The organism is Rufibacter ruber (genome assembly GCF_001647275.1).
Lineage (GTDB): Bacteria > Bacteroidota > Bacteroidia > Cytophagales > Hymenobacteraceae > Nibribacter > Nibribacter ruber_C.
The window spans coordinates 1-57671 of sequence record NZ_LRMM01000021.1; the positions used below are offsets into that span (position 1 = coordinate 1).

General features: G+C 48.4%; 44 protein-coding genes and 2 pseudogenes (1 of these 46 running past the window's edge). 35 read left to right on the forward strand and 11 right to left on the reverse strand.

The features are described 5' to 3' along the window. Positions 1-1383, reverse strand: a 1383-nt coding sequence (locus A8O25_RS10000) for a hypothetical protein (protein WP_206598673.1), incomplete at its 3' end; no start/stop codon positions are given. 1214 nt (positions 1384-2597) lie between these two features. On the opposite strand from A8O25_RS10000, the gene A8O25_RS10005 reads away from it, so the two are divergent. Further along, the gene (locus A8O25_RS10005; RefSeq protein WP_082893560.1) at positions 2598-6155 is read left to right on the forward strand and encodes a BamA/TamA family outer membrane protein; all 3558 of its coding nucleotides are present in this window, start codon (positions 2598-2600) and stop codon (positions 6153-6155) included. A gap of 335 nt (positions 6156-6490) precedes the next feature. Here A8O25_RS10005 and A8O25_RS10010 read toward each other — a convergent pair whose 3' ends face one another. Next, positions 6491-6751, reverse strand: a complete 261-nt coding sequence (locus A8O25_RS10010; RefSeq protein WP_066834293.1) for a hypothetical protein — start codon at positions 6749-6751, stop codon at positions 6491-6493. 263 nt (positions 6752-7014) lie between these two features. On the opposite strand from A8O25_RS10010, the gene A8O25_RS10015 reads away from it, so the two are divergent. Together A8O25_RS10015 and A8O25_RS10020 are read left to right on the forward strand one after the other, a co-directional pair. Next, positions 7015-7275: a hypothetical protein gene (locus A8O25_RS10015; RefSeq protein WP_153042692.1), complete on the forward strand. Its 261-nt coding sequence runs from the start codon at positions 7015-7017 to the stop codon at positions 7273-7275. 65 nt (positions 7276-7340) lie between these two features. Continuing rightward, positions 7341-8384: an MBL fold metallo-hydrolase gene (locus tag A8O25_RS10020; protein ID WP_241498988.1), complete on the forward strand. Its 1044-nt coding sequence runs from the start codon at positions 7341-7343 to the stop codon at positions 8382-8384. Between the two features lie 109 nt (positions 8385-8493). On the opposite strand, the gene A8O25_RS10025 is transcribed toward A8O25_RS10020, so the two are convergent. From A8O25_RS10025 to A8O25_RS10035, 3 genes are all read right to left on the reverse strand, one after another. Next, positions 8494-9117, reverse strand: coding sequence for a PRC-barrel domain-containing protein (locus tag A8O25_RS10025; protein WP_082893561.1), 624 nt, complete (start codon positions 9115-9117; stop codon positions 8494-8496). Between the two features lie 27 nt (positions 9118-9144). After that, a complete protein-coding gene (locus A8O25_RS10030; RefSeq protein WP_066834299.1) occupies positions 9145-9339 on the reverse strand; it encodes a hypothetical protein in 195 nt (64 codons plus the stop codon). 1544 nt (positions 9340-10883) lie between these two features. After that, positions 10884-11906, reverse strand: a complete 1023-nt coding sequence (locus A8O25_RS10035) for a hypothetical protein (protein ID WP_241498989.1) — start codon at positions 11904-11906, stop codon at positions 10884-10886. Between the two features lie 127 nt (positions 11907-12033). Here A8O25_RS10035 and A8O25_RS10040 point away from each other — a divergent pair, with 127 nt between their 5' ends. The 4 genes from A8O25_RS10040 to A8O25_RS10055 all read left to right on the forward strand — a co-directional run bounded on the left by A8O25_RS10040 (position 12034) and on the right by A8O25_RS10055 (position 15252). Further along, positions 12034-12741 (forward strand): SIMPL domain-containing protein, encoded by a 708-nt coding sequence (locus A8O25_RS10040; RefSeq protein WP_066834301.1) that lies wholly within the window; start codon positions 12034-12036, stop codon positions 12739-12741. 129 nt (positions 12742-12870) lie between these two features. After that, on the forward strand, positions 12871-13362 hold the full coding sequence (locus A8O25_RS10045; RefSeq protein WP_066834454.1) for a GNAT family N-acetyltransferase: 492 nt from the start codon (positions 12871-12873) through the stop codon (positions 13360-13362). Between the two features lie 67 nt (positions 13363-13429). Beyond that, the gene (locus A8O25_RS10050) at positions 13430-14578 is read left to right on the forward strand and encodes a ribonuclease D (RefSeq protein WP_066834303.1); all 1149 of its coding nucleotides are present in this window, start codon (positions 13430-13432) and stop codon (positions 14576-14578) included. A gap of 287 nt (positions 14579-14865) precedes the next feature. Next, positions 14866-15252, forward strand: a complete 387-nt coding sequence (locus tag A8O25_RS10055; RefSeq protein WP_066834305.1) for a DUF6960 family protein — start codon at positions 14866-14868, stop codon at positions 15250-15252. A gap of 672 nt (positions 15253-15924) precedes the next feature. Here the strand turns inward: A8O25_RS10055 and A8O25_RS10060 are convergent. Then, entirely contained in the window at positions 15925-16797 is an 873-nt protein-coding gene (locus tag A8O25_RS10060; protein WP_066834307.1) for a manganese catalase family protein, read from the reverse strand. A 437-nt stretch (positions 16798-17234) separates the two neighbouring features. Here A8O25_RS10060 and A8O25_RS10065 point away from each other — a divergent pair, with 437 nt between their 5' ends. Then, positions 17235-17471 (forward strand): hypothetical protein, encoded by a 237-nt coding sequence (locus A8O25_RS10065; protein WP_066834309.1) that lies wholly within the window; start codon positions 17235-17237, stop codon positions 17469-17471. Positions 17472-17669: 198 nt separating this feature from the next. Next, positions 17670-18125 (forward strand): hypothetical protein, encoded by a 456-nt coding sequence (locus tag A8O25_RS10070; protein ID WP_066834312.1) that lies wholly within the window; start codon positions 17670-17672, stop codon positions 18123-18125. A gap of 334 nt (positions 18126-18459) precedes the next feature. Here A8O25_RS10070 and A8O25_RS10075 read toward each other — a convergent pair whose 3' ends face one another. Further along, positions 18460-19695: an NAD(P)-dependent oxidoreductase gene (locus A8O25_RS10075; RefSeq protein ID WP_066834314.1), complete on the reverse strand. Its 1236-nt coding sequence runs from the start codon at positions 19693-19695 to the stop codon at positions 18460-18462. Between the two features lie 210 nt (positions 19696-19905). Here A8O25_RS10075 and gcvP point away from each other — a divergent pair, with 210 nt between their 5' ends. Then, positions 19906-22821 (forward strand): aminomethyl-transferring glycine dehydrogenase, encoded by a 2916-nt coding sequence (gene gcvP, locus A8O25_RS10080; RefSeq protein WP_066834318.1) that lies wholly within the window; start codon positions 19906-19908, stop codon positions 22819-22821. Positions 22822-22979: 158 nt separating this feature from the next. Here the strand turns inward: gcvP and A8O25_RS10085 are convergent, their stop codons facing one another. Continuing rightward, complete coding sequence (locus A8O25_RS10085) at positions 22980-23168, reverse strand: hypothetical protein (protein ID WP_066834320.1); 189 nt, start codon at positions 23166-23168, stop codon at positions 22980-22982. Positions 23169-23286: 118 nt separating this feature from the next. On the opposite strand from A8O25_RS10085, the gene A8O25_RS10090 reads away from it, so the two are divergent. Genes A8O25_RS10090 through A8O25_RS22660 form a run of 3 tightly spaced genes read left to right on the forward strand, consistent with a single transcriptional unit; the run spans position 23287 to position 26194 of the window. After that, entirely contained in the window at positions 23287-24117 is an 831-nt protein-coding gene (locus tag A8O25_RS10090; RefSeq protein ID WP_153042694.1) for a hypothetical protein, read from the forward strand. Continuing rightward, positions 24114-25175 (forward strand): ComEA family DNA-binding protein, encoded by a 1062-nt coding sequence (locus A8O25_RS22655; RefSeq protein ID WP_082893562.1) that lies wholly within the window; start codon positions 24114-24116, stop codon positions 25173-25175. Before A8O25_RS10090 ends, A8O25_RS22655 begins: the two co-directional genes overlap by 4 nt. Beyond that, positions 25172-26194: a hypothetical protein gene (locus tag A8O25_RS22660; protein WP_082893563.1), complete on the forward strand. Its 1023-nt coding sequence runs from the start codon at positions 25172-25174 to the stop codon at positions 26192-26194. The genes A8O25_RS22655 and A8O25_RS22660 overlap by 4 nt, the downstream gene beginning before the upstream one ends. 184 nt (positions 26195-26378) lie before the next feature. On the opposite strand, the gene A8O25_RS10100 is transcribed toward A8O25_RS22660, so the two are convergent. Then, positions 26379-27029, reverse strand: a complete 651-nt coding sequence (locus tag A8O25_RS10100; RefSeq protein ID WP_066834326.1) for a flavin reductase family protein — start codon at positions 27027-27029, stop codon at positions 26379-26381. A 364-nt stretch (positions 27030-27393) separates the two neighbouring features. Between A8O25_RS10100 and A8O25_RS10105 the strand changes: the two genes are divergently transcribed. The 16 genes from A8O25_RS10105 (at position 27394) to A8O25_RS10180 (ending at position 47063) form a co-directional block, all read left to right on the forward strand. Continuing rightward, complete coding sequence (locus A8O25_RS10105) at positions 27394-27891, forward strand: LexA family protein (RefSeq protein WP_066834328.1); 498 nt, start codon at positions 27394-27396, stop codon at positions 27889-27891. 80 nt (positions 27892-27971) lie between these two features. Beyond that, positions 27972-29240, forward strand: coding sequence for a Y-family DNA polymerase (locus tag A8O25_RS10110; RefSeq protein WP_066834329.1), 1269 nt, complete (start codon positions 27972-27974; stop codon positions 29238-29240). 223 nt (positions 29241-29463) lie between these two features. After that, positions 29464-31371: an asparagine synthase (glutamine-hydrolyzing) gene (asnB, locus tag A8O25_RS10115; RefSeq protein ID WP_066834331.1), complete on the forward strand. Its 1908-nt coding sequence runs from the start codon at positions 29464-29466 to the stop codon at positions 31369-31371. 59 nt (positions 31372-31430) lie between these two features. Further along, on the forward strand, positions 31431-32783 hold the full coding sequence (locus A8O25_RS10120) for a UDP-glucose dehydrogenase family protein (protein ID WP_066834333.1): 1353 nt from the start codon (positions 31431-31433) through the stop codon (positions 32781-32783). Positions 32784-32786: 3 nt separating this feature from the next. Further along, on the forward strand, positions 32787-33761 hold the full coding sequence (locus tag A8O25_RS10125) for a UDP-glucuronic acid decarboxylase family protein (RefSeq protein WP_066834335.1): 975 nt from the start codon (positions 32787-32789) through the stop codon (positions 33759-33761). A 98-nt stretch (positions 33762-33859) separates the two neighbouring features. Next, positions 33860-34807 (forward strand): glycosyltransferase family 2 protein, encoded by a 948-nt coding sequence (locus A8O25_RS10130; RefSeq protein WP_066834337.1) that lies wholly within the window; start codon positions 33860-33862, stop codon positions 34805-34807. A 36-nt stretch (positions 34808-34843) separates the two neighbouring features. Continuing rightward, complete coding sequence (locus A8O25_RS10135) at positions 34844-36619, forward strand: ABC transporter ATP-binding protein (RefSeq protein ID WP_066834339.1); 1776 nt, start codon at positions 34844-34846, stop codon at positions 36617-36619. Between the two features lie 31 nt (positions 36620-36650). Continuing rightward, positions 36651-37889 carry a glycosyltransferase gene (locus tag A8O25_RS10140; protein WP_066834341.1) on the forward strand — a complete coding sequence of 413 codons (1239 nt, stop codon included), beginning with the start codon at positions 36651-36653 and terminating at the stop codon, positions 37887-37889. A 55-nt stretch (positions 37890-37944) separates the two neighbouring features. Further along, on the forward strand, positions 37945-38814 hold the full coding sequence (locus tag A8O25_RS10145) for a beta-1,6-N-acetylglucosaminyltransferase (protein ID WP_066834343.1): 870 nt from the start codon (positions 37945-37947) through the stop codon (positions 38812-38814). Between the two features lie 127 nt (positions 38815-38941). After that, positions 38942-40237, forward strand: a complete 1296-nt coding sequence (locus tag A8O25_RS10150; RefSeq protein ID WP_082893564.1) for an acyltransferase family protein — start codon at positions 38942-38944, stop codon at positions 40235-40237. A 313-nt stretch (positions 40238-40550) separates the two neighbouring features. Continuing rightward, positions 40551-41594, forward strand: coding sequence for a glycosyltransferase family 2 protein (locus A8O25_RS10155; RefSeq protein ID WP_074987967.1), 1044 nt, complete (start codon positions 40551-40553; stop codon positions 41592-41594). Next, on the forward strand, positions 41594-42628 hold the full coding sequence (locus tag A8O25_RS10160; RefSeq protein ID WP_066834351.1) for a glycosyltransferase family 2 protein: 1035 nt from the start codon (positions 41594-41596) through the stop codon (positions 42626-42628). The genes A8O25_RS10155 and A8O25_RS10160 overlap by 1 nt, the downstream gene beginning before the upstream one ends. Positions 42629-42727: 99 nt before the next feature. Further along, positions 42728-43555: a glycosyltransferase family A protein gene (locus A8O25_RS10165; RefSeq protein ID WP_066834353.1), complete on the forward strand. Its 828-nt coding sequence runs from the start codon at positions 42728-42730 to the stop codon at positions 43553-43555. A gap of 46 nt (positions 43556-43601) precedes the next feature. Continuing rightward, a complete protein-coding gene (locus A8O25_RS10170; RefSeq protein WP_066834355.1) occupies positions 43602-44561 on the forward strand; it encodes an NAD-dependent epimerase/dehydratase family protein in 960 nt (319 codons plus the stop codon). A 3-nt stretch (positions 44562-44564) separates the two neighbouring features. After that, positions 44565-45803: a glycosyltransferase gene (locus A8O25_RS10175; RefSeq protein ID WP_066834357.1), complete on the forward strand. Its 1239-nt coding sequence runs from the start codon at positions 44565-44567 to the stop codon at positions 45801-45803. A 192-nt stretch (positions 45804-45995) separates the two neighbouring features. After that, positions 45996-47063, forward strand: a complete 1068-nt coding sequence (locus A8O25_RS10180; RefSeq protein WP_066834359.1) for a glycosyltransferase — start codon at positions 45996-45998, stop codon at positions 47061-47063. On the opposite strand, the gene A8O25_RS10185 is transcribed toward A8O25_RS10180, so the two are convergent. Then, complete coding sequence (locus A8O25_RS10185) at positions 47015-48292, reverse strand: hypothetical protein (RefSeq protein WP_161947734.1); 1278 nt, start codon at positions 48290-48292, stop codon at positions 47015-47017. The genes A8O25_RS10180 and A8O25_RS10185 overlap by 49 nt on opposite strands. Positions 48293-48404: 112 nt before the next feature. After that, positions 48405-49688 carry a tetratricopeptide repeat protein gene (locus A8O25_RS10190; protein ID WP_066834368.1) on the reverse strand — a complete coding sequence of 428 codons (1284 nt, stop codon included), beginning with the start codon at positions 49686-49688 and terminating at the stop codon, positions 48405-48407. 212 nt (positions 49689-49900) lie between these two features. On the opposite strand from A8O25_RS10190, the gene A8O25_RS10195 reads away from it, so the two are divergent. From A8O25_RS10195 to A8O25_RS10225, 6 genes and pseudogenes are all read left to right on the forward strand, one after another. Further along, a complete protein-coding gene (locus A8O25_RS10195; protein WP_066834372.1) occupies positions 49901-50815 on the forward strand; it encodes a M20/M25/M40 family metallo-hydrolase in 915 nt (304 codons plus the stop codon). 321 nt (positions 50816-51136) lie between these two features. After that, positions 51137-53378: pseudogene (locus A8O25_RS10200) on the forward strand (sodium-translocating pyrophosphatase). A 457-nt stretch (positions 53379-53835) separates the two neighbouring features. Next, complete coding sequence (gene hpt, locus A8O25_RS10205; protein WP_066834374.1) at positions 53836-54375, forward strand: hypoxanthine phosphoribosyltransferase; 540 nt, start codon at positions 53836-53838, stop codon at positions 54373-54375. A gap of 129 nt (positions 54376-54504) precedes the next feature. Then, a complete protein-coding gene (locus tag A8O25_RS10210; RefSeq protein ID WP_066834376.1) occupies positions 54505-55086 on the forward strand; it encodes an adenylate kinase in 582 nt (193 codons plus the stop codon). 599 nt (positions 55087-55685) lie between these two features. After that, positions 55686-56680, forward strand: a pseudogene (gene obgE / locus A8O25_RS10215) (GTPase ObgE). A gap of 811 nt (positions 56681-57491) precedes the next feature. Continuing rightward, positions 57492-57671 carry the 5' end (the start) of a nucleotide exchange factor GrpE gene (locus tag A8O25_RS10225; protein WP_066834380.1) on the forward strand. Its footprint extends 411 nt past the window's final position, so the window shows 180 of its 591 coding nt (coding positions 1-180); it begins with the start codon at positions 57492-57494; its stop codon lies beyond the right edge, outside the window.

Consider the following 57671-nt stretch of genomic DNA (forward strand, 5'->3'; position numbering starts at 1 on the left):
CCAGCTGGCCCAGAAGTCCACGTACAGCACCTTGCCCCGCTTCTTGGCCATCAGCTCCTCCAGGGGGAGCGTGGCGTCCTTCTGCCCCAGCAGCTGGTTACCCTCAAAGTTCTTGTTGATGGACTCCCGGTAGGCCAGCTCCTCCTTTAGGTGACTTGTGAAATCGGTATCTGGGTAGCGGGCGGCGTAGCCTAAAAGCTGCTCTTTGTGGTTGTTAAGCTTCTGGTTGAGGGAATTATTCAAGAGTAAGTACTGCACCGGCTCCACCAATGAGCTGTCGAAGAAGGTTTTCACCAATGCTAAGTTCTGATTGAGATTTTTCTCTTTAGAGGCGTTCTCGTTCTCCCGCTTTATTGCCGCGGCAGCAACATACCCTAAATTCACCGCCGAGGAGGCTATAATTCTAAAATCCGGAAAGTAGTAGGAAAAGCGTTTTTGGCTCTGCAGGTATTTGGAAAGGTGAGCGTAATATTCTTTCAATTCTTCTTCTGTCCCTCCTCGGTTTATTATAGCAAAATACTTCTCAAAGTTTCCTTTATGGGAAAGGAACTGCTTAGACAGCTGAACTATTTCTGGCCTTAGCAAAGGATTTGAAGAATATTGCTCCAGTAAAGCCACTTGCTTGTCTCGTCTTTCAGTTAAAACCGAATCTGATCTGGCGAAACTTGCTTCTTTAAAATCTTTCAACGTTAAGCCTAGTGATGTAAGGCTGAAATCTATGCCATCAGAAAGAACCATTTTGTTGAAGAGGTTCAGTTCAGCATTCCGGACGGGATCATTCGTTTCCATCACTAATCTCTTAGCACTGTCTAATTTTACTTCTATCCTGTCATTGGGGAGTATGATAAACGGAGCACCCCCTTTGTAAGAATTATAAACTATTAAAAAATTCCTGAACAAAACTGTAATGCTGTCATGTCCCTTTGAAGGTATTACATCTATGAAGGTATTCAGGTAGTCCTGGTATGCGAGTCTAATGTCACTATCCTTGCCTTCCTTGAATATAAGAGTAGCAGAAGAATTAGGGGCATAACCGCTGGTTGTATCAAGCACTACAGGCAACGGGGATTGGCTTGCTTTAATCTGCCCCTGCGCATTACCGCAGCAGAAAAGACTCCAAAGAAACAGAAGCAGCGAAAGGGAAACTGAGGCAGTTTTCATCAGGTTGCTCCTATATGGGTAAAAGCACCTTCTGTTTCTGGAGTTAAAGGCTACAGTTGTAATATCTAAACCCAGCAGCTTATTCTCGGTTACCCTATTCATTCCAGAATTACCAACAGCCATAACGTCAGGAGAGAGTTTATTGTATTTGAGCAAGTAAACAATAGGCGGGAGCGCATGCAGCGGGCTAAAGTTGAAGAAAAGGAGCAGCAGATTTTTCATAAAATTCTCTATAAATTCCCTTACTATTTGTTGCCCCCGCAGATTGTGATCTCCACTGACTTAAGAAGTGGTTCATCTAATTCTTGGCACAGGCTTTACACAGAAGCCTGGAGGGGTATTATATATAATCTTGGGGTAGGCAGTGGCCTAAATAATGTATTTACTATAGGTAATGAGAGCAGAGACAACTGTTTTATTTAATTTTCACCATTGCGGCAATACCTGATAATGTAGGTCAGATGCTTTTTAGATTCGTTAAGTATCCTCTAGATATTTATAGAACAACAAGAACAGCTGAGCTTTTTAAGCCTTTTTGCGCCATAGCACATCTATTCTTACTCTGGTAATCTGAATTTAAATTTTTTATAGATATTCTCTTGGTTCTTTGGCCAAGCTATTACTTCCCTAAGATATTGACTTTATTAACTTATTGAAAGAAAATAATCTTATTTCTAACTTATACTGGAATAATCTTCGCAAATGTAACTGTAGATAAAAGACACTACTACTCTCCTCTCTTCAAGTCTATTACCATTAACAAACTATTACCTTAATAAAAGCTGTTTAAAGTTTTTATTAAGAGCTTGTTTACATTTTGATTTAGCAAGTGAATACGGGGAGCGAAAGGTTCTGGCGAAGCGTTTTTTGAGCAGCATACGCCCCGCTATGGTGCGGAAAAAAAGCAAAGCCAGGTTCTTTTGATACCCGTTTGCAGCACAAAAGACAAATTTAAACATGCTCTAAGACTATGGCGCAAGCATGCGCTTGTACCTTTAGGATTAGTAAGTTTCTGTTTTAGGGCTGGTTTTGCGAAAGAAGCCCCAAAACGAAGCCACAAGCACACCTTGCGCCATGACGGAGTCAGCCACAATCATAACCATAGAAAAAGGAAAAAACGCGAAACAGGCCCCTAAAATAATTCCCGCTAAACCAAGCTGATAATTCTAATGAAAACTGGCACCACAGGGCGCTTCTAAATTTCAACCTTGCCCTGTTGCCTCTTTTCCGCAACTGAACAAAAGCTAGAATATGCCCAACTCCCTCCTTCCCCTAACACTCCTTCTACCAAACCCCAACCCAAATCACCCCCAACTGCGTAAACAGCGGCAAACGCGCCTGCATCTTCTGCGTTGGCTCACCAAGCGGCTGTTTTTGGCCTACTTTTCCAAAAACAGACCTAAAACAGAAGAAGAGGCTAATCAGCATCTTACTATATGAAACAACTCTTACCCCGCTGGGTAACCTTACTTTTGATAGGAGCTTGTTCGCTCGCAGCAACAGCAGAAAGCTGGGCACAGCTACCTTCTCTGCCAGCCGGCTCCCCTTCCCACACAGTACTTTTGGCAGGCCGCTGGTCGCCGGGGCAATCTGCCGCCGCCCCCTTGCCGCTGCTGCAGGCGCAGCTAAAGCAGGCCGGCGAGAAAAGCTCCCTGGTGTTTATAGGCAACCCGTTTCAACCCGCTACCCTGCCCGGCATTGCCGCGTCTGACCGCAAAACCCAGGAGGCGCAGCTCCAGCAGCAGTTGGCGTACCTGCAGGGGTACAAAGGCCAGATCATTCTCATGCCCGGCGAGCATGACGCCAAAGGCCGGGTGGTACAGGAAGTCAGAAACCAGGAACGGTTTATTGCCCAGTACCTGCAGAATGAGAAGCTTATCTTGCCAGAGAACCACTGCCCCGGCCCCGCTGAGGTAGCCGTCAATGAGGATGTGCACCTCATTCTCATGGACACGCAGTGGCTCATTCCTAACCGCCGCATAGATGAAGAAGAAGAGCAGCGGGGCTGCCCCACTACCGGCGGCACGGCCACCCTGGCCGCCCTGGATGACATTTTGCGCAGCAACGAAGACAAGAACCTGTTAATGGTCATGAGCGTCTCCCCAAAGATGAAAGGGTATGAGCACCGCCTCATGCACCGGCAGCTGGCGCACATGTATACCCAGCACCCCGGCCTGGTGCATGCAGAAGGCAACTCCCCCGCCCTGCAACACCTCACTAGAGACAGCATCCACTTCATTGGGGCCGGCTTGGGGGCCTCCAATGTAAAACCCATCAAAGACGCCATTACCGCGTTTTCCCAGAACTTGCCCGGCTTCGCCAAGGTGCTGTATTACGCCAACGGCGAGGCGTGGCTGGAGATCTGGAGCGCACCAGATGTGAACAGCACTACCGGCCAGGTGGTACACCGCGCATTGCTTTCGCGCAAGCCTACCCTCAGGCAGGTAGAAGAGAACATCAAGCGCATGAACCTGAGCTTCGCCGGCAAAAAGGCGGCGCTTCCCGCCAGCCAGGTGTATGAGGCCAGCGGTTTTCACCAGTGGCTCATGGGCCAAAACTACCGCCCAGAGTGGAAACAGCCGGTCTCCCTGCCCGTCTTTGACATTGGCACCATGCACGGCGGCCTCAAGGTGGTGCAGCGGGGAGGTGGCTTCCAGACAGTGTCTCTGCGGCTGGAAGACAGCACCGGCCGCCAGTACGTGCTGCGCTCTGTTGAGAAATACCCAGACGCGGCCCTGCCCCGCATTCTGCGCGAAACCATTGCCGCCGACGTGGTGAAAGACCAGATCTCAGCGTCTCACCCGTACGGCGCACTGGTGGCCGCTCCGCTGGCCAACGCGGTGGGTGTGTACCATACCAACCCCCAATACTTCATCATTCCAGATGACCCGCGCTTTGGGCGTTACCTCAAGGGCTTCGCCAATACCATAGGGTTGTTTGAGGAACGGCCAGATGAAGACATGTCTGACATGGCCAGCATGGGGAACTCTAAGAATGTGGTGGGCACAGACAAAGTACTGGAAAACACCCGTGAAGACCAGAATGACGAAGTAGATCAGTTAAGTGTGCTGCGCGCGCGCCTGCTGGACTTCTTCATTGCCGACTGGGACCGCCATGATGACCAGTGGCGCTGGGCCGAATTCAAAAAAGAAGGCAAGGGCAAGATCTACAAACCCGTTCCGCGGGACCGCGACCAGGCATTCTTCGTAAACCAGGGCGTCATTCCTAACATTGCCAGCCGGCGGTGGTTGCTGCCCAAAGTGCAGGGGTTTGATGAGAGCCTGCGTGATATCAAAGGCTTTAACTTCAACAACCGCTATTTTGACCGCTATTTCCTCACGGAGCCTGACCGCGCCCAATGGCTGGCTATGGCAGACTCGGTACGCAGTAGCCTCACAGATGAAGCCATAGAGCAGGCCGTGCGCCAGCTTCCGCCAGAGATATACCAGAAGTCTGGCAAGCAACTGGAGGAGACCCTGAAAGCCCGCCGTGCGTACCTTAAGCGGGATGCCGAAGACTACTATGAGTTCCTGGCCCAGAAAGTAGACGTGGTGGGCACAGATGAGAAAGATTATTTTGAAGTTGAGCGGCAAGCCGATGGCGCCACCCTGGTTTCCATCTACAAACAACAACCGTTCACGCCAGAGAACCAGATCTACCAGCGCCGTTTCATTTCACCAGACACCAGGGAGATACGGCTGTACGGGCTGGGCGGTGATGACGTCATGCACGTAACCGGCAAAGCCGAAGACGGTATCAGGCTCCGGCTCATTGGCGGCGAGGGTCAAGATGAAATAACTGACTCTTCTTTTGTTGACGGCCTGCGCCGGCTGACCTACGTGTATGATCAACGCAACGGGGCCAAGCTGCAACTGGGCCCAGAGGCCAGAGACTACACCCGCCTTCGGCCCACGGCCAAGTATGACCGCCAGAGCTTCCGGTACAATTATCTTGGCCCCCTGGGCTCGTTTGAGTTCAACCGTGATGACGGCTTTCTGCTGGGGGCAGGTGCTTTGCTCAAAACCCAGTCGTTCCAGAAGGAGCCGTACGGCATGATGCACCGGCTGGTGGGCAGCTACGCTTTTGCCACCAACTCGTTCCTGATTGACTACGCCGCCCACTTTACCCGCGTACGGCTGGGGCTGGACGTGAAGGTGAACGTAAACTGGAAGAGCCCCGGCTTCTCAGACAATTTCTTCGGGCTGAGCAATGAGAGCTTGTACAACCCAGACATTGACATTGACTACTACCGCTACCGCTCCACCCAATTCTACGCCAACCTGCTGGTAGGCCGAAAACTGGGCGAGTATGAGACGCTGTTTGTGGGGCCGGCCTTCCAGACGGTGAACGTAGAGCGCACGCCGGGCCGCTTCCTGCCAACCCAGCTGGAAACGTCAGACCGGTTGGCTGGCTACTATCAAGAGAAGGCCTATGCGGGGGTACGGCTGGAATATGTGCTGGACTCCAGAAACTCTGTGGCCCTGCCTGACCGCGGCATGTTCTGGAGCGTAGCCGGTGAGGCCATGAGGGGAACCAGCCAGACCGCCAGAGATGTGGCACGCGTGCACTCGCAACTGTCACTCTACAAGACGGTACGCATTCCGTTCAAGCTCACGCTGGCCACCCGCTTTGGCGGCGGCCACACCTTTGGCGACAACTTTGAGTTCTTCCAGGCCCAAACCCTGGACGGACTGGCCAATCTGCGGGGCTTCAGAAGAACCCGTTTCAGTGGCCAGAGCAGCTTTTACAACAACACAGAGGCGCGTCTGCGGCTGTTCAGCTTTACCACCTATCTGTTTCCCGCCTCTATTGGCATCTTCGGGTTCCATGATGTGGGCCGGGTGTGGGTAGACGGGGAGAACTCGAACAAGTGGCACAGGGGCTACGGCGGGGGCGTCTGGCTGTCGCCGCTGAACCAGGTGGTGATCTCTGTGGGCTACACCGCGTCTGATGAAGACCAAATGCCGTTGATCAAAGCAGGTTTCTTCTTCTAACGGTTACCCTTAAAAACAGGAGTGGCTGGTGCAATGCACCAGCCACTCCTGTTTTGGGGCTGTTTTTCTGAAAACAGGCCCAAAACGGCATCCTCCTTTTTCATAGGTGATGGCCCCTAAAAGAAAGCAAAGGAGAAGGCAGACATTTCTTTAGGGGAAAGCAGCCCACACGCGGCAAAACATTCCCTGGCATCTGCCAGCTCCTGAGGCATTCTGCCTTTCTGACTGACCATAGAAGGCGGCCCCTGCAAAGATGGCCATTAAAAACAGAAGGGCTAGCCGCACGGCTAGCCCTTCTGTTTTTGACCTGTTTTTCTGAAAACAGCCTGAAAACGCTAATTCAGAAAAATAGAGAACAGTTCAAACCGGTTGGAGGAGAAGCTCCAGTGAGACGGCGACGGGTGAATCTCCTCGCCTTCCTCATCAATGATGGTCACCGCCATTCCCTCTTCCTGGTTCAGGGGCTCTGTGAAATGCTTTACGGTGTACACATGACCTTCCTCAATCCATTCTTCTGGCTCAAAACCGGGCAGGGAAGCATCAATACATTTGGCATAGACTGCCATATAGCTGGGTGGATAGATCAAATTTACCATATCTTCTTAACTGTAATCTGGTGAGAAAAATTCCGGTGGCCGTACATACTCCTGTTCTTCCTTTTACACAAAAACCTCGCCAAGATTCATGGCAGCCCACCCCCTTGATTTCATGACTAGTATAAGCATTGTATTTGAGCTTTGCAACCCCTGGCCAGAATTTAACCTGCCCCAACAGCACCCTCTTGCTTTTTTACTCGTACACCAAAGAGCCAGAATGACTGGCTTATTCAATGTTGTTACACCTAAATAAATACCAGATCATGGAAAAGGATAAGCAAGACCTAGACAATAAATATGATGAGAAAGACAAGTTGCCTAACGGAAAGTATTCTGCGGGTGACCTGAAGCAAACCTCAGAAGAGCCCGGCGCCAACGCCAAAGACCAGGCCAGTTTCCAGCAGGGCGGTCAGCAGCCCGGCAACAGCCAGGGAGGCCAGGGAGGCAAAACCACAGACGGTGACAAAAACTCACGCCATGATGACGGTGATGAGATGAGTGTGTTTGGCCGCATGGATAGCTAATCTGTGACCAGCCTATGCAAGACCAACTGTCATCTGTTCTAAAACAAAAGCAGGAATCCTGTTTTATGGTAGCGCCCGGCGTCATGGGCATGGAGATTGTCTTTGTGAACCTGTTCTTTGTGGAGAACCCAGACAACTCATGGGTGTTGATTGACGCCGGACTCTACGGCTCTGCCGATAAAATCAGAAGGGCCGCCGAAGAAAAGTTTGGGAAGAACAATCCGCCCAAGGCCATATTGCTCACGCACGGGCATTTTGACCACGTGGGCGCCCTCCAGACCTTGGCCGACTACTGGCAAGTGCCGGTGTTTGCCCACCGTCTGGAGTTCCCGTACCTGACAGGCATCTCCAACTATCCGCCGCCAGACTCCAGTGTGGGTGGCGGCGGCATGGCCTACCTTTCCTTCATGTACCCCAAAAAGCCCATCACGTTCAGAGGAAGACTGGAATTGTTGCCCTCAGACGGCTCAGTCCCTTTTCTACCTGAATGGCGGTGGCTGGAAACGCCCGGCCATGCCCCGGGGCACGTATCTTTCTTCAGGGAGCATGACCGCGTGCTGATTGCCGGAGACGCCTTCGTGACCCGTAAGCCAGAGTCAGCGCTGGCGGTGCTGACCCAAAAGCAGGAAGTCTGCGGCCCGCCCGCTTACTTCACCCCAGACTGGATAGCCGCGCGGCATTCAGTCCAGAAATTGGCTAATCTGCAGCCAGAGGTGGCCGCTTCAGGGCACGGGCTGCCCATGCGCGGCGAGGCTCTGCACAAGGGCTTAAACGAACTGGCGCGGTTGTTTGACCAGCTGGCGGTTCCGCACCAGGGGCGCTATGTAAAGCAGCCGGCCATTACTGACAAGACGGGCGTTGTACAACTGCCGCCCAACGTGAGCAACACCGTTCCCAAGGTATTGGCGACAGCGGGCCTGGTGGCATTAGCCGGCTTGGCCACGTACGCCTTCACCAAGAAACGGAAATCCCCTACCCATTCACGCATTAAAAAAACGTGGCCCGGCTACGCCAGCAGGCCTGGTTATGCGCATTCGCCGCAGGCAGAGGAGACAAACTCTTCTGTAAGGGCGCATGACCCCAACAGCACTACCAACAATTACCCGTGAGCGGGTTCTCTTATAAAAGCGAAGCAGGCCATGATGGCCTGCCTTCCGCTTTTAAGGGCTTTCTGTTTTGGGCCTGTTTTTGGGAAAACAGCCCCAAAACAGAAAATTATCAGAAGCCTATGGCTTTCCGCTTTAAGGCGGCAAACTCCTCTTGGGTGATGGTGCCTTCATTGAGCATCTGGCGCAAACGCTCAATGGCGGCAATGTCTTCCTGCACCGGGTTTGCCCCTAAACCGCCGCTTTGCATCCGGTTCTGGTAGAAACGGTCCTCGTTGAAATGGTCCTGCCCGTAGAACTCGTCTGTGGGCTCAGCCGAAGACGGTGCCGTATAGGTTTCCTGCGGCTGGGTAATGGCGTGCATAACCCGGTACTCATAGTCAGAATCTACCACGCCGCCTCTGTAAAACGGGAACTGCCCCAACGCACTCTCTGTGAGGCTGGGCGCAAACACCTGGTCACTGTCAGCGTCCAGGTGGGCGGCGCCAATGGGCAGAATAATGTGCCGCAGGTCAGTGTCTGGCAGCAGCAGGTGCTTGTCAACGTCAATGTCCAGGTAGCGCACTTTCATGAGGTCGCGGTCTACAATGAGGTCATCTACCACGCCAATACGTTTGCCGTTTGCGCCAATCACTTCCCAGCCGCGCACGTCCAGGTTCTGTTTGGCTACTTTGAAGTCTGTTAAATCATGCAAGGGAGCCAGCCGTGCCGCTCCGGTGTTTCTATGCGTTGCCATGTATGGTGCGTTTAGTGAAGAAAAGGGTTATAAGGTGAGGAAAGTAGGCACCAGCGGCAAGATCATACCGCTGGTGGGGGTGCCGGTCATTTCAGCGTCACCGCCCTGCGCGTTCTGAAACACATACACGTACAGCAGCCAGCCTATCAGGATGAGGGCCAGCACCACTATAATCCACACCCACCCCGAGCGTTTTTTGGGTTCAACATTAATTTCAGCCATAGTTTTATTTTGGTTAGGTCAAGGCCAAGGGCCAATGTTGTTAGTACGCAGCTACAAATGAGAGGTTTATACAGAAGAAGGCCGGCACCGGGAAATAAGGAGGTCTCTGTTTTGGAGCTACTTTCTGAAAAACAGCCCGAAAACAGAAACCGCTGACAGGCTCTTCTGCGCAGACAAGACGCCTGCGGGGCCACTAGACGCTACAGGGCCTGGCGGTGGTTCTGAGTCCTGAGTCACGATGAGATTGGGGCTTAGTTTGGGAAAGCAACTTAGAATCGTGTAAACCTCCCCTTATCCCTCCCGGGAGGGGAGTTAGCTGGCCTGCGCGGGGCAAGTGGCGGGTGACCGTGCATCTGCAATGCATGTCCTCGGCTGTCCGGGATTTGCCATTCTGGACCTACTACCTCCGGATTTGCAATCCGCGGCCCCTGCAGATTAAACGTGCCGCCGCGGGGATTGCAAATCCCCGTGTACCAGCTTCCGGATTGCAAATCCGGAAGAGCTCGAGAGCACTGTGATTGGCAGAACGCAACGATATGCGGCAAGAAAGATTATTCAGCAATGCGTGCCCTCCTGTGTCAACATCCCCCTTCGCCCCCTTCAAAGGGGGAGTAACGAAGTGAGTCCTGAGTCCTGAGTCCTAAGTCCTTTCTTTTCATCTTAGGCAATTCAACACGAATGAAGCAGCAATGCCTGGTTTCGCAGCCGTGCCGCGAGGGCAGCCAGAGACCGCCCGTCATCAGTAGGCACGCGTCCGGAGACTCGCGCCAGCGCGGGATATCAGGTAGCGTTAGAAGGCACGGAAGTAACTTCCGCGCCATAGAGGGCAGAAGAAGCAAAAGTCATGTGAGGCTGCCGCCTCATGGAAGCTGAAAGCTTCCGCCACCACAGGTCCAGGTTGGAAACTTGAACCAGAGAAATCGGCAGGCAAGCAGCAATAAGTAAACAAACAACAATAAACAATCAACACTTCTGCTAATGGCACCTCTGTTAATCAACCCTTCTGCTCTGACTGATGTGCGCAGCACGGGCTCATCTCAGGCTAGCGGGACAGCTGTGGTTACCTACTGGAACAGATGTAACCAGAGGAGCTGATCAGGAAAGGAACCCAAACCAGTCCTGGGGGTGAGCGCCTCTGTTAATACGGTGCCGAAGGCAACGCCAAAGGCGTAGTTTTAACAGCAGTGCTCACCCCCAGGACGGGGCCCCGCGGCCGTGAGCGCTTACCGGAGGCAATGAAACAGCAATGGGATTTCGCACCGGAGCAAACCGCACTTCCAGGGGAATAGCTAACTACGGCAGCAGCCCAGCAGCAGCAACTAACTGGCAGTCACCAAATACAGCATCAAGCGCCGCAGCCAAGGGAACAGCAGACTACGCATTCCTGCCGCAGCCAAGGGAAACAGCAGACTACACATTGCCACTGCAACCACAGGGTCTTTGAAAAAAGTTTATCACTTAGGCACTACTACATCAAACCGCCACCGCCAGGGGAAACAGCGAACTATGCATTACCCCTTCAGCAGCAATGAATCCCTTCCAGGCTATTTCTCTAAACCCGGTATCTGGGGAAACTGGATAAACTCCCCTTCTGGGGAAAACAACATACTCATAGGTTCCTGCGGGTCCCGGAGAATGTCTTGGGCGGTGATACCCCAGCGCGCCCAGTACATGGCCAACATTTTGGCATAGGCGCTGCTGTCCCAGGGGTTGAAGATCACATTGGTGATGTCATCAATGAGGGAGTCCATGACCACGTGGTCATCTGTAGGTTTTACGGGGCGCAGCAGGTAATCTGGAATCACGTTGAACAGATAGCCGGAGTAAAACACGCGGGCGCTGAACTCGGCGGCCTGAATGGGCTGGAGCACCCGGGGCTCAATTTCAGCCCAGACGCGGTGCATAGACTGCTGAATGATGCCGTTGTCCAGCAGGCAGCAGATGATCAGGGCGTTGTCCAGGCGCAGGCTGAACATCATGGTAGAGAGTTCATCACGGTACTCAAAGCGGGAGGGCTCTGCGCTGGCGTCTACCTCCACAATAAACAGCGAACAGGGAATAAAGTCGGCAAACTGCATGGGCACCCGCAGCGACTGCAGCACGCGGTAGAACGCCTGAAACTTCATCAGCATTTTGGGTTGCTCGCTCACCGCGTATTCTGGCTTGATGAGCGGGTCCTGCTCTTTGATGAGCTCAGTGATGAGCGTACCGTAGAACATCTTGCCCAGCCACTGGAACAGCAGTTGCTCATCCAGCTCCCGGAGAGCAGCCACGCCCCCTTTCACCGCCTGCCGCATCTTCTCTTCCAGCGGTGCCAGATGGTGGGCCTGGCAGTGAGGGCAGCAGGGAATCTTGAGGTCCTGGTGCGCTACCACGCTCTGGTCCAGCAGCCTGAGCGGCAGCTCCCCAAACCCGTACTCCTCCATGAGCCACGCCGGAAAGACAGGGGTCTGGTGGTCTAAAGAGATGCCGGTGCCGCACAGAAAACAGATACGGTTGCCAAAGCGCATGCCCTCAAAGGGATCAAACAGGGTAAGGTTTTGCTGCTGCATAAAAAAAGGAAGCATGTTGCGAGCCGCAAAGATACAACGCAAATACGGGCACGCATACCAGGTGGCTCTTACCTCCGTTATACCACAAATATTAATTCGGCATAATACTTGCAATTGCCACGCTGTACTAACGTTTAAAACTATGAGAACCCTACTTTCCCTTGCCTTAGCCGCCTTTCTTTCCTTCTTCTCTTTCACCGGCCATGCCCAGTCCGGCCAGTTGCCCCCTCTGGTGAGTGTCTCTGGCGTGGGTGAGGTGAAGGTGCAGCCAGACCAGGTCCAGTTTGTGGCTGGCGTAGAAGTACGCGAGCAAACCTTAGAAGACGCCCGCCGCAATGCAGACCAGCGCACCACCGCCATCATCAGCGCCCTCAAAAAGAGCGGCGTTGAGGAAAAGCACATCCAGACCGCCTACCTCTCCATACAGCCCATGTACACCGGCGAGTATGGACAGACCAAACCGCAGTTCTACCTGGCCACCCGCTCCATCTCAGTGACGCTGAACAAACTGAACAAGTATGATGAAGTGATGTCTGCGCTTTACAAAGCCGGGGCCAACCAGGTACACGGCATCAGCTACCAGAGCAGCAACCTGAAGAAACACCAGGAGGAGGCCCGCCGGAAAGCAGTGCAGGAGGCCAAGCAGAAAGCCACCATGCTGGCTTCTGAGTTAGGGGCCAAAGTAGGCCGCGTGTACCAAATCAACGAAGGCGGCGCCAGCGCCCCAGGCCCCATCCTGTATGGCAAGATGGCCCTGCAGGAAAGAGCCATGGATGCCGGTGGCAGCACCATTGCCGCAGGCGAGATGACCATCACCTCACAGGTAGAGGTAAGCTTTGTGCTGGAGTAAGCTTCTGCGCCAGCGCAAACTCTGGCGTTCACGAAGGGCCCTGTGGTTGCGTTTTCAGGCTGTTTTTCAGAAATTAGGCCAAAAACGCAGCCACAGGGTTTCTTTATACCCTTTGCAGCACACCAGCCCATGCGCTACAGAGAAGCCCTCTTATCAGATATTCCGGGAATACAGCGGGTACGGCACGCGGTGAAGGAGAACATCTTGTCTGACCCCGCCCTGGTCACTGATCATGACTGCGCAGAGTATCTTACAAAACGCGGCAAAGGCTGGGTGTGCCTGGTAAACGGGACAGTGGTGGGCTTTTCTATTGCAGACCTGCAAGGGCACAACATCTGGGCTCTGTTTGTAGACCCTGACTTTGAGAAGAAGGGCGTAGGCCGAAAACTGCACGCCCTCATGCTGGACTGGTACTTTTCCCAAACCCGGCAAACGGTGTGGCTCAGCACTGACCCGGCCTCCAGAGCGCGCGGGTTCTACCTGGCAGCCGGCTGGAAGGAAGCGGGCCGGTATGGCAAGGGTGAAGTCAAACTTGAAATGGAATACTCTACCTGGCAGCAGAAGCAGGCCCCAGGCAGGGAAACACCTGTTTCTGGCCTCTTTTCTCGAAAACAGCCCTAAAACGGCAACGCAGAGCCGCGGTTACACGTCAAGCAAATGTCCTCTTTTTTGGATACCTTTGAAACGTATGAAGGAACCTGCATTTGTCCTGGAAGGCAAACCCGTACATGTGGTACAGACCGCCGACGCGCTGCAAGCCGCCGCCGCCCACTTAGGCCAACAGCCTGAACTTGCCTTAGACCTTGAATTTGATCAACATCACTATACCTACGGCTTCACCCTCTGCCTGATCCAGATCTCAGACGGGAAGACTACCTTTTTGATTGACCCGTTTCCGCTGGAAGACCTGCAGCCCCTGTGGAACGTGCTGGAGAACCCGGCCATCACTAAGATTTTTCACCACGCCAATAATGACCTCATGCTGCTGAGCATGCTGGGCTGCCAGGTCAGGAATCTGGTAGACACGGCCGTGGCCGCCAAAATCCTGAATTACTCCAAAGCCGCCCTGGGCACCCTGCTGGAAGAGGAACTGGGCCTCAAGCTGGACAAGTCCCAGCAGATGAGCAACTGGAACCAGCGGCCGCTTTCCAGAAAGCAGCTGGAATATGCCGCCCTGGACGTGCTGTACCTGCATGAGCTGAAAACCGCCATGGTAGGCAAGATCAAAGAACTGGACCGCATGGCGTGGCTGGAGGAAGAGGACAAACTTCTGGAGAGCATCATCTATACAGAGCAGGAAGACCCGCACCTGAAAATTAAGTTTCCGCAGCGGCTCACCCTGTTCCAGCAGTTTATTCTTAAACCCATTTATGCCTTCAGGGACGAGGTGGCGCAGAAATGGAATCTGCCCGCCGGCCAGGTCATTAACACCAACGCGCTCCTGCAGCTGCTCAACAACCCTGAGCAGAGTATCAATGAGTGGCTGTACCATACCAAGGGCGTGCACGGCCGCCTGCAGCAAGACCGGTATGAGGGCCCGTTGCAACGTATTGTCAACGGCGCTGTGCAGGAAGCCAACAAACGCAAAATTCCGCACAGGCTGCCCCCTAACCCGTTCCCGCCTCGCCTGAAGACCCCAGAGACCGAGGCCCGTAAAGAACTTCTGTGTACGGTTCAGAAAACATTGATAGAGCGGTACGGCGCGTATGCCACCCCTATGCTCTTAGACCAAAGCACCATCACCCAGTATAGCCAGACCGGCGAGCTGGTCATGCACAAGAAGTACGCGCGGGAGATTGTGCTGGCCACGGCCCGGGAAATGAAGATCAATCTGTAACCAGTAGAGGAACCCTGCCCGCCAGGCAGCCTCCCCCACAGAAACTTATCACCGTTAGCGCTTGTTTTACCAGCCGGGGTCTAGAAAGATTCTAAGAGCTACAGCTTGATTACATTTTGATTTTGCAGGCGAAAAGGGGGAGAAAAAGGTTCTTCTATCCCGTCTTTAAAACAGCATGGCAGCGCTATGCTAGGTTCTTTTGAGGCCCGTTTGCAGTGCATAAGAGAAATATAAACAAGCTCTAAGAGAGAAGTACCGTTTGACAACAACAAGCCTTTGCTTTACCAATGCCTAAAAAAAGTCTAGAATTTGGCCTGTACCCTTGGTTTCCGGGGTATGGCTACGCAACTATACACCCTGCCAACCGCCGTGAGTTTGAGTGGCTGGAACCCCATAACAAAGTGTTTGAGAAAATTGGGGAGATAAACGGCTGGCTCCAGCTGCGCTACGCAGATGAGGAGTTTAAAGTACGCCCAGACCTCTTCTCCCCTGTCAAAGCGTTGCCCTTTACCTTTGGCGAGTGGGTTAAACCGGCTCACCAGGCCGCTGGCCCCGTGGCCGAAATCATGGACATTTTCTGGAATACGTCAGAAGATGCACCTTATTTTGGATTGCGGATTGGCAAACAGCGCCTGGAGGGGGTTTACCGGCAAGAGCAGCTAAGGCCGGCGTAGCAAATGAATCATCACCGCCATGACCAGTTTGGGCCTGTTTTCAGAAAAACAGGCCATAAACAGGGTAAGCAGCTGTAAAATTTGCCGTTTGTGCTCCACATCCGGCCATAGCCAAAACCAGCCTTCCCGCTTTTCCCGCCTCCGGTGCGGGGCTATGGGGCTCTGACACGGCTATAGAAGCACCTTGCGCTGACTCTCTTTGCTGACAAACCCAAACAGTGAACCTGTTCAGCGTTTCCTCTTTCTGTATCAGGAAGGTTTTATAAAGCACAAGCGGCTCCTGTGTTGCCGTTTCTGGGCTGTTTTTCAGAAAACAGCCCAGAAACAGGGAGCTGGTCCACCTCCAGACTCTAGCGGCTGCTTACACCTTGTATCAAACACAAATCTCTACACAGCTCTGTCCTTAAACATGCTCAAAGAGATGAATCTCCACCCCCTCTTTCGGCTTTGCCGATAAAGCCTGTTCAGGTAGTAGTGCTTCTATGCACCTTGGTTGGCAGGCGGGAAATGAGAGCGAAAGGATCTGGCGTGGCTTTTTTTGAGGAGCCAAGCAGTGCTACTGTGTAAGGGAATGGCAAAGGTTCTTTTATATTGTGTGCAGCGCTAAAGACAGCAGCCAATATGCTCTAAAAATAAATGCCCGACCAGGTGGCCGGGCATTTACAAACACAACTAAAGAGCATTCTTAATTTTATCCATCAGGCCACCGGCGGCACCGGTCATCTGCTCAGCCTGGGCGTGGCCTTCAGGGGCAGGTGGCGGCAAGATTGGAATGTCCCCCATTGGTTCTCCAGGCACCATAGAGAAGGTTCCTTTTCCGTCTATTGACGGCCCTTCTGCCCAGCGGCCATAGGCTTCCTGGTCTTTGAAGATGTTGGTGGTCACAAACGAGTAGTTGAACTGCTGGTTCTCTTCAGCTTGCGGGAAGCTGTTAGGGATGGGGTGGTTATTGGTTGCACCGCCCAGTTCTTCCAGCACAGCCAGCCACTGGTTCTGGTGCATGGTGTCACGGGCAATCAGGAACGCCAGCATGTCTTTCATGCCATGGTCATCTGTGGCTTCCCACAGGCGGGTAGCCAGTACCCGGCCGGTAGACTCAGCCATCACGTTGGCGTGCATGTCTGCGGCAATGTTACCGCTGCCCACTACCCAGGAACCGTTGAACGGAACCCCGTTTGAATCTGTTGCCATGGCGGCCAGCCCTGATGACAGGAAGTGGCGCGGGTCCATGCCTCCCATCACGGCACCTACCACTGGGTTAGAACCTACTATTTCATCTTTCAGGGAGTTAGTAGCGCCTTCCAGGTTGAGGGCTACCGCGGTGGCAAGCATCTCAATGTGACCTATTTCCTCCGTACCGGTTTCTAACAGCATGTTTTTATATTTGACAGGGCCTCTGCTTCCCCAGGCCTGGAACAGGTACTGTAAGCAAACCCGTATCTCCCCCTCAATACCGCCAATGGCTTGTTGTAACATTTTGGCAAAGGCCGGGTTTGGTTTATCTACCCGCACTTTGTACTGTAATCTCCGATCGTGATAGAACATAGTTTTATTTTTATGGTTTAACATGTGGTCAACCCAATTCTATACGGCCTTATCAGTTAAAAATATTTATGTTTTTTTTCTGTTAAACACAAATTATATCCCTATAGTCAATTATATAGATTAGTACATATTACTGAAGTACAAATAGTTAACAGGAAATACTTATAGAGAAAATCTATAATAGATATTTAGAAGTGAAGCAGAAACAGTATTTATACGATACCCTTATTCGTGATAACCTTTGCCCAGGCATAGGAATAGGGACAACCCAATGAAAGTCGCTGGAAGATTCAAAACATTTTCTCAGAGGCTTTCTCTTTCTCCCGGTCTCGCTGGTGATGGCAGAAACTTTACTGTCTCCTCATGATATAGAAATACTTTAATCTTTCCGGTTTCTCTGCCGTATACTTCACCTATGACCACCAACCAGTAAGACTATGAAAAAAGTAACACATGTAGCGGCGGCAGCCTTATTGGCGCTGACTTTCGGGTTTGCCTCTTGTGAATCTAAGACCGCTCAAAACGTTGAAAACACAGCAGATGAGGTAGCAAATGATGCAGAGAATGCCTTTGATGAGGTAAAAGCCGAAGCTGATTCTATTTCTTTAGACTCTATTGAAGTGCGTGATGAACCCGTAAAAGATGGGGTTGCTGATAAGATAGAGAAGCAATAGAAGGCAGTTCTTTTTACAGGAACAAAAAGTCTTTGAATAAAAGGGCCATGGATGTCAGCATCTTGGCCCTTTCTTTTTGCCTACACCTAGGCAAATAATTCAAATTTTTTTTGGCATAATACCAAACAATAGAAAATAACGTATCTTTGTGCTCCCCTCCTCCCCCCTTTAATGCAGTAAGTAGTAGAAGCCTGATCTGTGGAACAGCAGTACCAGTTATCCCCGTTTACCCGTATCTCCCTGTATCCTGATGCCAAAGCATTACAGGTGGAATGCGAAGGCTTTGTCTCCAGCGCCACCTACCGCAACCTCATGCTGCGAGGGCTTGAACTGATCAAGGCCTATGACATCAACTATGTTGTCTACAACAAGAAAATCTTAGCGCCCCTTACACCAGATGACCATGACTGGCTGGCAGAAGAGATGCTGCCACAGCTGTTCACCACCTCTCTCCAGAAGGTAGCCATCATAGAAGCCCAGGGCGGCCTGGACCACCTTACCCTGCGCAATATGGTTTATGCCCCGTATCTGTCCCTCAGCTTTGAAGTCCAGTATTTTGATGAAGTCTCTGTAGCGCTGGAGTGGTTCAAACAGGAAGAAGCCTCCACCATAAATGTCACAACAGAAATGCCGGTGGAGAAATCTTCTGGTTAACCTCTGTTTCTGTTTTTGGCCTGTTTTCAAGAAAAACAGCAAAAACAGAAACACACAACTCAGAGTGACAAAGGCCAGAGGTGTCCCTGACTTGCCCTTTGTGGCCCATGTGACACAGCCCAACCCGCTTACCCGCCTGCCTTTACGTGACTGTCACCAAACCCGGGACCTGCCTCTGCGGCACCTTTCCCTGACAGAGCGCACCTAAAACAGGTTATTACAACAGCAGTTTTAGAGATTGTTTAGTCTTTTGCGCTGCAAACGGGTATCAAAAGAACCTGGCTTCGCCTTTTTCGCTTGCAAAATCAAAATTTAAAACAAGCTCTTAGAGGGCTTAACCTTTTACCGGTTTTTTTTCGCCGCGGGCGTAGTCTTCCAGATACCGGTACCGCTCACACAGCTCCCCGTCTTGGGTGATGGTGGCTCTTTTTAAAACCCCTTCTTTGTCACCGTTCAGCAGGTGCGGGATCACCTGGTCAATCAATTGTCGGCCAAAATCACGGGAGGCGTTACGGGGCAGCTCACACGGCAGGTTGTCTACCGCCATAACGGTAAGGTTCTTTTTGGAGCTGTAAGCCGGCTCCAGCTTCTCTGACCACGGGTTGTAGTCAAAGGCAGGGTCAGCAATGGTAGACACCCGTTTGGTGCAGGGAATAGAGCCGTCTACATCACAGGTAATGTCAGCAATGGTGTTGATTTTGAAATCGGGTTCGCGCATGTCCTCCTCTGTGAACAGCACGGGGGCACCGGGGTTCCAGTAGGCGCAGGCCATGAGCAGGTCAGTGGCTTTGGCAAATTTCCTGAAGGTAGACTGGTAGAGGTGCGGGTTCTGGTAAAAGTCCTGCGAGTCCCACACGGCCACATCTGGCCGCACGTGGTAGTCTGAGGACCGCAGCTGCGTATACACCGGCTCGCCAAACTCTTTGTACAGGTAGTCAAACACGCTCACCCGCCTAATGCCCATGCGGTTGAGCACCTCTACCGCCCCCTCGGCCACCCTACCGCCGCCGGTCACGGCAATCTTGATGTTGGGCAGAAACTTCACCTTGAAAAACTCCTCCTGCATGTCTTCCATGTCCAGGCACTGGTGGGCGGGCTTGAGGTGGAACAGGTTCCATTTGCGGCCATAGGTCAGGAGCCCGTTGTAGGCGCCCACAATCCCGGCCCATCGGCCGAAGGCCACCACCCGCTCCCCCTTCTCATTGGTGATGGTTTCATAGTCAATCAACGTAATCTTCTTCTCCAGAATGGCCTGCAGCAGCTTCTGGTTGTGCGCCTGTTTCTTAATGGTGTGTGAGAAGAAAAAATACGTCTTATTAGGGATCAGCTGGTCAATGGGCACCTCTTTCACGCCCATGAGCACGTCACACCGGCCCAGGTCCTCTTTGAGCGGAATGCCCAGATCTGTGTATTCCTGGTCTGAAAAGCACCGGAACGGGCTGGGCTGTACCACCAGCTGCACTTGCGGGAAGGCCTGCAGCACCTCCAGGCATTTCTTGGGGGAGAGGGGCACGCGTTTATCAACCGGCACTTTCCCTTCGCGCAGCACGCCAATTTTCAATCTGTCCATGTGAAACTTATTCTGTGGTAAAGTGGTGTTTTCAGCCTGTTTTCAGAAAAATAGCTCCAAAACGGCCAGGCGGCAACTACCCCGCCTGCAATTTAAAAGCTTAGGTTATATATAGTGAATTTTAACCTGTACTTTTGTGTAATAAGGTAAGACAAACGCTTGTTTCTCTTGTTATAACCGAACACCTACACCACGCTAATACATATTTCCATGCTATTCAAAACCAAACCTGCCGATATTTTCAAGGAACGCCACAACGGCCCTGTGAAAGAGCAGATGCAGGAGATGTTACAAACCATTGGGGCCACCTCGCTGGACCAGCTCATTGATGAGACCGTGCCGGCGGCCATCCGGCTCAAGCAGCCCCTGAACCTGCCCCAGCCGTTAACCGAGCGTGATTTCCTCCGGAAGTTTGCCCAGATAGCCAAGCAGAACAAGCTGTACAAGTCGTACATTGGGCTGGGCTACCATGACACCATTCTGCCGCCGGTGATTCAGCGCAACATTCTGGAAAACCCGGGCTGGTACACCGCCTATACCCCCTACCAGGCTGAGATTGCCCAGGGCCGTCTGGAGGCTTTGATCAACTACCAGACGCTGGTGATTGACCTGACGGGTATGGCCATTGCCAACGCGTCTCTTTTAGATGAGGCTACGGCTGCCGCCGAAGCCATGAACATGCTGCACGCCTTGCGCAAAGGCTCCCGCAAGAACGCCAACCGCTTCTTTGTGTCTAACCAGGTGTTGCCACAGACCCTTGACGTGCTGCTCACCCGCGCTACGCCGCTAGACATTGAGCTGGTGCTTGGCGACCACCGCGAAGCCAACCTGAACGACGACACGCTGTTTGGGGCCCTGGTGCAATACCCCGCCGCCGACGGCGAAGTCTTTGACTACACTGATTTCATCGCGCAGGCGCACGCCCAGGACATGCTGGTAGCCGTGGCCGCTGATTTATTGAGCCTGACCTTGCTGAAAGCCCCCGGTGAAATGGGTGCCGATGTGGTGGTGGGTTCTTCGCAGCGTTTTGGCGTACCCATGGGCTATGGCGGGCCGCACGCCGGTTTCTTCGCCACTAAAGATGACTATAAGCGCTCTATCCCGGGCCGGATCATTGGTATTTCAGTAGACGCGTTTGGCAACAAAGCGTACCGCATGGCGCTCCAGACCCGTGAGCAGCACATACGCCGCGAAAAAGCTACTTCCAACATCTGTACGGCCCAGGTGCTGCTGGCGGTGATGGCGGGAATGTACGCGGTGTACCACGGTCCGCGCCGGTTGAAATACATTGGCTTGAACATTCACAGCTTAACTCAGATTCTGGCCAAAGGGCTGGAGCGTCTGGGTTTTGAGCAACTGAACGAGAACTATTTTGACACCCTGCAACTGCGCGTAGAAAGCGCGGAGCTGCACAACGCCATCCGTCAGGAGGCTGAGGCGGCAGAGATTAACTTCCGTTACTTCGGGGACAACAATGTGGGCATCTCGCTTAACCAGAACACTGATCTGGAAGATGTGAAAGCCATTCTGGCCGTGTTCGCCAAAGTGGCGGGCAAGCCCGATGCCACGCTGGAACTGGATGCTATTCCAGAGGAGACTGAGATTACCTGGCCAGAGTCTTTGATTAGAACCTCTGAGTACCTGCAGCACGAAGTCTTCAACAAGTACCACTCTGAGAGCGAAATTCTGCGCTACATGAAGTACCTGGAGAACAAAGACTTCTCGCTCACGCACGGCATGATTCCGTTGGGCTCCTGCACCATGAAACTGAACGCCACCGCCGAGATGATTCCGGTGACCTGGCCCGAGATTGGTTCGTTGCACCCGTTTGCCCCGGCAGACCAAGCCAAAGGCTACGCGCAGATCTTCTCTGATCTGGAAGCGTGGCTGTGCGAAGTGACCGGTTTTGCCGCTGTTTCTTTGCAGCCTAACTCCGGTGCCCAGGGCGAATACGCCGGTTTGATGGTGATCAGAGCGTACCATGAAGCCCGCGGCGACCATCACCGTAACATCTCCTTGATCCCGTCTTCGGCGCACGGCACCAACCCAGCTTCTGCGGTGATGGCCGGTATGAAAGTGGTGATTGTGAAGTGTGATGAGCGCGGAAACATTGACGTAGCCGACCTCAAAGCCAAAGCCGAGCAGCACAAAGATGACCTGTCTTGCCTCATGGTGACCTACCCGTCTACCCACGGCGTGTACGAGGAAAGCATTCTGGAAATCTGCGAAATCATTCACCAATACGGCGGCCGCGTGTACATGGACGGCGCCAACATGAACGCCCAGGTTGGTTTGACCTCACCGGGTAACATTGGCGCAGACGTGTGTCACCTGAACCTGCACAAAACCTTCTGCATTCCGCATGGCGGCGGCGGACCGGGCGTAGGCCCTATTGGCGTAGTAGCTGATTTAGCACCGTATCTGCCAGGGCACGCGGTAGTAGATTTAGGCCGTAAAGAAGCCATCAACGCCGTTTCTGCCGCACCTTGGGGCAGCGCCAGCATTCTGCCTATCTCCTACGCGTACATCTCCATGATGGGCGGCGAAGGCCTGGCGGAGGCCACCAAGATTGCCATTCTGAACGCCAACTACATCAAAGCCCGCCTGGAGCCGCATTATCCGGTGCTGTACGTGGGTACCAACGGCCGCTGCGCCCACGAGATGATTCTGGACTGCCGTGCGTTCAAGAAAGTAGGCGTGGAGGTGGAAGACATCGCGAAGCGTTTGATGGACTATGGTTTCCATGCGCCTACGGTTTCTTTCCCGGTAGCGGGCACCTTGATGGTAGAGCCTACCGAGAGCGAAAGCAAAGAAGAGCTGGACCGTTTCTGCGAAGCCATGATCTCCATTAGAGCCGAGATCAAGGAAGTGGAAGACGGCCAGGCCGACCAGAAAAACAACGTGCTGAAAAACGCACCGCACCCGGCCCACATTGCCCTGGCTGAGAACTGGACCATGCCGTACAGCCGTGAGAAAGCCGTGTACCCGGTACCCTACACCCGCACCGCCAAGTTCTGGCCAACCGTGAGCCGCATAGACAGCGCCTACGGCGATAGAAACCTGATCTGTAGCTGCGCCCCGGTAGAAGCCTACAATGAGCAAGGCCAGGAGATGAAGGCCGTATAAGCCTATCCCTTTTTCAGCTATAAGAAACGCCTGGGCAGTTGCTCAGGCGTTTCTGTTTTCGGGCTGTTTTGGCCAAAAACAGCCCGAAAACAGGATACCTTCCAGCTCCTGATGGGAAAAGGATGAGGGTTTAGAGAAAAAAGTGGCTATGATTCTGCCTATCTGCAATGCACGTAGCAAAGCACTTTCTCGCACTTGCCCCATTGGCGGTTCTTGCATTGCTTTTTGGTAGACTTCGCGATGGCCTCACATTGCGGGTTGAACGCAGAACCTGCCAATGGCGCAGAGGCTGAGGACAGCAAGGTGAGCGAAACAAAACAGAACAGGGTGATGAGCACGTTTTTCATAAAAAGTTTGTAAGGGTTTGGGAAGGAGCGAAAAATAAATGTACAAAAGTTAAACAAGATTTAATAGTACTTTCTGTAGAGAATTGCGTAGAAAACCCATTGGCCAACCCGCCCGCCTATGCAGCATGTTCTACGGTTTTGTCTGCTTCTTTTTCTTTTGCCAACTGCTTATTCCGCTGAGGCGCAAATCAACAATGCCCCCGTGGGGGCCAGAGCGGCAGGTTTGGGCGGTGCGGCCGTTACGCTGCCAGACGTGTGGGCCCTCAGCAACAATCCGGCGGGCATGGCGGCGCTGAAAAAGCTGGAGCTGGGCGCCTACGCCTTCAACCGTTTCTCTCTGGCAGAACTGACCTCCATTGGTCTGCTGGCCGTGTACCCCACTCAAAAATTAGGGACGGTGGGCGTGGATTTGCAGCGGTTTGGCGGCGAGCTGTACAATGAGCAGCGGCTGGGTATTGGGCTGGCGCACCAGTTGGGCGTGGTCAGGCTCGGCCTGAAGGCCGATGTGCTGCAGGTGCGCGTGAAGGAGTGGGGCAGCCGCAAAGCCGTGGCCTTGAGTCTGGGCGGACAGTCAGAAGTGATTCCCAGGCTGGTGTTTGGGGCGCATATCTACAACGTGAACCAGGCCAAACTGGCCGAATTTGAGGATGAGCGCGTGCCCACCGTCATGAAGATGGGGCTGAGTTACCAGGCCGCCGCCAAGGTGCTGCTGGTGGCAGAGGTGGAGAAGGAGTTGGAGTTTCCGGCGGCGGTGAAGGCGGGCGTAGAGTACCGGGTGCTGCCCGCGCTGGGGCTGCGGGGCGGTTTCCATTCGGGTACCCGTTCCGGCACGGCGGGCGTAGACGTAAAGTTCAGGCAGTTCCAGGTGGCGTATGCGCTGGGCGCGCAGCACCAGCTGGGCGTGAGCAACTACCTGAGCGTTGCCTATCAAGTTCCGCAGAAACTATGAAAGTGCGTTTCTGGCTTGTTTTTCTGATTTTAGCCCTAAAACAGGGGGCCGCTGCACAAGACGTTCCGCGCCCGGCGGTAGACGTGGAGCTGCTGGTAGAGGAGCTTTTCGCGCAGCAGAGTGACGAGAACAGCGTGGCCTATGAAGACCTGTATGAGACGCTGCTGCAGTACTACCGCCAGCCGCTGGACCTTAACCGCGCCACCCGCGAAGAACTGCGCAGCCTCTTTTTGCTCTCAGAAAACCAGATTTCGGCGTTGCTCCAGCATATTTCAGACAACGGCCGGCTGTTGAGTCTGTATGAACTGCAGGCGGTTCCCGGGTTTGATTTGCTATCCATCCGGCGGCTGTTGCCGTTTGTGAGCGTACAGAGCCTGGGGCAGATTGGCCAGCGCACCTGGCGCGAACGGCTCAAGAATTCCGCCAACCACTCGCTGCTGCTGCGCTATGACCGCACCCTGCAGGAGCAGCGCGGCTACACCCCGCCCCAAGGCCGTTCCACCACCCGCTACCTGGGCTCCCCAGACAAATACCTGCTGCGCTACCGCCTGAGCCAGCCGCGGGACTTCAGCTTTGGCGTGACCGCCGAAAAAGATGCGGGCGAGCAGTTCGCCTGGAACCCTGGCCAGCGGCTCTATGCCTTTGATTTCCTGTCTGCGCACGCGCAACTGTATGACCGGGGCGCGTTCAAGACCATCGCCGTGGGCGATTACCAACTCCAGTTTGGGCAGGGGCTACTGCTTTCCAGCGGGTTCAGCGTAGGCAAGGGCGGCGAAACCATCACCACCATTCGGCGCAGCCAGCTGGGCATACGGCCGCACACCTCGGCGCTGGAGGCCAACTTTTTCAGGGGAGCCGCCGCCACCCACCGCTACAAAAGGATTGAGACCACCCTCTTTTACTCCAACCGCCGGGTTGACGCCTCAATGGGCGACGTGCTGGCCGATGACACCACGTTGCTCACCTTAGGCGGCATCCAGACCTCAGGCCTGCACCGCACGCCCACTGAACTTGCCAACCGCCAGCGGGCGCGGGAACAGGTCATGGCGGTGACGTGACCTACCGGAACCCAAGGCAGACGCTGAGCGTGGGGGTAACGGCGCTGCACACGTGGTATAATGTGGCGCTGCAGCAACGGCCGGAGCTGTACAATCTCTTCGCTTTCAGCGGAAGTCAAAACACGGGTGTTGGTCTGCACTACAGCTATCTGTGGCAGAACCTGAACTTTTTTGGGGAGACGGTGCGGTCTGGCAACGGGGCGCTGGGTACGGTGAACGGGATTCTGGCAAGCCTTTCTGAGCGGGTGGAGCTGTCAATGGTGTACCGCCACTACGCCAGAGATTTCCAGAGCATGTACGGGGCCGCCTTCGGCGAAGCCAGCCGCAACCAGAACGAGCGCGGGCTGTACACGGGCCTCAAGGTGAAGTTCAGCAACCGCTGGCAGCTCACCGGCTACTATGACCGGTTCAGTTTTCCGTGGCTGCGGTACCGGGTAGACGCGCCCTCAGACGGCGAGGAATACCTGCTGCGGCTGCAGTTCATGCCCGGCAAGACCACGCTGCTCTACGGCCAATACCAGCACGAGCGCAAAGCCCGCAATGAGACGATAGCCGGCGAGGCGCTAAGGCAGGTGAATCCCACGTTTTCGCACCGTTATTTACTGTTGTTAGATGTGAGTCCGGTGCCTACGCTGCGGCTGCGTTCACGGGTGCAGGTGAGCCAGTTTAGGCAGAGCGGTCCGCAGCGCACCGGCTATTTCATGGGGCAGGACGTGACCTGGGAGCGCAACTACACCCGCCTCAGCGCCCGCTACGCTCTGTTTGATTCTGATGACTATGACACCCGCCTCTACGTACCTGAGCAGGATGTGCTGTACGGGTTCTCCATTCCGGCATTTTTTGGGCGGGGCACGCATGTGTACCTGCTGGCGCAGCAGCGCATGACCAGAAACCTGGAGATCTGGTTTAAACTCAGCCACACCCACTACCGCGACCAGCGTACCGTGAGCACCGGTCTGGAGCAGATAGAAGGCCCCAGGCGTACTGATGTGCGGGTGCAGGCGCGCTACCGTTTTTGACCTGTTCTTGGAAAAACAGCCCGGAAACAGAGACTTTGGTTTTGGCCTGAGTGGGGGTGGGGGAAAGCACTGTGTGGCATCTTCAACCCATTCGGCCGAAAGGCGGGTATGTGTTGGTAAACGAACGGCAGGTACGTCTGTTTTTGCCTGTTTCGCCAAAACAGGCCAAAAACGCAACGGTGTTCTATTCTGGCACCGGCGCCTCTGCCGCCTGTAGGGGCGCATCTGGCTGCGGGGCGGGCAAACGGCCCAGGCGTTGGGTGACGTGGTAGCTGTTGAGGCCCGAGGCGGTCATGGTTTCGGCTTTCTCCAGGTCTACATAGCCGTCTTGCTGCAGGCAGTCTTGGGGAACCAGGGCCTCTACCACTTCGCCAATGACCAGAATGGTGCCGTTGAGCTTGATGTACGTGCGCTGCACCAGCTTAAGGCCTACCTTGATGTTGGCCTCCCGCACGTACGGGGCGGGATGGTTCTCTGAAAACTGCGGGGTGAAGCCGCAGAGGTCAAACTCTGACTGGCTGTGGTGGGCGCTGGTGTGGTGGGCGGCCTGGTAGAAACTTGGCTTTACGTGGTTGAGCGTGTAGTGCCCGGTCTTGATGATGTTGTTGAGGGTGTCGCGCACCACGCTGTCTGGCCGCACAATCATGCCAATGAGCGGCGGGTTGGCCCCTACATGGAACACCTGCGTGTACACGCTCAGGTTGGTGGTGCCTTTGCCGTCTACGGTACCCACCAGGCACAGGCTCTTGAAGCCCGAAAGCGAGGTGACAAAGTTGGCCCGGTAGGCTAGTTCCATCCCCAGAATATCTGACGTGGAAAAATGGCTGTCTGACATGGTGCTCAATACGCTGAAAACAGAGTGATCTACTATTCCCCTTCCGCCGGAAAGGACGGGAAAGTTAAGAAAAATCACGAACGCGGCCTAATGTGCCAGCCAGTCTTTAGCCCTGCCATGCACGGCTGCCTTGTAGCCTGAAGTAGGGCTGCCGCGCATGGCGGGCGGGAGGAGAAGCATACATGCCTCCTGTACTTTTGCCAAACCTAGATGATAGATTTTACTAATTAAATTAGTTTTAAGCAAGGTTTAATCAGTGTAAAAACGGCTGTGGATAAATTTATAGTGGTATATGTTAAACTATATGCTAAAATTATTAGTAAAATTGACCTGAAAACGATTATTACCCTTTGTCAACGTTGCTATGTCTATTGACGAATTCTACGCGCCAGAACAAGATGATGCAGCGGCAGGAGCCGCACTGGTTAAGAAACTCCAGCCTACCGGGTTTCCTTCGCCGGCGGCGAACTATGCGTCTGTTTCCATTAACCTGAATGAATATCTCAATATCAGGGCCTCGTCCTGCTTTCTGGCGCGGGTAAAGGGCGGGGGCATGTTAAAAGACATACACCCAGACGATTTGCTGGTGATTGACCGGTCGCTGCCCCTGCAGAACCAATGCCTTGTGCTGGCCACGCTGAATGATGAGTTTGTGGTGCGCCGCTACTGTGAAACTGCCGGCAAGAAAACACTGGAGACAGAAGGAGAGGGTAAGGTGGCGATAGAGTTGGTAGCAGGGACCGAGTACTCTATTTGGGGGGTAGTCTCTTGGGTGGTGCACCGGTGCCTGCCAGAGGCAAAGAGAACGGGAAAGAGCGGTGCGCAGGCGAGCCGTTCAAAGGCATCTGGGCAAGTTAAGTAAAAGTGCGTTTTTGCTGTTTTGCTGAAAACAGGCCAAAAACGCACTTTCCCTCTATTTTCTGGTATCTAAAAAACTTTGATATGTACGCACTGGTAGACTGCAACAACTTTTACGCATCTTGTGAGCGTGTCTTTAACCCAAGCCTGCGCGGGAAGCCCATTGTAGTACTTTCTAACAATGATGGCTGCGTTATTTCCCGGTCACAGGAGGCGAAAGATTTAGGGGTGAAGATGGGGGAGCCCTATTTTAAGCAGCGGGAGTGGTTTAAAGAGCAAGGGGTGCAGGTGTTTTCGTCAAATTACGCGCTCTACGGAGACATGTCCAGGCGGGTGATGATGGAGCTTTCTACCTTTACGCCTGAGCTGGAAGTGTACTCTATAGATGAAGCATTCCTGAACCTGAAGGGATTTGAAAAGCATTATGACTTGGCTGCGTATGCCGAGCAAATAAGGCAGCGCATTAAGCAATGCCAGGGGGTGCCGGTCTGTGTTGGCATTGGGCCTACCAAGACCCTGGCTAAAGCGGCGAACCATCTGGCCAAAAGACACAAAGACAGCCAGGGCGTGTGGGTGATTGATACCGAGGAGGCCCGAGAACAGGCGCTGAGGAATATCCCGGTCAAAGAGATCTGGGGCATAGGCCGCAAGAAAGCCGTGACCTTAGAGGGCGCGGGTGTAGAAACTGCATGGAAGCTCACTAAGCGCTCAGTAGAGTGGGTGAGTCAATACCTGGGCGGCGTGGTAGGGGTGCGTCTGCTGAAAGAACTGCGTGGCCATGCTTGCCTGCAAACAGTGTTGCCCCAGGAAAAGAAAAACATTGCTTTCACCCGCTCCTTTGGGAAAGTGGTTACCTGTTCTGACTATTTGGAGCAAGCGGTAACCCTGTACGCTTCTAAGGCCGCTGAGAAACTGCGGCAGCAAGGGTCTGTGGCAGGTGCTATCACTGTTTTTGCCCATACCCAGCGGTACAGCCTGGCAGAGCCCTATTTTAAAAGCAGCACCATAGAACTGCCCAGCGCCACAGACAGTACGTTAGAGCTAGTCAAGGCCGCCGCGGCCGGTATGCGGGGTATTTTCAAGGAAGGGATTAAATTTGGGAAAGCGGGGGTGATTCTCTCAGACCTTAGGCCTAACCAGCACGTGCAGATTCACCTGTTTCAGGAATCTACGGTACTTGAACATAGAGGACTGATGCAGGCACTGGATTCCATCAACACGTTTTGGGGCAATGATGTGGTGAAAGTAGCCTCTGCCGGGACTAACCAGCAGCAACGGGAGTGGCAGATGCTAAATCAGCTGTGCTCGCCCAGGTACACCACGCACATTGGGGAGGTATTGATGGTGCGGTGACGGGCAAGCCTAAGGGCAGCCCTTAGGCAGGTTTTATCTGAAATGGAATCTTTTCCTGACAAATATTGTCTAGGCTGCTTATGGTATGAAGGTAAGGGGTTGACTAATAAAGCTATATTTTTAGACCATGGGCTGAGATTTTGGCAGGTCCAGAGCTGAATTAATATAGTTTTAACAATATCTTTAAACCTTATCGAGTATATGTCGTACCTTTGCGTCAACTATGTGCGGAATTTCAGGAATCTACGCTTTTACTGATATAGGCCGTGAGGTCATTCAACGTTTGCCAGACTCTACAGAGGCATTACAGCTGCGCGGGCCAGACTCCGGGGGGCATTTTACCCATGGCTCTGTCGGCTTAGGACACCGTAGATTGTCTATCATTGATGTAAGCGATGTCGCCTGCCAACCTATGGTGGATGAGCAGGAACGGTATACTATCATCTTCAACGGGGAGATCTTTAACTACCAGGAGCTGAAGAAGCAGCTGGTAGACAAAGGGTATACGTTCTTCTCGCAGTCTGACACCGAGGTGTTGCTGAAGTTCTACATAGAAGAAGGTCCCTCTTTCCTGAAGAAGCTAAACGGGTTCTTTGCCTTCGCCATTTATGACAAAGAAAACGAGTCTCTGTTTGTAGCGCGTGACCGTTACGGGGTAAAGCCTCTTCTAATGTTTCAGGACGAGGATAAGCTGGTGTTTGCCTCAGAGATGAAGTCATTGATGGCGTTTGGGATTCCGCGCAAGCTGGATTATGCCTCCCTGTATGAATACCTGCAGCTGAACTACATTCCTGGGCCTGCCTCTATTTTTAAAGGGGTGAAGAAGCTCATGCCGGGGCACTACCTGATGATCACTAAGAATGGAAAGGTAGAGAACAACCGGTGGTATAAGATCCCCTATGATGAGAAGAAAGTAAGAGAAAATAGCCTGTCTTATGAGGCCCAGCAGAAAAAGCTGGTAGACCTGATGGACGGAGCCGTGCAGCGCCGTATGATTGCTGATGTGCCGCTGGGCGCTTTCCTGAGCGGGGGAATTGATTCTTCTGTGATTGTGGCCCTGGCTTCGCGCCATACCCAGCAGCTGAACACCTTCTCTATTGGCTACAAAGACGAACCTTTCTTTGATGAAACCAAGTACGCCAAATTGGTGGCTGACAGGTACAAGACGAACCATACCGTCTTTTCGCTGACAAATAATGATTTGTATGAGCACCTGTTCCGGGCGCTTGACTATATAGATGAGCCTTTTGCCGACTCTTCGGCCTTGGCCGTGAACATTCTGAGCCATTACACCCGTCAGAAAGTAACCGTAGCCTTGTCTGGAGACGGCGCCGATGAGCTTTTTGCCGGCTATAACAAGCACATGGCGGAGTACAAGGTGCGCAAAGGGGGATTTGCCGCAGAAGCAGTTGCAGCCTTACTCCCTGTGTGGGAAATGCTTCCCAAATCGCGTAACTCTGCCTTAGGAAACCGCATCCGGCAGTTCCAGCGCTTTGGAGAAGGCATGAACCTTTCAGCCAAAGACCGCTACTGGCGCTGGGCCTCGTTTGCCACAGAAGAGGATGCCAAGTCGTTACTCAGCGGGAAGTCTAAGCGTATTCTTTCCAAAAACACCTACAAGAAACGCCGCGAGAAGATCCTGAGCCATCTTTCTAAAAAGGGTGACATCAATGAGGTGCTGTACACAGACATGCAATTGGTACTGCCCAATGACATGCTCACCAAAGTAGACTTGATGTCAATGGCGAACAGCCTGGAGGTGCGCACGCCGTTCCTGGATTATAAAGTAGTGAACTTTGCCTTCTCTCTTCCTGAGTCCTCTAAGATAGATGGCGGTATGAAGAAGAAGATTGTGCAGGATGCCTTCAGGGACATGCTGCCGGCCGAGCTTTATAAACGCCCCAAGCATGGCTTTGAGGTGCCGCTGCTCAAATGGTTCCAGAATGAGCTGAAGCCTATGATTGTAGAAGATCTGTTGTCAGATGCCTTTGTGGAGGAGCAGGGGATCTTTGATTTGAAGGAGATCCAGCGTTTAAAGGCGCAGCTTTTCTCTAATAATCCGGGTGACATTCATGCCCGTATCTGGGCGCTGGTGGTGTTCCAGCACTGGTATAAGAAATGGATGGTGTAAGTAGACCATTTTTAAATAGTTTTGTAACTATTATCATCTGATATAAATAATTATTACCCATGAAAATTGCTGTAGTAGGAACAGGATATGTAGGCCTGGTAACTGGCACTTGCTTTGCTGAAGTAGGTATTGACGTGACATGTATTGATGTAAATGTCAAGAAAATAGAGGACCTGAAACAAGGTGTCTTGCCAATTTATGAACCTGGTCTTGAAGAGATGGTGTTGCGTAATGTTGCAAAGGAGCGCCTTCATTTTTCAACAGACTTAGCTACAGCTATTAAGGGTTGTGATGCTGCGTTTATTGCGGTAGGTACTCCTCCAGGGGAAGACGGTAGTGCTGATTTAAAGTATGTGCTTGGTGTTGCTCGGGAAATTGGTCAGCACATGAATGATTACTTGGTGGTAGTGACTAAGAGTACCGTACCAGTAGGTACTGCTAAGAAAGTAAAACAGGCAGTAACAGAAGAATTGGAAAAACGTCAATCAGCTTTGAAGTTTGATGTAGCCTCTAACCCTGAGTTCTTAAAAGAGGGAGCTGCCATTGACGACTTCTTAAAGCCGGACCGTATTGTGATTGGCGTGGAGTCTGAGCAGGCAGAAGAGGTGATGCAAAAGCTTTACAAGCCTTTCCTATTAAATGGACACCCTATTATTTTCATGGATGTGCCTTCTGCTGAGATGACTAAATATGCGGCTAACTCTATGTTAGCTACTAAGATCAGCTTTATGAATGACATTGCCAACTTATGTGAGATCATGGGAGCAGATGTCAACATGGTGCGGCGTGGTATCGGCTCTGATACTCGTATTGGTAATAAATTTATTTACCCTGGTATTGGTTATGGAGGGTCTTGTTTCCCTAAGGATGTAAAAGCATTAATCAAAACAGCCTCTGAAAATGGGTATACTATGCAGATTTTACAGGCAGTAGAGTCTGTGAATGAGAACCAGAAGGAGGTACTTTTTAATAAAGTTATCAAGCATTTCGGTAATGAGCTGGCAGGTAAAACCTTTGCATTGTGGGGGCTTTCCTTCAAGCCGAAGACAGACGATATGCGTGAAGCGCCTTCTTTGGTAATTATAGAAAAGCTTTTAGCGGAAGGAGCTAGTGTAAAAGCTTATGATCCGGTTGCTATGAAAGAAGCCCAACATATGATTGGCGAAAACGACAGAGTAACCTACGCTAAAGATGAGTATGAGGCTTTGATTGACGCTGATGCTTTGCTAATAGTAACTGAGTGGCCAGAGTTCCGTTCTCCTAATTTCCAAGTAATTAGCAAATTGCTGAAAAACAAAGTGATTATTGATGGGCGTAATATTTATGAAGCCAAAGAAATGCAAAACCTTGGCTTTGCCTATTATGGAATTGGGGTGCAAGAGGTACAACCTGTAACAGAAATGACGAACTAAAACATGTCTGAAGTAAGAAAACGTGTTCTTGTTACAGGTGGTGCTGGTTTCTTAGGCTCCCATTTATGTGATAGGTTTATCAAAGAAGGGTATCATGTTATTGCCATGGATAACCTAATCACTGGAGATCTAAAAAACATCGAACATCTCTTTAAGCTGGAGCAATTTGAGTTTTATAATCATGATGTATCTAAATACGTGCATGTGCCGGGTCATTTAGATTATATTTTACATTTTGCTTCGCCAGCCTCACCCATTGATTATTTAAAAATCCCTATTCAAACTTTGAAGGTTGGCTCTTTGGGAACCCATAACTTGTTAGGATTAGCCAAAGTAAAAAATGCCAGGATGTTGATTGCATCTACTTCTGAGGTGTACGGAGACCCAAAGGTGCACCCTCAGGTTGAAGAATACTGGGGAAATGTCAACCCTGTAGGCCCTAGAGGCTGCTATGATGAGGCAAAGCGTTTTCAGGAAGCCATTACCATGGCGTATCACATGCACCACGGGTTAGAAACCAGAATTGTGCGCATTTTCAATACGTATGGCCCTAGAATGCGATTGAATGATGGCCGCGTGCTACCAGCCTTCATGAGTCAAGCTCTTAGGGGAGAGGAACTCTCAATTTTTGGAGACGGATCCCAAACTAGGTCTTTCTGCTATGTAGATGATTTGATAGAGGGTATCTACCGGTTGCTGCTGAGTGACTATGCGCTGCCAGTAAATATTGGCAACCCCTCTGAGGTGACTATCAAAGAATTCGCAGAAGAAATTTGTAAGTTAACGGGGGGTGAACTAAAACTCGGTTATCAACCCCTGCCAGAGAATGATCCTCAAAAGCGTAGGCCTGATATCTCAAAGGCAAAGGAAATTCTTGGGTGGGAACCTAAAGTAGACAGAGCCGAGGGGCTAAAGAGAACGTTAGAATATTTTAAAGAGCATATTGATATCTCTGATTTAGAGCACAAGAGCTTTTAAAGTAAAACGAGTGTATGTGCTAAAATTCAATGTAGAATTTTAGCACATACACCTTCTGAACAACGAACAAATATAAACTTAGTAATAATTGCAGTAGTATGCAGAAACTTGTATCTGTAATTATCCCGGCATATAATGCGGAGGAGTTTATAGAAGAGGCAATTGACAGTATTCTTAACCAAACATATAAGGCAATAGAAGTCTTGATTGCTGATGACTGTTCCAAAGATTCTACCAAAAAGATTATTGATCGGTACACAGATCCTAGGGTAAAGGCGTATCATAATGACGTCAATCTTGGCTATCTCAAAACATGTAATAAACTATTCGCCCTATGCCAGGGTGATTACATCACGTTCCAAGACGCTGATGACTATTCTGATCTTACTAGAATAGAGAAGCAGGTTAACGCGTTTCAGTTGGATAAGGAGTTAGGTATTTGTGGCACATTTGCAGAATATTTTGATTATAAAACTAGAGAAGTAGTCAGATTTAAAGAAATTGAGACAGAGCACGCTAACATTTTAGAAGGTCAATATAAGAGATTCCAATTTTGTGGTGCTTCTATGATGGTGATTAGAGAAGCCTTGGCAACTGTAGGACCTTACCGCGACTACTTTAATGGGATAGCGAATGAGCATTATGATTGGGCTATTTTGATAGTAGAAAAGTTTAAGTCTAAAAACATTGCGGAACCCCTTTATAAAGTAAGAACTACTCCTAATTCTTTGTCAAGAAATATTAATGACAGAAGAAAGCTCTTTAGTGATAAAATTGTAAGATTCTTGGCTGAGCAGAGACGAAAGTCAGGCAAAGATGCTCTAATGGAGGGAGGGAATATGAAAGAATTGCAAGCGTATGTGGCTGAATTAGAGAAACCTTATTTACAAGATGCTTCATTAATGTTTAGGGAGGCGGCCATTAAGAACTTCTATAGTAATCTATTAACCAACTCCATCAACAACTGCATTCTGGCTATTAAAGCTAATCCGTATAAGCTGCTAAACTATAGGCTGTTATTTTTTTATTTAAGGAAGATGATATAGACGTTGTTTATATCAATACCAAAGGAATTGAGTACAATGGGTGAGAATGTCATAGTATCTAGCTTTAAAAGCTTAAGGGAGCATTTAGACGAGCAAAGTAAGAGGAGAGGAATCTTAGTTCTTTGTTTGATATTTATTTCGTCTATCCTTGATGTATTTGGTTTAGCGTCACTAATCCCCGTAATTTTAGCTGCTTCTAAACCAGGGTTTATTCATACAAACAAATATTTCAATTATTTCTATGAGTCATTAGGCTTTACCAATGAGAAAAATTTTTTAGTTTTTCTCATATCTGCTGTTTTTGTATTCTTTCTTGTTAAAAATCTATTCTCACTTTGGATTTATTACAAGCAAGCAAAATTTACAGCATCTGTGGGATTAAAGCTAAATGACAAGCAATTTACTAAATACTACAGTTTACCCTTTTGGGAATTCAACCATGTGGGCTCTTCTAAAATCATGAGCCATGTAAACCAAGCGCCTAACGCTTTTGTAACAGGTATTCTGCAGCCTTTGATTGTTTTTATTTCAGAAACAACTATGGTGGCCATTATTGTAATAGGAATAGCTGTCTACCAGCCTAGTCTGTTTGTCATCTTGGCAATTGTACTGGGACCATCTACTTATCTTATCTTCAGGTACCTTAAAAATAGATCCTCAGTAATAGGCTATCAGTTAGAGCAGATGAGAATTGTAGACTATAGTGTCTTGAATGATTCTTTTATGGGGTATGTAGAGTTGAAATTAGCCAATAAACAGGCATTTTTTCAAAACAAATACATCCAGAACCAAGCACAGACGCAAAAATTGAAAGCTGATTTCTATCTCTATAATTTAATTCCAGCAAAGGCAATTGAAACCATTGCAGTATTGGGTGTGGTAACAATATTCCTTTTTTCTCTCTTCTTTAGCAATGATCCTGCTCAATTGATTACTCTGATAGGATTATTTGCGGCAGCCGCTTATAGATTGATGCCTTCCATCAATAAAATATTGTCGGCATTGATGTCAATGAGAAATAGCCAGTATACTATAGACATTCTCAACCTTTTCTCAGAGGAAGCGAAAGAGAATCATGCAAAAATTAAAAATCAACTAGGCACTTTGCACTTTGCTTCAACTATTGAATTTAAAAATATCACCTTTTATTTTCCTAAAGCTGAAAGTCCTGCCCTTAAGAATATATCACTACAAGTGAACAAAGGTGACAAAATAGGGCTGATAGGTACATCAGGGTCTGGCAAGACTACTTTGATGAACGTGTTGTTGCGCTTCTATATTGAGCAAGAAGGAGAAATAGTAGTAGATGGCCATAAACTACAATACAACAATATTAATGCGTGGCGTGACTTAATTGGGTACGTAAAGCAAGATATTTTTGTCATGAATAGCTCATTGAAAGATAATATCACACTCGGAGATAAAGCCCCAGATTTAAAAAGAATACAGCAAGCGGTAGAATTGGCTTCTCTTGGAGAATTTGTGAAAAGCTTGCCTGAAGGGATTGAGACTAAACTTGGAGAAAAAGGGTCTAGATTGTCTGGAGGGCAAAGACAACGTATTGGCATTGCTAGGGCTTTGTATAAGAACTCTGAAATCTTGGTTTTAGATGAGGCAACTAGTGCCCTTGATAATGAAACGGAGCGTGAAGTGACAGAGGCAATTTATAACCTTTCTTCTACTGATATTACCATGTTCATTATTGCCCACCGTATCACTACTTTGAAAGACTGCAATAAAATATATGAATTGAAGAATGGGGAAATCATAAAGGAACACATTTATGCTGACCTGATCAGTAAAATGGTATAGTTGAAATTGCTGATCGCCATAAACACCTGCCATGAACATAGCCTTTCTTGTTAATGTGTTCCCAAGCACTTCAGAAACCTTTGTATTAAACCAAATTACCGGTCTATTAGACAGAGGTTGTACTGTAACCATATTTGCCTTAAGTTCTCAAAAAGACAAGGTAATTCATCCAGATGTGATTAATTATGGTTTGTTAGAAAAAACGGTATATCTAAATCATCCTCAATTTAATGCAGTCTATTACCTTAAAAAGTTTGTTAAATCATTCTTCTCTAAAAAGATAAGTAATAGATTTCTCTTTAAAACAATAAATATATTTAAGTATGGGCCCCAAGTTCTAAGATTAGGAATTTTTAAAGAAGTATTTCCTTTTATTGAGTTAGGTAAGTCTTTTGATTTACTACATTGTCAATTTGGAAATTTAGGATACAAAGGGGTTTTTTTAAAAGAGCTAGGAGCAACTGATGCAAAAGTGATAGTATCAATGAGAGGGTATGACATCACTAAGTTTGTCTATGAAAATGGCGAAGGGGTATACAAAGAATTATTTACAAAGGCAGACCTATTCCTGCCGGTTTGTGAATATTTCAAAACATTATTAGTAAGATTAGGCTGTCCAGCCTCCAAAATTCTAGTTCATCATAGTGGAATTGATGTTAAAAAGTTTGAATTTCACCCAAGTGCGAAGAGTAAAAGCGGGGAATTTAAGATTTTGACCGTTGGCAGACTTGTAGAAAAAAAAGGCATTTACTACGGATTATATGCTGTAAAGCATCTCAAAGCGATATCTCCTCAACTCTCTTTTTGTTATCAGATCATTGGCGATGGGCCTTTGTTAGAGGATTTAAAACAGTTAGCCGCAGAACTTAATATAGAGGAGCATGTAATTTTTTCAGGGGCTATGGGTCAGCAAGATGTAGTAGCTTCCTTATTAGCCTCAGATGTTTTCTTAGCTCCGCATGTAACAGCTAGTAATCAAGACCAAGAAGGCATACCTAACGTGCTAAAAGAAGCAATGGCAGTAGGAGTGCCGGTTGTAAGCACATACCATAGCGGACTGCCAGAGCTTGTACAAGATGGGGTGACAGGCTATTTGGTGCAAGAGCGAGATCCTGAAGGGCTTGCTGAAGCCTTGTTGAAAGTTTTTAATCAGTCAGGAAACCATTTCTTAATGGAACAGCGAGCAAGAGAATATGTGGAACAAAAGTTTAATATAGAAAACTTAAACGCAGAATTGATAAGAATATATGCGAATTTACTGCTTGCATAAGTACTTGTCTTTGTGTTCTTTGTCCCGTCATTTGATGTTTTAGATAATCACCTATATGAATGTTGCTTTTTTAATACTAGCGCATAATAATTATAATCATTTAAGAAAACTTATTTCCTCTCTTCAAGGAGCTGAAAGTAAATTTTACGTTCATATTGATAAAAAGTCTACGCTTCCTAGAGAGCAATTTGAGTCAAATGTCTACCTCTTAGAAGACAGAGAGGCAGTTTATTGGTACGGTTATTCAACTGTAAGGGCTACCATTAAATTACTTAAAAAAGCTGTTGAAGATACCGCTAATGATTATTTTTTATTGTTGAGTGGGGTAGACTATCCTATTCGACCCAGGGCAGAACTTTTCTCATTATTGCAAGAAGGAGGCGAGTTTATTAATATTTTGAAAGGATCTCAACCTAATAAACCTCTTTCACGCTTTGAGTATTATTATTTCGACGGGTTTGACAGAAGGAGCACATCATTCAAAACCAAAGTTTTTATTCTGGCAGAGAAAGCACTACAAAAGCTTAAATTAAAGAAGAAGATTCCTTTTCAAATCTTTGTGGGATCACAGTGGTTTGCGTTGAGCCGTTCTTGCGTTGAATTTATTTTAAAAGAAGTTGCTGAGAATCCTTCTTATGAAGCATTTTTTAAAAACAGCTTAGTACCAGATGAATCTTTCTTTCAGACTATCATTGGTAACTCAAAATTCTTTGCCCAAACAAAGGCTAATCTTACCTATACTGACTGGAGTACTAAACCAGCCCCAGCAATTATTACTGAAAAGCATGTGGAATTTTTTAAATTAAATAGAATCTTAGAAGGTGTTTATGGAAAATCTTCTCCTTTTTTTGCGCGTAAGTTTGATGATGATTCTAGTGAACTTGTAAAAAGGATTGATTCTGAGCTAAGGGGTGTTGATTTATGATTATATTAAATTATAGTTGCTTTTGTGTCTAACATATCTTAATGAGTAGCAATAGTACTCATAAACATTTGTTCAATTCTCTAATTAAGATTTTTTATCTTTGTGATTTGCATAATAACTTTGATTGATGACTAAAACTTTAAGTTTAACTCAAGATCATATAGTGTCACAGTCCGATAGTAATAAAGAGTTTTCCTTTAATTTAGAGGCAATGAGAGGATTTGTTGCCCTAGCGGTCGCACTTCATCACGTTGAAAACTACGAATTTTACCTTGATCCGAACTATTTTCCCATCGGTGTAGACGCAATACGACTTCCTGGACACCTCGGAGTACTCATATTCTTTGTTTTATCAGGCTATGTTATTGGCCTCAGTAGTAAAAGGCTTAGTTCTTGGCAAGAAATTCTTCTTTATGTGAAGAAAAGGCTAGTTCGCCTTTACCCTATCTATGTACTTTGCATAGCATTCACATTAATCATTGCTCAATCCTCATACAGTTTTGAAACAATAGTATCTAACCTAACATTTGGCCAAATCTTCTTTACTCCAATAATTAATGAAATTACACCTATTTGGTCTTTACAGTACGAAGTAATATACTATTTATTATTTATACCTATCTCATATTATAGAATACCTCCACTGGTCGTCGCTATAATTTCGGTAGTTGTAGGAGTCGGAAATTATTTTATCGAGCCACTGCTGCATATGCCTGCATTGACATCTTACGCTCTTGGACTAGCTTTTTGGACATCTGGTTTGGCTTTAGCAAAAGGCTTGCCTCGGTCGTCATCTAAGATTAATTGTCTCAGACTTATAAGTATGGTCTTTCTAATGCTTAGTATAGTCTATTTCAATACTATCACTTTGGTTACGGGCAAAGCAATGGATGTTATATTTGGGCATAGAATCAAATTTGAGGGATTATATTTATTTAAATCAATCAATGAAGTTATTGATTTAACATATCTCCCATATTGCCTACTCTTTATAGCTTCATTTGCTAATATTAAGTTTAAATACCTTAACCACTTAACTTTACTGCTGTTGCTGTTGCCTGTATTAAATATTCTTGTAGTAATGAGAAATTCGCAGTATGGAGTCTTGTCAGTGAGATTTCTATTTCCTTTTATTTGTTACATTATTAGTTTGATCCTTTATTTTCTAAAAGGTAAAATCCTTTTAGAAAATATGGGAAAAACCGTAGTTAATGCTGGGATTTGGCTGGGTAGTATCTCATATGGGATCTATATCATTCATTTTCCAATTCTGATCATTTTCCGGCAAACAGAATATTTCAGTGGTACACTCATATCCTTTGTTGTACGCCTATGTTTATATATGATTTTTGTTATTCTCGCAAGTGTTTTTCTTGAAAAGAAGGTGCAGCCAATAGCAAAGCGTTTTTTAATGAGGAATTAAGTGGATAATGAATTTAATGTTTATCTATAAGGCCAATTAGTTTTATAAATATGCTTTAAGGTTATAAGTGAAGTAACCCTACTTATGGGATCTATATTTATTTGTCTCCATGATGGGCTATGGAAAATAATATCAATATTACTTTTACAAATATGCTATTATTTCGTAACGTGGTCGGTTTCTCAATTTTTGACTTTATGCTGTTGTTTTCATTTCCTTATTTTATTTATAGGCTGTCATGCAGAAAGGTTGGCAAGTCGAATAGTGGTTTTAAGTCAAAATTTCAATAAAAATGATCTCTGCTTCACCATGCGTGTCTATTATTGTACCTGTTTACAATAGGCGTGAAACAATCAAAGAAACAATTACTTCAGTTCAGAAGCAAATATATCAATTTTGGGAGTTAATTCTTATAGATGATGGCTCAACAGATGGTGCAGAATCTATTATTAATTCATCTATTAGACTGGATAATCGAATACATTATTTTAAAAGAAATAGACTACCTAAAGGAGCTCCTACTTGTCGAAATATAGGCTTATCAGAGTCAAAGGGTACCTATGTTATCTTTCTTGATTCGGATGATATTTTAGCCCCTTATTGTTTAGAGCAGAGGGTAACTTATATGATCAATAATCCTAAACTTGATTTTGCTGTGTTTCCAATGTTGCTATTTAAGCAGAAGCCAGGAGATTCTTTTGTCTTTTGGAATATTCAGACAACCGAAGCAGATTTGGAGCGTTTTCTAAGTTTTGATGCTCCTTGGCAAACATCTTGTCCTATTTGGAGATCTGAAGCATTGCGCTCAATTGGAGGGTGGGATGAAAACGCCTTAACGTGGCAAGATTGGGAGTTTCATATAAAAGCCTTGGCTTTGGGTCTCAAATATGCCACGCCTAACTTTTTGCCAGACTGTTTTCTTAGAAGGGATGAATCAGAAGGTAGAATTAGTAGTGCGGACACTGCAGAGCCTCGCTTTCTATCTAGGTTAGGAACCTTTGATGCCACGTATCATTTACTAAAAAAGCAAGGTTTATTAAGCGGAAAGATAGAAAATCTATTTGCCAGGCTGTACTTTGTAAATGCAGAAAAGGCTGCATTACTAGGCAAGAGATTAGTGGTGCAAGCTTTTATCAAGTCTATAAGAGAGAAAAAGTTTTGTGAAGGAATTATCTACCCTTATCTCAATGCATTAATAGCGTTTAAGAAAATGAATGTACCTTTTACTCTTTCAGCAGCTTACAGGTTTTTGAGGATATTCTTGCCAGTATCTCTCACTCAAATACATACAAATTTATTTAAACATACATTGAATCCTGAAGATCAGAAACAGATTCAGGCACTTTTAAAGAATTGATGGAGTTCAAAAAAGGAATTAGTGTTGTTATTTGTTGCTATAACAGTGCTACAAAAATTTCGCATACCCTTGCACACCTTGCTGCCCAAAAGGCAAACACACTTTCTTGGGAGATTGTAGTTGTAAATAATGCTTCAAAGGATAATACTAGAGACGTAGCTGTTAAGGCATGGCATGACCTAAATTCAGATGTCACGTTCACTATAGTAGACCAGGATATTCCCGGATTAAGTGCTGCCCGTGATAAAGGAATAGCTACTGCAAGTTATGAATATATTTTGTTTTGTGATGATGACAACTGGCTGCAAGAAGACTTTCTACAAAGAGCATTCAATTGCATGGAGCAGAATCCTGCTATCGGTATTTTAGGAGGGCAATCAGAGGCTGCCGCAGATATTTTAATCCCTGAATGGTTTTCAAATAAATCGCTGGTGTTTGCTGTTGGAAAGCAAGCGGCGAAATCTGGACTATTAAGAGGTGTCAACCAAAATTTATATGGGGCGTGCATGGTAGTTAGAAGGTCGGGCTTACAGGTGTTGGATAATTGTGGATTCAGCTTCCTGAATAGCGGTCGCTTCGGTGATAAACTTACTGGGGGAGAAGATATTGAGTTAGGCAAAGCGTTTAGATTAGCTAATTATCAGCTTTATTATGATGAATCCTTAAAGTTTAAACATTACATGCCTGCTGACCGTATTAACTGGCCCTACTTTTTGAGACTAGGGAAGGGAAGTGCGAGTTCTGGGATTCCGATTTTTATTTATGACCAGTTTTTGAGAAAAGGTTCTATAACTAAACGTGAATTTAGAGTTACTTACTGGAAATATGTGGGCGTTGTAGGATTAAAAATAGCCAAAAGACCTTTCACTTTTCTTAAATATATAAAAGGGAATGCAAAAGAAGGCGACTTGGCTTATTTTGAAATGATGAGGCTGGTAGAGACATGGAATGTCTTTAGCACACGATATACGTTTGCTGAATACTGTTTTGAACAAATAAAAAAGTTCAAGGAGAAAGTTTATAAACTACGGTAACAGCTTAAACCAGCCATAATAGAATTACCAATAAAATGGCGTTCAATATATAATTGTTCCCTGCATAAATCTGTCTTTTTTTGCTCCTTTAGTTATAGTATGGCTATTTTCTCTGCTTTGGTTTCTATTATTATGCCAGCTTACAATGCAGGTAAATATGTGCGTGAATCTATTCAATCAGTTCTGAAACAAACATATTCTAATTGGGAACTCATTATAATCAACGACGGTAGCCTAGATGATACAGAGGAGGAGGTGCTAAAGTTTAAAGACGATAGAATAAAATACGTGCGCCAAGAGAACGCGGGGGTTTCAGCCGCCCGAAACAAAGGTTTGTCTCTTATGCAAGGAGATTATTTCTGCTTTTTAGATGCAGATGATATCTTCCCGGAGAAGAGCCTAGCAAGTAGGTTAGAGGTTTTTCATCATGACAGTTCTCTCAGTTTTGTTGACGGTAGAGTATTTGTTATGAATGTAGACCTAAAAAACGTAAAGCGAGATTACCTTCCCGTATTCAGAGGGAATCCTTTCCCAAAACTTGTTAGAATTAGCGGAGAATGCTTTTTAGGCAACACGTGGATGATTAAACGGCAAGAAGGCTACTTGTACCAATTCAGAAAAGGCCTTACCCACGGAGAAGACAGGCTATTTTTTTTAGACATAGCTGACCAGGGGAATTATTCGTTCACAGAGGAAGTGATTCTATTGTACAGGACAGGGCATGCATCTGCTATGAAGAACCTGAAAGGCTTAGAAAAAGGTTATATAAACTTGTACAATATTATTAAAAACGAATTTGCGTCAGTGAATCCGCAAGATTTGCTGTACTTAAAATATAAGATCACTCGTATAATGGTTCTTTCTTACTTAAAGAACCGTGACTATATACCGGCAGTTAAAGCATTTCTGCACCTAAGTTCGCTTTAGGGGCATTAAATTTCGTAATTTAGGGCAAATTTTCAAAAAGGTTTAAATGGCTAAGATATTGGTTACCGGTGCAGCCGGGTTTATTGGTTCAAATCTGGTTGAAAGACTGCTAGATTTAAAAAATGTGGTAATAGGGGTAGATAACTTTGATCCATTTTATTCAAGGGATATAAAACAGCAGAACCTTCAAGGTCTATTAAGGCATCCTGGCTTTTCTTTTTACGAATTTGATTTAGGAGAAGCTGGTAACATAGAAACCATTACTGAACCAATAGACATTGTAGTGCATTTGGCTGGGAAAGCTGGAGTAAGGCCTTCTATTGATGATCCAAATGGTTATATCAAAGCCAACATCACAGCCACAAATAATATCTTAGAATGGATGCAGAAACGGAATATTAAAAAGCTGGTCTTTGCATCTTCGTCTTCTGTGTATGGTAACAACAAGAAAGTACCTTTTGAAGAAACTGATTTGGTAGATAATCCAATTTCTCCTTACGCCTTCACCAAGAAAGCATGTGAATTATTGAATCACGTATATCACAGCTTATATAAAATGGATATCATCAATCTTCGCTTCTTTACTGTTTATGGTCCTCGTCAACGTCCAGATTTGGCAATCCATAAATTTGTGAAGATGATTGACAATAATATTCCTTTAACGGTTTATGGTGATGGAAGTACTGCAAGGGATTATACGTTTGTAGAGGACACTGTTTCTGGCATTATCAGTTCAATTGAATTTGTCTCCAGAAATATAAATGTATTTGAGGTGGTGAACTTAGGAAACAGCACGCCCGTCAAGCTGTTGGATTTGATTAATCATATCTACACCATCATGGACAAGGAGCCGCAAATTGAATACTTGCCTATGCAGCCCGGTGACGTCGACATCACATATGCCAGTATAGACAAGGCCACCAAATTAATAAATTATAATCCTCAAACTCCTATTGAGGCTGGTTTGAAGAAGTTTGTAGAGTGGTATAGAAGTCATAAGAAATAGAGAATGAGTAATTCTGATAGAATAAAGGTTCTGTACTTATCTTTAGACGGCATGACAGACCCACTAGGGCAGTCACAGGTAATAGCCTATCTAAAGCGAATTAGCGCTAAGAACGTTGAGTACGATATAGTGAGTTTCGAGAAACCAGATGTTTATCAGCAACGGAAAACTAGAATTGAAAAAGAGATAGCAGGTACCTCTATTACTTGGCACCCGTTAGAATATTCGAATAAATATTCCTTCTTATCTACTTATTTTCTTTTACAGAAAGGTTGGAAAAAAGTAGAGGAGCTGCACAAGATAAAGAATTTTGACATTGTACACTGCAGAGCCCAGCTGGTTGCTTCATTAGGCTGCAAATTGAAGGATAGGTATGGGGTTAAGTTTATCTTTGATATGCGTGGGTGGTGGACAGATGAAAAGTTTGAGAGTGGGGCTAGAAGCGGAGCTCTCTACCGGCCATTATATAAATATCTCAAAAATCAGGAGCAAAAATTTTTCAGAACTGCAGATACAGTGGTTTCCCTTACACATGTAGGTAAAGAAGAGATTGTAAGGCACCATTGGTCTACAGAGAGCACTGTTGGTGTCATTCCTACATGTGTAGATTTTGAAACGTTTCAGCCTTTTTCACAGGGAATTAGAAACGAGATAAGAGCCCAACTAGGAATTCCAGAAGATGCCTTTGTTTTGATCTATAGTGGGTCCTTGGGAGGTGCCTATAATGTGGGAGATATCCTCCGGATTTACAAGGTTCTGCAGAGTATTGAACCTGGTGCACAACTTTTGCTTTTGGCTAAAACAGTACAGGGCAACGTGAAAGAGGAGATAAATACATTTAATTTAACAGCTAAACATAAAGTTAAGATTACCTCTGCAGAGTATAAAGATGTACACAAATACTTGATGAGCGCTGATTTAGGGCTTATCTTATACGAAATGACTTATTCTGTAATTGGCCGCAGCCCTACTAAATTAGGCGAGTACTGGTCAAGCGGAATTCCAGTTTTATCTCCGGCCGGTATTGGTGATGTAGACTATATCATCAACCGGTTTCCCCATTCCGGAGCTTTAATAAAGCAGTTAAATTCAGATGGTTCTATCAAGGAGGCATTACAGTTTATTATGCAGGAGGCTGCTTCCAAAGATACTTTGCGTAATTATGCCGTCGAATATTATGACATCAACAATGGGGTCGATTTCTATTATAACATTTATACATCTTTAAAAGAGCAACGGTAAAGTGCCGCCTCTGGTAGTTTGAAGTAAGCAAAACTTTACTGGGCAGACATACTTTCGCTACTCATTAGTGCTGCAGAATAATTAGGTGAAGGTTTGGATACTACCGGTAATAGGAGAAATCTTCCTAGGATGTGTAGCTCCTTGGGTTTGTTGTTCTAGAATAAATAATTAAAGGTGGTGGAGAAGTAAGTTATGCCAACTATTCTTTTTGTGGTTCCATATCCTGAAGGAAAAGCTCCTTCACAGCGATTCAGGTTTGAGCAATATTTTTATATTTTAACTGAGGCAGGATATACTTTTACTATATCTTCTTTCATGGATTCAGCTACATGGGATATCCTTTATAAGCCAGGACATACGGTAAAGAAAGCTCTCGGAACAATAAAGGGGTTTTTAAAGCGGTTTTTTCTGCTGTTTTCAGTTTCAAAATACGATTACGTATTTGTTCACAGAGAGGCAACACCTGTAGGACCACCATTGTTTGAATGGGCGGTAGCAAAGGTATTTGGTAAAAAGATTATCTACGATTTTGATGATGCCATCTGGATACCTAATACCTCTGAAAATAATAAGATAGTAGCAGGTATAAAGTGGCATCAAAAAGCAGGGAATATTTGTCGTTGGGCTTATAAAGTAAGTTGTGGCAACTCCTTTTTGCAGGCATACGCACAACAGTTTAACCCAGCCGCGTTCGTCAATCCTACCACTATCAACACCTTAGGGCACCACAACAAAATAAAGGAGCAGAATACATCTGATGTTGTCATCGGGTGGACGGGTACTCACTCTACCATGAAATACTTGCTTCCTTTGATACCCGTTATAGAGCAGCTTGAACAGAAATATACCTTCACCTTCCTGATCATCTCTAATCAGGAACCGGATTTAAAATCTAGATCAGTACACTTCCTCCCTTGGCGTAAAGAAACCGAGATCTCTGACCTTCTTAAATTCAATGTTGGTGTTATGCCATTGGTTGATGACCCATGGGCTAAGGGAAAATGTGCGTTTAAGGCTTTGCAATATATGGCGTTAGGTATACCTGCTATTGTGTCACCTGTAGGTATGAACGTTGAGGTAGTAGATGAAGGAATAAATGGATTTATCTGCGATACTCCTGAACAGTGGTATTCTGCTCTGGAGAAAGTTATTCTGGATTCCCATCTTCGCTATACCTTGGGGCAGCAGGCACGGCTTAAAATAGAACAGAATTACGCCGTTACCGCAAACCGCCTTAATTTCTTAGGTCTCTTCAAATAAGCCTGCATAATGTAGAGGGCAGATAGGTAAAAAGGCATAAGCGGTATTTTATACCTCACTAAGGTGCCAAAGTTACCGCTGTTGGTTCCTACACCAAAAGCAAATACAAGTGAGAATACCATACAAAAGGTAAGTATAGGCTTGGTGCTTATAATCTTAATCATTTTAAAGAGGCCAATCTTTCTAATGATGACAAAAGTCAGATATATAAACATCATCGCCTCTAATGCACTCAAGGCCATAATAGGGCTTCTTACCTCCCAAATAAAAGGCCTGTATAAAGAAACAATAATAGCCTGGGGGGCAACGGCAATCATACTGCCTATAGAACCGTCAAAGGTACCAATATGGTATGCTGACCCAGAAGCTTGCTGCTCTGATAAGTACAAACTGTTTATTCTAGTTCTTTCTCCAATATTATCTAAATCATAATTCGCGTTACCTTCTGTTAAGGTTGTTGCACCAATCAAAGCAATACCAAAACCAAAGACTATAAAAATAGGTTTTAATATAAGACGGAGAGATTTATTTTTTATTCGGTTATTATTCTCAATGAATACCCAGAGGGCGGCTGGTGGTAAAAAAGATAATAAAATGTATACTTTTACAGAATATATGACATAAGCGGCAAAAAAGGAGATAATGATGTTTCTTAAAATATTTCTTTTTTCAACTAATGCTCCGTAAAAGCCATAAAAAAGCCATCCTAACGCACCAATGGTGAGAGTATCTTTCATTAAGCCTGAGCCCCAAAAGAAAACAGAAGGAATAAAAAATATCGCTATGGCAAATTCCTTGTATAAAGACGGATGAATCTTTATAAAGGTCTTGTACATGGCCCATATACCCGTAAAGCTAGACACAGCAAAAAGTAAAGAAATAACCGTATAGTTGCCAAAGCAAAGGAACCCAAACACTGTAGCTGCTCTCACTACAAAATATTCTGTGGATGATCTGTACCAATTCATTTTCTTTATGTATGGTAATAAATCTAGGATACGATTACCATCTCCAAAGAATAAACGAATACCGTCTGAAAATGAATTCTCAAATGCGCTCATAACTACTTTTGCATGATAAAAATATTCTGAAGTGTCTCCTCCTCCGTAGTAAAATTGAAAGATTAATCCAAAAGCTATAGAACCAATAATCTTAACTGTAAGTGCAGGAATAAAGTATCTTCTGATATTTTTAGTTTTTATAGAAGCTTTAAATCTAAAAGCTATCACATAAATGATAATAAGGTATATTGGTGTTAATAATAGGTCTGCTAGAGTAATATACATTTCTTAATTAAATTAACTTCAATTGAATTGATAAAATATTAAGAGTTTTATTCCTTTATTGGTCTCTTTTATTCTTCCTCAAATAAGCCCTCGCCTCTTTCTCTGAAGCAGACTTACTATCAGATAACTTGACCACGGTCTCATAGTACTGTTTCGCCTGCTTCACATTCTTCTCCTTGTCACTGATCCGGGCCAGGTTCACAAAGGAGGAGATGTAATACCCAGATTCTTTCTCCCCACTCTGCTCAGCAAAGCTAATACATTGTTGGTAATAAGCCTTGGCTTTAGCTAAATCCCGGGTGCGGTGCTGGTGAATGTAGCCTAAAAAGAAGCTGGCGTAGCGGCCACTGATGGCTTCGTACCCAAATACCTTCTGGTTGATCTTCTCCAGAATTTGCAAGGATAGCTGCTCTGCCACCCCAAAGTTGCCTTCAGAAAACGCCATGCGGGCGTAAAACCGCTGAAAGTAGGGGTTGTCTGGGTAGGTGCTGGCCAGGTATTGGGACAAGGCCATGGCCGCCGACCCGTTTCTGGAGTCATTGGCATAAATCTTCATCAGAAAAAACTTGGCCTCTGTGCCGGTGTAAAACCCGTTAAAGGCCACTTGCTGCAGCTGCTGCAGGCCTAATTTCTTATTGCCTTTGGGGAAGAAGAAGAGAACCGGCCGCAGCAGCGGATAATGCTCATGAATCCAGACGGCGTAGTAGTTGAAAAGTGCCTCGCCAAAAAGAAACTCATCACTCAGGCCGTTGGCTTTGCGGCTTTTCTGCAGGTATTCCAGGGCTTCTTTGCTCATAATGGCGGCCTTGCGCCAGTTCTTGCGCTCAGAGTGCAGGCGGGCGCCAAAGCCGTTGGCCGCCGACAAAAAGAAAGCGGCCTCTAAATTCTTGTTGTCTTTGTCATAAAGGTCTTCGGCCAGGGTAATGGTGGTGTCCATGTACGCCAGAAAGACCTCGTCAAAGCGGGTGTCATTGATGTTAGAGGGCACCATTTTCCACCAGTTGCTCAGCCCCAGCAGAAAGTACGGCATGGGGTGGCTGGGGTAGCGTCTGCGCAATGATTTGAACTGCCGCTCCGCCTTCTCAAACTTGAAGTTGTACATGTTGTCCACCGCGCCGCTCAGCTCATCCATGATGGTTTCATTGAGCAGAAGCCAGCCTTTTATGTTCAGTGCCTGCGGAACAATCTCAACCGAGTCCAGCAGAATACTGGCCTGCAAAGAGTCCAGCAGTTTCTGGTCAATCTGTTTGGTAGAATCCTGTCTGGTGGAGTCAGGCACCTGGGCTTTCGCATGAAAGAAACCTAAGAGCAGGAGGAGCAGGAAAAGGGTCTTTTTCATTAACTTCATTAAAACTGCCTGAGCCGCGTTATCTGGTTGTAAGTATGGGTGAACGCGCGGCCGGTGGTCGCCCACACAACAAGCGTTGCCCAAAGTAGGTTTCAATTTACGTACTAATACGTATGCCGTTTTCGGCCTGTTTTTACAAAAGTAGCCCCAAAACGCACAGTTCTTCCCAAAAGAAATCCCTTACTTTGAAAAAACGAACAACTATGGAATTATTGCACCAGCTCTGCCAGATACATGCGCCGTCAGGCAATGAGGTGAAGATGAAAGAGTTTCTGCTCCACCATGTGCAGGAGCAGCAGGCGCGCTGGAAAGCCCGGCCCCAAATCCTTCACGGCAAAGGGTTTCAGGACTGTCTGCTGCTAGTCTTCGGGGAACCCCGCACGGTCATCTTTGCCCACATGGACTCCATTGGCTTTATGGTACGGTACGGCAAACAACTGATAAAGATTGGCGGCCCCGTGGCCGAAGCCGGGTATACGCTGGTGGGCGAAGACAGCCAGGGCAAGATTGAGTGCACACTGGAGGTAGACGAAGAAGAGCACGAGCTGCGCTACCACTTTGAGCGGGAGATTGAGCGGGGCACCGAGCTGGTTTTTAAATGTGATTTCCGGGAGACTGAAGACACCGTACAAAGCTGTTACCTGGACAACCGCTTGGGCGTCTGGAGCGCCCTGCAGGTGGCCCAGACACTGGAAAACGGCATTATCGCCTTCGGGTGCTGGGAAGAGACGGGCGGCGGCTCAGTGGGCTATCTGGCCAAATACATTTATGAGACGTATGGCGTCACACAAGCCCTCATCTCTGATATTACGTGGGTCACCGAGGGGGTGCGTGCCGGCGAAGGCGTGGCCATCTCGCTGCGCGATTCTTTGATTCCGCGCCGGAGCTTTGTGCAGAAGATCATCCAACTGGCCAGAGAGGCGAATATTCCGCACCAGATAGAGGTGGAGAGCGTCGGCGGGTCAGACGGTAAGGAGCTGCACTACGGCCCAATTCCCTGGGACTGGTGCTTTATTGGCGCGCCCGAAGACAATGTGCATTCCCCAGACGAGCTGGTGCACAAAAAAGACATATACGCCATGGTAGACCTCTATAAACACCTGATGCAGAAACTGTAGAAGAAGCCGTATAGAATATAAAACCTATTTGTTTTTTTGCGGAGAAACCTTAGCTTGCACAACAGACCTAGGTAAGGTCTAAGAGTTAAATTCAGTTTTATTCCTGCTAATGATTTGATTTTTATTTTGATCTAAGGCAGCCTTAAAGCCACCCGTTTTTGGCCTGTTTTCTGAAAAAACAGCAAAAACACACAGCAGAGATTATACATCTGTGTAACGGCAACCGGGCGAAAGAGAAGTAGAGGGTTAGGCCATTGGCAGGGCAGAAGTAGCTTACGAGTACGCTTACAACCGTTCAACTAACAAACAAACCGTTACTCTATGCAGACAATTCTCTACGCCATTCCCGCTTTTGGGCTGGTAGCCTTGTTGTACACCGCCATCAAATCAGCGTGGGTCACCAAACAAGATGCCGGTGATGAAAAAATGAGCACCATTGCCCGGTACATTGCGGAGGGGGCCATGGCCTTCCTGAAGGCAGAATACAAGGTGCTCACCTACTTTGCCATCATCGCCTCCATTTTTCTTTTCTATTTAGGGTACGTAGGGGAGAAGTCCTCACCTATAATTGTCGGCGCTTTCCTGATTGGTTGTATCTTTTCGGCCCTGGCCGGGTTCATAGGCATGCGCATTGCCACCAAAGCCAACGTGCGCACCGCCCAGGCTGCTAAAACCAGCTTGTCCAGAGCCTTGAATGTGTCGTTTACCGGCGGCGCGGTCATGGGCATGGGCGTGGCGGGTTTGGCCGTGCTGGGCCTTGGCTCCCTGTTCATTGCCTTCTACTACTGGTTTGTGCAGCGCTCAGGCGCAGCGCCAGCAGTGAGGAGATGGAGATTGCGCTGGAAGTGCTCACCGGTTTCTCGCTGGGTGCGGAAAGCATTGCCCTCTTCGCCCGGGTGGGCGGCGGGATCTACACCAAAGCCGCCGACGTGGGCGCTGACCTGGTGGGGAAAGTAGAAGCCGGAATCCCCGAAGACGACCCCCGCAACCCCGCCACCATCGCTGACAACGTAGGAGACAACGTGGGCGACGTGGCCGGGATGGGCGCTGACTTGTTCGGCTCGTACGTGGCTACCATCTTAGCCACCATGGTGCTGGGCCGTGAAATCACCGTGACAGACAACTTTGGCGGCTTGTCGCCCATCATTCTGCCCATGCTCATTGCGGGTCTAGGCATTATCTTCTCCATGATAGGCACGCTGTTCGTGCGCGTGAGCGAAGGCGGAAACGTGCAGGCGGCCCTGAACATGGGCAACTGGTCTTCAGTGGCTTTGACGGCCATTGCCTCTTACTTTGTGATTGACTGGCTCATGCCCGAGACCCTGAACCTGCGCGGCTATGAGTTTACCTCCATGGGCATTTTCTGGGCGGTCATTATTGGTCTCATTGTGGGTACGCTCATCTCTATCATCACTGAGTACTACACCGCCATGGGCAAGAAGCCAGTGATGTCCATTGTGCAGCAATCCTCTACGGGGGCGGCTACCAACATCATCTCTGGCTTAAGCGTGGGCATGATGAGCACGGCCCTACCCATTATTGTTTTGGCGGCCGGAATTGTATTCTCGTATTCGGTGGCGGGGCTTTACGGGGTGGCCATTGCCGCCGCCGGTATGATGGCTACCACCGCCATGCAGCTGGCCATTGACGCCTTTGGGCCCATAGCCGACAACGCCGGGGGTATTGCCGAAATGAGCGAACTGCCCAAAGAGGTGCGCGAACGCACTGATATTCTGGACGCTGTTGGCAATACCACCGCCGCCACGGGCAAAGGCTTTGCCATTGCCTCGGCGGCCTTGACGTCGCTGGCCTTGTTTGCGGCGTTTGTGGGTATCTCGGGTATCAGCACCATTGACTTGTACAAAGCGCCGGTGTTGGCAGGTTTGTTCATTGGCGGCATGATTCCGTTCGTGTTTTCGGCCTTGGCCATTAGTGCGGTGGGCCGGGCGGCCATGGCCATGGTGCAAGAAGTACGCCGTCAGTTCCGGGAGATTCCGGGCATTATGGAAGGTACGGGCAAGCCCGAATACGACAAATGCGTGGCCATCTCTACCAAAGCGGCCATCAGGGAAATGATGTTGCCCGGTGCCATTGCCTTGATAGTGCCGCTGATCATTGGCTTCGGGTTGAGAGGCGTTTTTGAGGAGGTGTCCAGCGCTGAGATTCTGGGCGGCGTTTTGGCGGGTGTGACCGTGGCCGGCGTGCTCATGGCCATTTTCCAGTCAAACGCGGCGGGGCCTGGGACAACGCCAAAAAGTCATTTGAGAAAGGCGTGATGATCAACGGCGTGATGGAGTACAAAGGCTCAGAGCCGCATAAAGCTTCGGTAACCGGAGACACCGTGGGTGACCCCTTCAAAGATACCTCCGGCCCGTCTATGAACATCTTGATTAAACTGATGTCTATTGTGTCACTGGTGATTGCCCCGCACATTGCGGTACGCGAAACGCCGCCACCGGCCCCTGAAACCCGTCCTGATTTGGAAGGTGCTATTCAGCGGGTGGAGAAAGCTGCGCCAGCGGCCACTGCCCAGTACCCGGTCCCTGCTAAGCAGGTGAATTAGTAGCTTTTACCAGCAGCACGTTCCGTTTTCGGCCTGTTTTTCCAAAAACAGACTGAAAACGGAACGTGCTTTTTTGTACAAATCAATTTAAGCAATCTCTTTCATGGCGCAAGGGTCCGCTTGTGCCCGTACGCATTGCCTTAACTCAAACCTGTAAGACTTCCAAAACCTCACAGGTTTTCCGTTTCTGGGCTATTTTTTCCAAAACAGGCTGAAAACAGATTTCCGGAAAATTAGGAGTTATTCCAATAAGTAAATCTTGATGAAGTTAATAAAGAAATGCGTGGACACAAGCGGACGCTTGCGCCATGAATCTGAGAAAAGAAAATAGTTAAGCTTATGGCAAACAGCCAGCCAAACCGTCGGCCTTTTTGGACCTGCCACGGCAGAAAAGGCCTTTTTACTTTTATTTTCCCCCTCTATTCCCCAAATTTGATGCTCCCTACTTAAACAACCCATGCACCACCCACCGGTAACCATTCACGACAAGCAGTTCAGTATCTATCTTCCAGAGCGTAAAATCCTACACAGCGTAGAGATTGTGGCCGCCCGCCTCAGCCATGACTACCGCGGCAAGCGGCCGTTGTTCCTGGCGGTGCTGAACGGCTCGTTCATGTTTGCCGCAGACTTGATGAAAGAGATGAGCACGCCCTGTGAGATTTCGTTCATCAGGCTGGCCTCTTACACAGACATGCAGAGCACCGGCAGCGTGAAAGAAATCATGGGCCTGAACGAAGACATCAAAGACCGGCACGTGGTGGTGTTGGAAGACATTGTAGACACCGGCCATACCGTGGCGGCGCTGCTGCCGCAGCTGCGCCAGCAAGGTCCAGCCTCGCTGGAGGTGGCCACCCTGCTGATCAAACCAGAGAGCCTGCAGCACAACCTCGTGATCAAGTACCCGGCCATGTCTATTGCCAATGACTTTGTGGTGGGCTACGGTCTGGACTACAACGGCCTGGGCCGAAACCTGCGGGATATCTACAAGGTGATGTAGTTTCTGTTTTGGAGCTGTTTTCTGGAAACCAGCCCCAAAACAGGAGTAGACGGCGCAACCTTGTGCCCTGAAAAACTGGGGTTTCCAAGATTTTCTTCTTACTTTTGTCATCTCACAATTCAAATACCCATGCTGAATATCGTACTCTTCGGTCCTCCGGGCGCAGGCAAAGGCACGCAAAGCCAGAAACTGATACAGAAATACGGACTCATTCACCTCTCTACCGGTGATTTGTTACGCTCTGAGATTGCCCAGGGAACCGAGTTAGGACTCAAGGCGAAAGGTCTTATGGATGCTGGTTTGCTGGTACCCGATGAGGTGGTGATTGGCATGATTGAGTCTAAGCTGGCCCAGAACCCCAACGCCGCCGGTTTCATTTTTGACGGCTTCCCGCGCACCGTGCCCCAGGCCGAGGCGCTGGACCAACTGCTCCAAAAGTACGACCAGGGCATTAGCTGCATGGTAGCCCTTGAGGTGCCAGAAGAAGAATTGGTGAAACGCCTCTTGCTGCGCGGCCAGACCTCCGGTAGACCAGATGACGCCGATGAGGTTTTGATTCAGAAGCGCGTGGTGGAGTATAATACCAAAACTGCTCCCGTGGCCAACTACTACGCCCAGCAGAACAAATTCTACGCCATCAACGGCATTGGCGAGATTGATGAAATCTTCAACAAAAGCTGCGAAGTGATTGAAGCTTGCCAGGCGGTTTAAGCAGCCTGGCACCATATAAAACCACAGAAACCATCTGATAAGAAATTGTCAGATGGTTTTTAGTTCCTGAGCGAATCTTCCTGCCCCGCAGGGTGTTATGGGCTTCTGTAGGGGAAACGCATAAACCTAAAATGACCTCCGCAAAGCGGAAATCTGGTTCTGGAAGGATTGGGTTGGGTTTTTACTGAGGTGTTTTCACCAACTCTGCTGTTCGGGAGTTGCAATCCCGAACTAAGTACTTGCGGAGTTGAGATCCGCGGCGCGTGCTGATTAAAATTGCAATAACGGGAATTGCAACGCCCCAGAATATTGACTTCCGGATTACAAATCCGGAAGAGCAGAGAGAACAGAGGCAGACGGAAACACAGAGCAGTGAGAAAAAGCAATTTCCGTCAGTGGCGGAGCAACATCATCCGCAATGCGGAAGGAAAATTCCCCTCCTTGGAGGGGTAGGTTCACGTTTCATGAGCTAACTCCTTGATAGGAACAAACCCGTTTTTGGCCTCTTTTTCAGAAAACAGGTCAAAAACAGAACGTTAAAAGAAGGGCCTTCGGCGTGCGCCGAAACCAGTCACACACAAGAATTTAAGAGACCAGCTGTGTCAACATCAAACTTTATAGATTACGTTAAAATCTGCTGCCGCTCCGGCCACGGCGGAGGCGGCTCTGCCCACCTGCACCGCGACAAGAAAACGGCCAAAGGCGGCCCAGACGGCGGCGACGGCGGCCGCGGCGGCCACATCATCCTGAAAGGCAACGCCCAGCTCTGGACGCTCCTGCACCTGCAGTACCAGAAGCACGTGATTGCCGAGAACGGCGGCAACGGCGGACCCAGCCACTCCAGCGGCGCCTTCGGGAAGGACATCATTCTGGAGGTTCCCATCGGCACCATCGCCCGTGACGCCGAGACCGGTGAAATAAAAGCAGAAATCACGCAAGACGGCCAAACCGAAATCATCACGCCTGGCGGGCGTGGCGGCTTGGGCAACGCCCATTTCAAGTCGCCCACGAACCAGACGCCCATGTACGCCCAACCCGGCGAGCCCGGCCTGGAGGAATGGACTGTTCTGGAGCTGAAACTGCTCGCAGATGTGGGTCTGGTAGGGTTCCCTAACGCCGGTAAATCCACGCTGCTGTCGGTGGTTTCGGCCGCGCGGCGAAGATTGCCAACTACCCGTTCACCACGCTGGTGCCTAACCTGGGCGTAGTGGCGTACCGCGACTACAAGTCATTTGTAATGGCAGACATTCCCGGTATTATTGAGGGCGCGTCTGAAGGCAAAGGGTTGGGCATCAGGTTCTTGAAACACATTGAGCGCAACTCCATTCTGCTGTTCATGATTTCGGTGGAGAGCCCAGACATTGCCGCCGAGTACGAGATTCTGGTGAACGAACTGCGCACCTACAACCCCGAGCTGCTGCACAAACAGCGCCTGCTGGCCATCACCAAAACAGATTTGATTGATGACGAGCTGGAGGCCGAAATGCGCGAGACGTTGCCCAAGGATTTGTCCACGGTGTTCATCTCCAGCATGACCAACAAGAACATCACCCAACTCAAAGACATGATCTGGAAAGCGCTGAACACCGCGTAAAGACCTCACCCCCGGCCCCTCTCCCGTGGAGAGGGGAGGTTTCTGTTTTGGGGCTGTTTTTCTGAAATCAGCCCCAAAACGGAAAAGCCCTCCTTCAAGTTTGAGCGCAGCGGTAACTTGGAGGGAGTATGACTGCCAGTTTCAACTGGCGGAAGTAGGGATTGGGGAATGTAAGTCGCCAGTTGAAAACTGGCATCACCCTTAGCCACAAGTTACGCTGTCGCTAAACTTGCGGCAGCAAAATTACCCTAGGAGAAACGCGGTAAATTAGTTTTGGGCCTGTTTTCACCAAAACAGGCCCAAAACAGGAAAGCGGCATTCCCTCTCCCTGGAGGGTGAGGGGGCAGCAGTAGTTCTTGGGTAAAAAAGAAACGAGAACTGAAGCCCTTGTCTCTGCTTTGCTTGTGCATTTGCAACTTGAACCTGATTATTACCCTCATCCTAACCTTCTCCCAAAGAGAGAAGGAACTCCGCAGTAGACGGTTGGCAAGTACTTCTTTCAGGTTTAAGCACATGGGTAACTTGAGGGGGAAATGATTGGCAGTTTTAACTGGCATAACCCGCGGCAGCGGAAAAAGGAAGTTTCTATTTGCGTTTTGGGGCTATTTTCAGAAAAACAGCCCCAAAACCAAAACTCCCCTCTCCGTGGGAGAGGGGCCGGGGGTGAGGTCTCTGTCAGTCCTGTCATTCGCAAGGGGCGGAGAATTTGCCCGAAAATGCCACTTTGGCATAAAAGCCGGTTTGGCAAAATTGTTGCCAAGAATGAGGCACGAGTTAGAAGCATCAACATCTGAAAAGAGTAAAAAGATATATGAGTACCACAGCTGAACAAAATACTCCGGAACAAGAGAATTTACAGCCTGAGAACCAGGAGGCAACCGAGCAAACCGCCTCTGAGCAACCGGCGGCCGGGCAGGCAGAAGGACAGGGCGAGGAAACAGAAGGCGAAACTAAAACTTCTGAAAACGGCTCTGCCGAACTGGACGAGTTG

Coding starts and splice junctions, on each gene's coding strand:
- A8O25_RS10090 (WP_153042694.1), top strand. CDS start 23,287: ATGCAGCATGTTCTACGGTTTTGTCTGCTTCTTTTTCTTTTGCCAACT.
- A8O25_RS10005 (WP_082893560.1), top strand. CDS start 2,598: ATGAAACAACTCTTACCCCGCTGGGTAACCTTACTTTTGATAGGAGCT.
- A8O25_RS10040 (WP_066834301.1), top strand. CDS start 12,034: ATGAGAACCCTACTTTCCCTTGCCTTAGCCGCCTTTCTTTCCTTCTTC.
- A8O25_RS10025 (WP_082893561.1), bottom strand. CDS start 9,117: ATGGCAACGCATAGAAACACCGGAGCGGCACGGCTGGCTCCCTTGCAT.
- A8O25_RS10195 (WP_066834372.1), top strand. CDS start 49,901: ATGGAATTATTGCACCAGCTCTGCCAGATACATGCGCCGTCAGGCAAT.
- A8O25_RS10050 (WP_066834303.1), top strand. CDS start 13,430: ATGAAGGAACCTGCATTTGTCCTGGAAGGCAAACCCGTACATGTGGTA.
- A8O25_RS10165 (WP_066834353.1), top strand. CDS start 42,728: ATGGCTATTTTCTCTGCTTTGGTTTCTATTATTATGCCAGCTTACAAT.
- A8O25_RS10120 (WP_066834333.1), top strand. CDS start 31,431: ATGAAAATTGCTGTAGTAGGAACAGGATATGTAGGCCTGGTAACTGGC.
- A8O25_RS10010 (WP_066834293.1), bottom strand. CDS start 6,751: ATGGTAAATTTGATCTATCCACCCAGCTATATGGCAGTCTATGCCAAA.
- A8O25_RS10135 (WP_066834339.1), top strand. CDS start 34,844: ATGGGTGAGAATGTCATAGTATCTAGCTTTAAAAGCTTAAGGGAGCAT.
- A8O25_RS10035 (WP_241498989.1), bottom strand. CDS start 11,906: ATGCTTCCTTTTTTTATGCAGCAGCAAAACCTTACCCTGTTTGATCCC.
- A8O25_RS10085 (WP_066834320.1), bottom strand. CDS start 23,168: ATGAAAAACGTGCTCATCACCCTGTTCTGTTTTGTTTCGCTCACCTTG.
- A8O25_RS10140 (WP_066834341.1), top strand. CDS start 36,651: ATGAACATAGCCTTTCTTGTTAATGTGTTCCCAAGCACTTCAGAAACC.
- A8O25_RS10105 (WP_066834328.1), top strand. CDS start 27,394: ATGTCTATTGACGAATTCTACGCGCCAGAACAAGATGATGCAGCGGCA.
- A8O25_RS10065 (WP_066834309.1), top strand. CDS start 17,235: ATGAAAAAAGTAACACATGTAGCGGCGGCAGCCTTATTGGCGCTGACT.
- A8O25_RS10020 (WP_241498988.1), top strand. CDS start 7,341: ATGGTAGCGCCCGGCGTCATGGGCATGGAGATTGTCTTTGTGAACCTG.
- A8O25_RS10150 (WP_082893564.1), top strand. CDS start 38,942: ATGACTAAAACTTTAAGTTTAACTCAAGATCATATAGTGTCACAGTCC.
- A8O25_RS22655 (WP_082893562.1), top strand. CDS start 24,114: ATGAAAGTGCGTTTCTGGCTTGTTTTTCTGATTTTAGCCCTAAAACAG.
- asnB (WP_066834331.1), top strand. CDS start 29,464: ATGTGCGGAATTTCAGGAATCTACGCTTTTACTGATATAGGCCGTGAG.
- A8O25_RS10130 (WP_066834337.1), top strand. CDS start 33,860: ATGCAGAAACTTGTATCTGTAATTATCCCGGCATATAATGCGGAGGAG.
- A8O25_RS10190 (WP_066834368.1), bottom strand. CDS start 49,688: ATGAAAAAGACCCTTTTCCTGCTCCTCCTGCTCTTAGGTTTCTTTCAT.
- A8O25_RS10100 (WP_066834326.1), bottom strand. CDS start 27,029: ATGTCAGACAGCCATTTTTCCACGTCAGATATTCTGGGGATGGAACTA.
- A8O25_RS10015 (WP_153042692.1), top strand. CDS start 7,015: ATGGAAAAGGATAAGCAAGACCTAGACAATAAATATGATGAGAAAGAC.
- A8O25_RS10060 (WP_066834307.1), bottom strand. CDS start 16,797: ATGTTCTATCACGATCGGAGATTACAGTACAAAGTGCGGGTAGATAAA.
- A8O25_RS10125 (WP_066834335.1), top strand. CDS start 32,787: ATGTCTGAAGTAAGAAAACGTGTTCTTGTTACAGGTGGTGCTGGTTTC.
- A8O25_RS10145 (WP_066834343.1), top strand. CDS start 37,945: ATGAATGTTGCTTTTTTAATACTAGCGCATAATAATTATAATCATTTA.
- A8O25_RS10075 (WP_066834314.1), bottom strand. CDS start 19,695: ATGGACAGATTGAAAATTGGCGTGCTGCGCGAAGGGAAAGTGCCGGTT.
- A8O25_RS10175 (WP_066834357.1), top strand. CDS start 44,565: ATGAGTAATTCTGATAGAATAAAGGTTCTGTACTTATCTTTAGACGGC.
- A8O25_RS10160 (WP_066834351.1), top strand. CDS start 41,594: ATGGAGTTCAAAAAAGGAATTAGTGTTGTTATTTGTTGCTATAACAGT.
- hpt (WP_066834374.1), top strand. CDS start 53,836: ATGCACCACCCACCGGTAACCATTCACGACAAGCAGTTCAGTATCTAT.
- A8O25_RS10030 (WP_066834299.1), bottom strand. CDS start 9,339: ATGGCTGAAATTAATGTTGAACCCAAAAAACGCTCGGGGTGGGTGTGG.
- A8O25_RS10045 (WP_066834454.1), top strand. CDS start 12,871: ATGCGCTACAGAGAAGCCCTCTTATCAGATATTCCGGGAATACAGCGG.
- gcvP (WP_066834318.1), top strand. CDS start 19,906: ATGCTATTCAAAACCAAACCTGCCGATATTTTCAAGGAACGCCACAAC.
- A8O25_RS10180 (WP_066834359.1), top strand. CDS start 45,996: ATGCCAACTATTCTTTTTGTGGTTCCATATCCTGAAGGAAAAGCTCCT.
- A8O25_RS10170 (WP_066834355.1), top strand. CDS start 43,602: ATGGCTAAGATATTGGTTACCGGTGCAGCCGGGTTTATTGGTTCAAAT.
- A8O25_RS10055 (WP_066834305.1), top strand. CDS start 14,866: ATGCCTAAAAAAAGTCTAGAATTTGGCCTGTACCCTTGGTTTCCGGGG.
- A8O25_RS10110 (WP_066834329.1), top strand. CDS start 27,972: ATGTACGCACTGGTAGACTGCAACAACTTTTACGCATCTTGTGAGCGT.
- A8O25_RS10210 (WP_066834376.1), top strand. CDS start 54,505: ATGCTGAATATCGTACTCTTCGGTCCTCCGGGCGCAGGCAAAGGCACG.